Raw genomic sequence first — 57,671 nt, 5'->3', positions numbered from 1 at the left:
CCCACACAATTAAGCTTTGTCCGCGACGACTATCGCCTGCGGCAAATACGCCAGGCTTGCTTGTAGCAAACTTATCGTACTGTGCTGCAATATTAGAGCGAGCATCTTGCTCTAAACCAAATTGTGCAACAAGGCCACCTTCTGGCCCCATAAAGCCCATAGCAATCAGTACTATATCGGCAGGAATTATCTTTTCACTGCCCGCTACTTCTTGTGGCACCATTTGCCCTTTATCGTTAAGTTGCCAAGTAATATCTACAGTGTGCACAGCTTTAACATTACCTTGCCCGTCACTTTCAATTTTTTTAGTCATCACTAAATATTGACGTGGATCTTGGCCTTGTACTGCAATAGCTTCTTTTTGGCCGTAATCAACCAACAAACGTTTCGGCCATTGTGGCCAAGGATTGCTGCTCTCGTCGCGTTGCTCGGGTGGACGAGGCATAATTTCTAGCTGAATAGCACTTTTACACTGATGGCGAAGCGCAGTACCAATACAATCGGTGCCGGTATCACCGCCACCTATAACCACTACATTTTTGCCTTTCGCATTAATGAACGCTCCGTCTTGATGTTCGCTATCGAGCAAGCTTTTGGTATTGGCTGTTAAAAAGTCCATCGCAAAATGCACACCGTTAAGTTCGCGCCCTGCAACGGGTAAGTCGCGCGGTACTGTGGCACCAATACATAACACGACTGAGTCAAAGTCAGTTTCTAACTGTGCCACACTAATGTCTTTGCCTACTTCAGTATTAGTAACAAAAACAATGCCTTCTTGGGCTAAAATATCAACCCGACGTTGCACTAATTCTTTTTGTAGCTTCATGTTTGGAATACCATACATTAGCAAGCCACCAATGCGGTCGGCGCGCTCATATACAGTAACCATATGGCCAGCTTTATTTAACTGTGCTGCAGCGGCAAGGCCCGCTGGGCCCGAACCAATTACGGCTACATTTTTACCAGTGCGAGATGCAGGTGGCTCAGCAACCACCCAACCTTGCTTAAAGGCATGATCAATAATTTCTTTTTCATGTAACTTAATAGCCACCGGATCGGCGTTAATACCCAGTACACATGCACCCTCACAAGGGGCTGGGCATACACGCCCAGTAAACTCAGGAAAGTTATTGGTTTTATGCAATAGCTCTACTGCATCTTGCCAGCGGCCGCGATAAATTAAGTCATTCCACTCCGGTATTACATTATTTACCGGACACCCAGCTACTGCCGGTGCAAATTCTGATTTTGCCGACTGACAAAACGGCACGCCACAATCCATACAACGCGAAGCTTGCTGCTCTACATCTGCTTGTGGTATTTCTTCATATACTTCCAGCCAGTCAATTAAACGTTCACCTGCGTTACGCTCAGTTGGCAAGGCACGACCTACGTTGATAAACCCTGTTGGATTTCCCATAATATATTCTCCTTGGCAGCTTAAGCTTTAGCGCTAGCTATGTTGTTTAAATGAATGTCGAATGCTTCTACGGCAATGTCATACTCTGAGGTGAATTTTCCGCTACTGCGTACATCATTCATATAACCTTGCATGCGTTTGTAATCAACCGGCATTACTTTAACAAAGCGCTTAACATTGCTGTTCCAATCTTTTAATAAATCACTGGCAACATCTGAACCTGTAGCATCAAAATGTTGGCTAATTAAGACTTTTAATTCGTGGCTTTCAGCGTCGGTATCTACACTTTCAAGTGCGACCATTTCCATATTGCATTTAGCCGAAAAGTCATTATTTACATCAAGTACGTAAGCAACACCGCCCGACATACCTGCAGCAAAGTTTCGACCAGTTGCGCCCAAAATAACCACTTTACCGCCGGTCATGTATTCACAACCGTGATCCCCCACACCTTCAACAACGGCTGTTGCGCCCGAGTTACGTACACAAAAACGCTCCCCCGCTATACCGCGTATAAAGGCGCTACCAGAAGTTGCTCCAAAAAAGGCCACATTACCAATGAGGATATTTTCACTAGCAGCAAACTTAGCTTGTTTACTAGGGTACACCACTAAATTTGCGCCAGAGAGTCCTTTACCAAAGTAGTCGTTGGCATCGCCTTCAAGTTCAAAACGTAAACCCCTGGTTGAAAAACAACCAAAGCTTTGCCCCGCTGAGCCGTTAAACTTAACCTTAATAGTATCTTGCGGTAAGCCATCTGCATGGTACTTTTTAGAGATTTCGTTAGAGATCATCGCCCCTATGGTTCTGTCGGTGTTAATCACATCGTATTCAAGCGCCACACTTTGCCCAGACTCTAGTGCCGCTTGAGCATCTTTGATCATTTTGCGATCGATAATGTCGTCGATTAAATGCTTTTGCTTTATTGATTGATACAGAGTTTCGTTTTCAGCGCATTCTGCTTTGTGTAATAGTGGAGTTAAGTCAACGCCTTGGTATTTCCAATGGTCAACATCTTTGCGCTGCGTAAGGCACTGAGTTTGGCCCACCATTTCTTCAATACTTCTAAAGCCAAGCTCAGCCATAATTTCGCGTAAACCTTCTGCCATCATGGTAAAAAAGTTAACTAAAATATCGGCACGACCAGTAAACTTGTCGCGCAGGCCTTTATCTTGTGTGGCAATACCAACTGGGCAGGTATTTAAATGACACTTACGCATCATAATACATCCCTCAACCACCAATGCTGTGGTAGCCATGCCGTACTCTTCTGCACCAAGCAGCGTTGCAATGGCTAAGTCGCGTGGCGTTTTAAGTTGCCCATCGGTTTGTACCGTAATACGGCTACGCAGTTTATTACGCACCAAAGTTTGATGCGTTTCAGCCAAACCCAGTTCCCACGGTAAGCCCGTATGTTTAATTGAGCTCAGTGGTGACGCACCGGTGCCGCCATCGTGGCCCGCAATCAGTACCACATCGGCATAGGCTTTTGCCACACCCGATGCAACCGTACCTACACCCGCTTCTGATACTAATTTAACGTTAATGCGCGCGTCGCGGTTGGCGTTTTTAAGATCGAAAATAAGTTGCGATAAATCTTCAATAGAATAAATATCATGGTGTGGCGGCGGCGAAATTAAGCCCACCCCTGGCGTAGAGCCACGAGTTTTACCTATCCATGCATCTACTTTATCGCCGGGTAATTGCCCACCTTCGCCCGGTTTAGCGCCCTGCGCCATTTTTATTTGTAGCTCATCGGCATTCGCTAAATAATGGCTAGTAACACCAAAACGACCCGAAGCCACTTGTTTAATTCGCGAATTCATCGAATCGCCATTTTCAAGCGGTGTATAACGAATTGGGTCTTCGCCGCCCTCACCGCTGTTACTTTTACCGCCAATGCGGTTCATAGCTATAGCTAAAGTAGTGTGTGCTTCCCACGAAATTGAGCCAAACGACATAGCACCCGAGGCAAAGCGTTTAAAAATGTTGGCAACCGGTTCCACTTCGCTCAAGGCAATAGCAGGACGATCGCTATTCAATTGTAATAAACCCCGTAAGGTAAAGGCTTCTTTACTTTGATCGTCCACCGTTTTTGCATACTGCTTAAACTGCTCAACATTATTACTGGCTGTTGAATGCTGCAGTAAGCGAATTACCGTGGGATTAAATAAGTGCCGTTCACCATCATGACGCCACGAGTATTCTCCGCCCGTAGGCAGTAGTTTATCTATAGCAATGCGGTTGGCCTCAGGGAAACCCTCACGGTGGCGTAATAGCGCCTCTTGGGCAATTTGATCTAGGCTTAAGCCTTCAATACGGCTAACCGTACCGGTAAAGTACTGATCAATAACCTCAGAGTTAATGCCCAAGGCTTCAAAAACTTGCGCACCTAAATACGACTGTAGCGTTGAAATACCCATTTTAGAGAAGGTTTTCAACAAGCCGCTGCCTACCGCTTTGGTGTATTTTTGGGTAATTTGTTCATTTGTTAAGTTAGTATCAAGTACGCCTTCATCACGTAAACCATACATGCTCTCTAGGGCTAAATACGGGTTAACTGCCGCAGCGCCATAACCAATAACAGTAGCAAAATGATGCGTTTCGCGTATATCACCCGACTCCAAAATTATATCGGCAGATGAGCGTAGTTTTTCACGAATTAAATAGTGATGCACCGCTGCTGTTGCCAATACCGAAGGTATAGCAACATGGTCGCTGTCTACGCCACGGTCACTTAAAATGAGTATTTCATAATCATCTTCAACGGCATTTTTGGCATATAAACAAATACGATCCAGTGCTCTTTTTAGTGCACCTGGCCCACCGCTGGCTTTAAAAGTAATGTCGATCGTTTTAGCTTGAAGATGATTGTTATCTATATACTGTAGTTTGCGTAATTGCTCATTGGTCAATACAGGCTGTTCTATTTCAACCTTATGGCAATGCCCAGGTGTTTCATCGAGCAAGTTAAGTGAGCGGCCAATATAACCGCGCAACGACATAACCAACTCTTCACGAATAGGGTCGATGGGTGGGTTGGTTACTTGCGCAAATAACTGCTTAAAATAATGTGATAATTGTTGCGGGCGATGCGACAGCACTGCAAGCGGCGTGTCGGTACCCATAGCGCCTAGTGGCTCTTTAGCCGTACCAACCATACCCGCCAGTACTAGGTTAAGATCTTCGCTGGTGTAACCAAATGCTTTTTGTATTTTTCGCAGCTCTGCCAATGGCGGCTGGGCAAAAGACGCGCTAGGAACGGGTAAATTGTCTAATTCAATTTTGTTTTCAGCTAACCAACGAGCATACGGCTGAGCCGAGCTAACGTGTTGTTTTACTTCGTCATCACTAATAATGCGACCTTGCTCTAAGTCAGCAATAAATATTTTACCCGGTTGCAAACGCCCTTTTTCAACAACCGTTGATTGATCAACGCACAATGCACCGGTTTCAGAGCCCATCACTAGCGTGCCATCTTCGGTTAACAAGTAACGCGAAGGGCGCAAACCATTACGGTCAAGTGTTGCACCAATAACGTTGCCATCGGTAAACGATAACGATGCTGGGCCATCCCAAGGCTCCATAATACACGCATAGTATTCATAAAATGCGCGCTTGGTGGCATCCATATTGGTTTGTGTTTGCCATGCTTCTGGCACCATCATCATCATTACTTGCGCCAAAGACCGCCCGCTGAGCACTAATAGCTCAATAGCCATATCAAGATTAGCCGAATCTGAGTTATCGTTATTACACACCGGATTTAACATATTCAATTCAGCATCGCTAAAATTAACCGAGCTAAACAATGCCTCACGAGCATTCATCCAGTTAATATTACCGCGTACCGTATTAATTTCACCATTGTGGGCTATATAACGAAACGGCTGCGCGCGGCGCCAAGCAGGAAAAGTGTTGGTTGAAAAACGAGAATGAAACATCGCCATTCCCGAAATAGTACGCTCGTCTTGCAGATCAAGGTAATACTGGCGCACTTGCTCGGTAGTAAACTGGCCTTTATAAACAATTTTGGTAGATGACATTGAGGTTACATAAAATTCGTCACGTTCGGTGAAATCTAAACCATTAATTTTATGCGAGGTGTATTTACGCAGCACAAACAGCTTACGTTCAAATTCTTGTGCGCTTAGCGCTTGCGGCTTAGCAATAAACACTTGCTCAATATTTGGCTCGCTTTCAAATGAAGCCGCGCCTAACATAGAGTTATCGCCCGGAACATCCCGATACCCTATTAAGGTTAAACCCAGTTCGGCAATATTTTGATTTAGTATTTTTTTACACGCGTCGCTAAGTGCTTTATCGCGCGGGAAAAAAATCATCCCCACACCATAGTTTAAGGCGCTTGGCAGCGTCCACCCTAGCTTTGCGGTTTCTTGACGGAAAAACTCATGAGGAATTTGAATAAGAATACCAGCACCATCACCACTTTTAACGTCAAACCCTGTTCCACCACGATGTTCCATGCAGCTGAGCATGGTGAGTGCATTTTCGATAATATCGTGTGACTTTTTACCCTTAAGGTTAGCGACAAAGCCAATGCCGCAACTGTCATGTTCAAATTCAGCGCGATAAAGACCTTGGGATTTTTTGCTCATATCATTCATTACTTATTCCTATTTCATCAGCCTATTGCTATCAGCTAAATTGTGCTTACTAATTAAGTCATATATTTTTATATACTCGAGGTATGCGCTTATCTCATTCAAAAAATCGTTAAAATGCCTAAAACAGCCACTGTAAAATCTTTTTGAATTTGTATAGTGCAGTATTTATTAGTGAAAACTTTAATCAAAGGGGGATAAAAACTAGCCGTAAAATAACGCTGAGTCAACTAAGAAATGAATATACATTCAGATTATATGAATATATATAGTCTAAAATAGTTATTAACAGCCCATTTACACTGCATTTAATAACTATGCCTTATGTTTTAAAAAAGCGCATAGTTGATTTGGATGGGTTTGGTCTTTTTAGTTATAAAAGTGCACCACTAAGGCCTGAGGGGCGAAACTAAGGGAGGATTGGTGCATCTTTAAAAAGTAAATAAGCAATAACATTTTTATAATAATTAAAGCGCAGCTGCAATTAATTACTACAAAACAATATTCACGCTAATGGCAGCGCAAAAAAATAAGCTTACCCTAAAACAGTAAGTCGCAGTTATGCAAAGGCCAAACAGTGAGTTTGGCTAGGTCTCACCTAAAAACTTAAGCTTAGAATATGTGGTTTCAATCTGCAAAACTCACTTTACCCATAGTAACGCCTGCAATTCCTTGGGCTTTATTATCAAGGTGTAGCTGCTCACCGGCTAAGCATTCGTTAGCTAAAATAGCAAAAAGTACCGCTTCTTTCGCGTCGGGATCAACCCCTAATGCGTGAGTATTTTTAAAACCTTTTATGGCCGGACAAAGCGTTACTAAATGTTGCATTAAGAGTAAATTGTGAATGCCGCCGCCACTGGCATACACCACACTATTGGGCGCCATTTTTACACACGTATTTAGCGCATTGGCAATAACCTCTGCGGTAAAGCGGTTTAAGGTGGCCATTACGTCTTGATGACTTAACTTTTGGGTATTTGAAGCCTGTTGCGCAGCCTCTAAATAAGCCAGATTAAACACTTCAGGGCCAGTAGTTTTTGGCATTTTTAGGGTTAAAAAATGATTGTCGCAAAGCGCTGTTAGTAACGCAGTATTAATAACGCCCGCTTTCGCTATCGCAGCGTTTTCATCGTAATGCATGTTATTAAAATAACGCTGCACATAGGCATCCATAATGGTATTACATGGGCCAATGTCAGAGCTAAATACTGCGTTGCTATCGCCATTTTGGGGTAAAAAAGTGAGGTTAGCTATACCGCCCATATTGAGCAAAATACGGTTTTCGTCAGAGCTTGAAAAAAACAAATAATCACCATACACGGCAAGTGGTGCGCCCTCGCCGCCTGCTGCTATATGCTTTTGCCTAAAATCGCCAATGGTAGTAATACCTGTAGTAACGGCTATTTGGTCGCTGTCGCCAATTTGTAAAGTGCCATTGTTAAAATCGTTATACTGATGCTGGCTTTTAGGACAGTGGTAAATAGTTTGTCCGTGGCTGGCTATTACATCTATATTGGCTGGGTTTACCTGCCAGCTGTTTAAACACTGATTAACCATGTCGCCATGTAATTTACCAACCCAAGGGTGCAGTAACGTAAGGTATTCTAAGTTGCATTCACGCTTGGCAAATACCTGCTTTATTTTTGTTTTATAATCATCGCTATAATCAACCGTAGTAAACTTTAAAACCTCAATTTGGGTATGCACACCCGCGGCAGTTATTTTACATAAGGCAACATCAAGTCCATCTAACGAGGTACCACTCATTAGGCCTATAATTAATCGGCTTGGCTTTAACGCACTGTTATAAAGCTTACTAATGTGTGGGTGCATAATAATTTCGCATCTATTGTTGTTGAGTTAATAGCATTCATTTTAGAATAGTTTAAATAAAAGTTATAGCGCTATAAAAATCAGTTAATCCACTTATAAACTCACCTTAGAGTAAATACTCACACCTTGGGGTTGATTTTTTAACCGTGTGCCCAAAACTCCTGTATTAAGATATACATACTTAACCTGAGCTCTGGTTAAGAGATTTACTAACGTATTGAATCATCGTTATATTTGATTTTTATTTTCTCTAGCCAGAGGTTTTCAGTGAAAACAAGGCGAATTTACGCGTCAATAGCTGGCCTATTGCAAGTAAATTCAACGCAGTTAGCGCTGAAAATAGCTGCTTGAGATAAGTTTATTATCCGGAGCTCAGGTTTCTTACTACTTATCTGCGCATTATTGTTTAGTTTCAACTTTGCTTTAAACACAAACTAAAACATTCAGATCAAAGTAGTTCACTCATCTATTGGAGATTTTATATGTCAGTAACCAGTCGACAACTCACGTTAGCATCACGCCCACACGGTGCTCCTACCGATGAAAACTTTGCATTAAAAACACTAGAGCTGCCGCCATTAAAAAATGGTGAAGTATTACTGCGTACCATTTACTTATCCCTTGACCCTTACATGCGTGGCCGCATGAGCGACGCTAAATCGTATGCCGACCCAGTAAATGTTGGCGACGTGATGGTTGGGGCAACTGTATGCCAAGTTCAAGAGTCTAAAAACGACTCCTTTAGCGAAGGCGAATGGGTATTGGCTTACACTGGCTGGCAAGACTACGCTATTAGCAACGGCGAAGGGTTAATGCAATTAGGCAAAGAGCCTGCTAATCCTTCGTATGCACTAGGTATTATGGGAATGCCGGGCTTTACCGCTTATATGGGATTACTTGATATTGGTGCACCTAAAGCAGGTGAAACCGTGGTCGTTGCTGCAGCAACAGGCCCTGTGGGCGCTACCGTTGGCCAAATTGCAAAAATTAAAGGCTGTAGAGTCGTCGGCGTTGCCGGTGGCAGTGAAAAATGTAAGCACGCAGTAGAAGTATTAGGTTTTGATGCCTGTATTGATCACAAAGCAGATGATTTTGCACAGCAACTTGAACAAGCCTGTGATAACGGTATTGATGTTTATTATGAAAATGTGGGCGGTAAGGTATTCGACGCCGTATTGCCACTTCTCAATACATCAGCACGCGTACCTGTGTGTGGTTTAGTGTCGCAGTATAACGCAACTAGCTTACCAGAAGGCCCTGATCGTTTGGGTATGCTAATGGGGCAAATTCTCTCTAAGCGTATTAAAATGCAAGGCTTTATTATTTTTGACGATTATGGCCATCGTTATGATGAGTTTGCAACCGCTATGCAGCAATGGCTACAAGATGGAAAAATTCAATACCGCGAACATATGGTAGAAGGCATCGAAAATACCATTACTGCCTTTAACGATATGATCAGCGGAAAAAACTTCGGCAAAACCGTAGTTAAAATTAACAGCCCACTTTAAATTTAATGCGTTGCTGTCTATATAAAGTAGCAACGCAACAAGGATTACTATGATCAAGCTACATCATTTAAATAAATCACGCTCAAAACGTATTATCTGGTTACTAGAAGAATTAGCCGTAGATTATGAAATAGTTGCTTACCAACGTAATAAAGACACTTTTTTAGCCCCAGATGAACTTAAACATATTCATCAGCTTGGTAAGTCGCCGGTGATAGAAGATGATGGGATTATTGTTGCCGAGTCGGGCGCAATTACCGATTACCTCATTACTAAATACGGTAACGGAAAGTTTGCGCCTAAAGCAGGCACTAGCGATTATGTTGATTATCAGCAATGGCTACACTTTGCCGAAAGCTCAGCTATTTTACCGCTGCTGCTTAAAATGTTTGTATTAAAAGATGGCGCTAAAACCCAGTTTTTAGAAGGTTACGCCGACGCCGAAACAGCTAAAGTAATAAGCTACTTTAACGATCGCCTAGCAGGCAAACGTTACTTAGTAGGCGATACCCTAACCGGCGCCGATTTTATGATGTCGTTTATTGTCGAAATTGTTAAAAACTCAGGTCAACTAGCGCACTTTAAAAACCTAGTTAAGTACGATGAGCAATTACAAAGCCATGAAAAATTTCATACCGCACAAGAGCTTGAAGCTAAATACGATTAATAATCGGCTGCTATTAGTTTTATAGTTATACCAATTACATTAAATTAGTACACATTTAAAAAGGGCCTTGGGCCCTTTTTACGTTTGCTGTAATAATTTAAATTCCGCCTAGCTCGCGCTCGGTAATACACTCATCCGACGCCATTTCAAATTCGCGACACACTAACGGGCGGTTTTCGTAAATAGAACACATGAGTGTGTTGCGATCGAGGGCTTGGCACCAGCCATCATCGGCACGTTTCATTACTTCGCTGCCCCATTTATCGTATTCAATATAATGAAATGGCACACCGGTATCTGTCACTATGCGTACTTCTAATTGGCAGCAACAGGCTTGGCAATTAGCACACGTAACAGGCTCTGGGGTGGTGGTGAGGTTTTTAACCGGAATAACAATTTGAGGCATAGTGGCTTAATAAAATAAAGTAAGCCACTAGGATACACCAACTAAGCTCAAATCGGCAGAGTAAATCTATCTCTAGGGGCTATTTTAAAGGCTAACTAGGTTAAATTTAGCTAATATTATGCTAGCTGACGCGCCAGTAATTTCGCTTTAATATCACTGTAGCGCATCGCTTCACACAGCGCAAAACCACTCAATTGGCGCACTTTATTGCGTGCAAATAAAGGCACGCTCATGCCCGCTAAAAAGCGACATTGGGTTTCTATACCTACGTTATTAATGCCTTTACTGGCTAGGTGCTGTAAAAACTCATCTACTTTTTGATAAATTACACTCTCATCAACAACATCTGCTTGCACTGAATATTCAAGCTTAACACTGTGGCCTCTGCATACTGAGCAATGGCCGCATTGCTGGGGCGCATTTTGATCGTCAAAATAACGGGCAAGGTTGTAGCTTAAACAGCTTTGCAACTCAAAAAAGCGTACCAATGCAGCTATACGTTTTATTTCGGCTTGTTCTTTATCGGTAAAATAATCATGCAGTTGCTGCGCAAGTTCAGGGTTGTTTATCACCTCACTATGCACTTTATACACTTGGGTAATACGTTTGGTTTCTAGGGTAATAAGCTGTTTTTCGGCTAAGTAGTCAAGCGCCGCAACCACTCGTTTTCGATCGACTTGCCCGGCTTGTGTCAGGCTATCAAAATTAAGCGTGCCCCATACTTTTTTAAAATCGGTATGGCTAAATATTTGCGTTAAAAATGCTTGGCGCTGCTCATCAAACTGGCCTAGCAACTCGTTTTTATCAACCAAAAACTTATATTTAAAATCGGCGTAGTAAGCGTATTGCGGCGTAATTGCACCTTGTATTTCTAGCTGTACTAACAAAGTTTTAAGCGCAAGTTGCCTAATATTACTGTCGCTTGAAAGGCTATATTCTTGCATTTCCCATTGCTGCTGCGAGCTGTGGTGCTGGCGAATATCGTTAATTACATGCTCAATACCGCTTAGCTCTGGGGTGTCGCCATACACAAAGTTCTCTACTGTATTTAACCCATCAAGGTTGGCTAAGGTAAAACACTGTGACGGGTTACCATCGCGCCCTGCTCGGCCTATTTCTTGGCTGTAGTTTTCAATCGATTTAGGTAAGTCGTAATGAATAACAAAGCGAATATCGGCTTTATCTACGCCCATTCCAAAAGCAATCGTAGCCACTACTACATTAATTTTACCACCCATAAAGTCATCTTGAATTTGCCATCTAAGTGTATCTTCAAGCCCAGCATGATACGCCACCGCTTGCAGCCCTTGATTGCTTAGCATATTAGCCACTTGTTCGGCACTTTGCTGCAAGGTAACATACACAATACCTGGGCCATTTTGTGCGCTAATAATGTTAGCAAGCTCGGTATTTTTATCCGCCGTTTTTACACTCAGCACACTTAAGTCTAAATTAGCGCGGTAAAAACCGGTTTGTACAATGCATTCTGGGGCAATGGCAAAGCGCTCGGCCATATCGCGCTTTACTTTTTTAGTCGCGGTGGCGGTTAATAATAATACCAGCGGAATATTAAGCTCTTCACGGTAGCGTGGTAGTTTTAAGTAGTCGGGTCTAAAGTTGTGTCCCCACTCAGAAATACAGTGCGCTTCGTCAACAACCAACATAGACACTGCTATTTGATTAATAAACTCTCTAAAACGCTCGTTCTTAAAGCGTTCAACCGACACCATTAACACTTTAACTTTACCGCTGCGAACATCGTTCATTACTGTGCTGCTTTGCATTTGGTCTTGGCTCGAATCAAGGCTGGCAGCATAAATACCTTTGCTGTTTAAAAAGCTAATTTGATCTTTCATCAATGCCAATAATGGCGACACCACTAAGGTTAAATGTGGTAAATGCAACGCGGTTAATTGATAACACAAAGACTTACCCGAGCCGGTGGGAAATATAGCCAACGACGATTGCCCATTTAACAACTGCTCTATGGTTTGCTGCTGCCCGCCTCTAAACTGATTAAAGCCAAAGTGTTGCTCAAGTGATTGAATTAATGAAGGGGTCATAAAATATCCTGTTTAAATATTTCCCTCAAAAGGAAAAATATTCCTACACGGTAAAACCTAAGTAAGTATAAAAATACACACTATTTAGCTTTAAAAGTGTGAGTATAACTTATTCATTATTTTTTGCTGACACATCCTTTATTTAGGCGCAGAATATAGCCATATCAATAACGAGTTTAGCCTTTGCCAAAATAACTTGATTCATACCCAAGTAACCTCAAAAAAATAATTCTACATAGATTATTTGGGTATATTATTTTTAAAGGCAGCGTTATGAATATTACCACACCTAAAGTCGTCGTTATTGGCGGTGGGGCTGGCGGATTAGAGCTTGCAACCCAACTAGGACATAAACTAGGAAAGAAAAAACACGCAGACATACTACTCATAGATAAAAACCGCACCCACATATGGAAGCCGTTACTGCACGAAGTAGCGACCGGTTCTATTGACCCAGATTTAGATGGCGTAGTGTACAGCGCTCATGCTGCTAAACATCATTATCGCTTTCAGCTTGGTACATTTTGTAATATTGACCAAAGCAATAAAACTATTACCCTCGCACCACTTTATGACGAATTAGGCCACACTATTTTACCCGAGCGCAACGTGCGCTACGACCATCTTGTTATTGCCATAGGCAGCGTAAGTAACGACTTTAATACCCCTGGTATAAAAGAGCATTGCTATTTTTTAGATTCTAATCAGCAAGCAGAGCGCTTTCAGCATTCGTTACTCGACAGTTTTACCCGCCTGCACCAAGACGACAATCAACAACAATCTTTAAACATTGCCATTGTGGGCGGCGGCGCAACCGGTGTAGAACTCTCGGCTGAGTTGTATCATGTTTCTGAGTTATTAAAGCTATACGGCTTAACTAATATGTCGTCCAAACGTTTACATATTCATTTAATTGAAGCCGGGCCACGTATTTTACCCGCACTGCCCGAGCGCATTGCCGTTAGTGCCAAGCGCGAGCTGCTAAAATTAGGGGTTAATGTACGCGAACAAACGCAAGTAAAAGAGGCCACCGAGCACGGCTTCATTACCAAAGACAATGAGCACATTAATGCCGATATTATGCTTTGGGCTGCAGGAGTAAAAGCTCCTGATTTTATTAAAGACCTAGGTATTTTTGAGCTCACTCGCAGCAATCAAATTCAAGTAAACCAATTTTTACAAAGCACGGTTGATGACAGCATTTTTGTATTGGGCGATTGCTGCGCCTTTACCCAAGCCGACGGCAAACAAGTGCCACCGCGGGCGCAATCGGCGCATCAAATGGCGCAATGTGTTGAAAAAAATCTTATAGCCACATTAAAACAGCAACCATTGAGTGGCTTTAAGTACAGCGATCACGGCTCTTTAGTTAATCTGTCTCGCTACAGTACAGTTGGTAATTTAATGGGTAATCTCACCAGTAATAGCTTTTTTATTGAAGGTAAAATTGCCCGCTTTATGTATATTTCGCTCTATCGCATGCATCAACGCGCCATTCACGGCAGTGCAAAAACCTTTGCCTTGTGGATCAGCGAAAAAATACTGCGCGTGGTACGCCCTAAAATGAAGTTACATTAAAGTTTTGCAGAGTTTAAACACCACAGCGGTGAATTTATTACCGCTGTCATTAATATTTAACACTTTTACGTTATATATCCAAACCATCTCAAAATGCAAAGTTCAGCATTTCAAAGGCTTGCTTTGGGTATAAAGTAAAAAAGCTTAGGAGGTAATATGCAATGACGGCTAAAACACTCATTTTTAACTTTGATGGCACCGGTGCTGAGCCTAGAGACGCCGAGCAGTTTAGTGCTGATCATTTTAAAGAAGACAGCAGTATTTCTAATATTCTTAAACTACACTTACTCGCTGGCGGACAACTTAATAACTCTCCTAATACTAAATTAACCAATCAACTTAGTTTTTATTATCAAGGTATTGGTACTAAAGGCAGCCGCTTAAAACGTTTTTTAAATCAAACACTCGCACCACGTAACGACGATGTAGCTAGCATTTTAAAACAAGCCCTAAGTGATTTTAAAAGCCATTATAAGCTAGGCGACATTGTCTTATTAACTGGTTTTAGCCGAGGCGCTGCACTCGCTAGGCGCTTAGCAAAATTATTAGAACCATTAATAAGTGAGCAAGTATACCTGTGTGTATTTGACACTATTGCCTCTATTGGTTTATCAAAAATAACCAAAGCGACCCGTGGCGCAGAGCATGTAATTTTTGAAAACCACACCATAGCAAGTAATGTTACTCAAGCCTTACATTTTGTAGCCCTGGATGAAAAGCGTCGCGCGTTTGAACCCACACTAATGAACCAACAAAGCAACATTACCGAATTGTGGTTTGCTGGTGCGCATTCTGATATTGGTGGCGGTTACTATCGCGATGGTTTAGCCGATATTTGCTTGCGCTATGCAATAGAGTGGTTAATCTCGCAGCCGTTAAATATCACCTTTTTAACCAGTCACGATATTGACTATGCAGCCTTACTTCCTAACAATAAAGTAATCGCGCAAGACGATATAACAATTACACCCGACCCGTTGGCATTAAGCCATCAGCAAAATTATTTTTGGTTTAACCCATTTTTTAAACTAGTAGATAGAGAATGCTATGTACTGATAGATAACGAACCAAGTCCCCTTGAGCCATTAGTGCACCACAGCGTGGCCGAACGCATTAACAAACTCACCAGTTACCGCCCAGAGTCACTTAAAAACCTGCCTTATAAAATAATCTATAACGATAATACCCAACTTAGTTTTACCGGGTTAAGTGCACATATTATGCTTGCTAACCAAAATATGAGCGTACTGGCAGTAAAGCAAAGCCAAGATGTGGTGGTATTTGCCAGCGAAGCCTACAACGCCACTGGTTTAATGCTAGAGCAAGGCGCAACGTATCGCTTTACCCCTTACCCTGATCAGTATTGGTTCGACGACGGTATAAAATGTACTGCGCTTGGCTGGCACCGCGATGACGTGCAACTTGGCGTAAAAGAAATCTCTATGGCATTGCTCGAGCCATTTAGACGACTACCAAATGCACAGTGGTTTTCGTTAATTGGCGCTATTAATAAAAGTGACAAGAACTTATTTGCAATAGCCGACGGCGCAGATGTTAAAATGGTGCAATCAGGTGAATTTACCCCATTTGCCAACGACTTAAGCCGATTTTATGGCGCTAACGCCGGTAAAATTAAAATCAAAGTAACGAGGCTAGAATAAAATAGCGCTCAGGCATTAAGTTTCAGGTAGAGACTAGCCAAGCGCGGTGGCTAGCTGAAGGTGGAAGTTTACATTGCACTGTTAGCAACAGGTGCGAGGCGAAAGTAATAAGTTAAGCTAGTACCAAATAACTAAAAGCATTAGCAAAAGCCCTATTTGATCACAGCTATTTAAGCGGCGATTAAATAGGACTCTTGTCCTGCATGTTTGTTGCTGCGCTTAAAAGAGCCTTTACCTTTTTTAGCTTTAACCACTTGTGGTTTAAACACTTTAGAGGTAACTAGTGCAGCCAACGCATTGTGCTTTATAACACCGCGGCCAGTATCTACGGCGCTGTTAGTGGCCGTTTTTGTTTTCGATTTTTTAGTCATCATTTTTCCTATAAACCAACTAATTATAAAATAGATTGTATGTTACTTAACCTGAACTCTGGTTAAGAGATTTACTAACGTACTAAATCATAGTTATATTTAAATTTATTTTCTCTAGCCAGAGATTTTCAGTGAAAACAAGGCGAATTTACGCGTCAATAGCTGGCCTATTGCAAGTAAATTCAACGCAGTTAGCGCTGAAAGTAGCTGCTTGAGATATATTTATTATCCAAAGTTCAGGTTACTTATATATGGCGATTGTATGCTTAATTTACAAGCTTGCAAGTGATTTAAAGCGCCATTTAAAAAATATGTCACACCCCCTTTTCCTCCTATTTCACAGCCCTCATTTGTATAAAATTAAGGCAAAAAAAAGCGCAGTAAATAACTGCGCTTGTTACTGTTTAGCTGCTATTAAATATTAAAAGCTAAAGCTTAATTTTGCATAGTAGCTACGGCCATCAAAACCATAAGGTACGGCACGTAATGGGTATTTAAATCCGCCATTAGAGATAAAGTTAAGTACTTCATCATCACCTAATTCATCTGGCGTTTCGTCAAATACGTTATCAGCACCAACCGATACAGCAAACGTATCGTTAATTTGGTAAGTCACGTTTAAATCAACCAATACTGCTGACTCAACCGTGCTGGTAGGCTTAAACGAACCCGTAGGTGATAAAAACCCAGGTAACGAAATATGGTCGTTAGCAAAGTATTTAACATCGGTTTCGCCAAAGTAGTTAAAGCGTATCATTGAACTATAAGCATCGCGCTCATAATCAAAGGTTAACGTACCACGCTCACCTGGTTGGCCGTCCGTTAAAAAGCTGCTTTGTATATCATCAAGCGCGACATTTTTTGGAATACCGGGTGCTGCATTTACATTATCAATTTTAGTTTCGTTTAGGTTACCCGCAAAAGTAATACCTAAGTTACCACCGTCCAATTCAGTACGGTAAGATGCAATAATATCAACACCTTGCGTAGTTGAATCTAAAGAATTTGAGAAATAGTTTGCTTGCACTGCACCGGTTGCTTGTAATGCAGCAACTGCCTCTGCACTAAATGCCACATCATCTGCTGATAATAAACTACCTAGCGTTATACGGTCTTTAATTTCTACGTGGTAAAAATCAACCGTTAACGAAAGCTCGCTGGTTACATCATAAACAAAGCCTGCGCTTAAGTTTTTAGATGTTTCTAGCTCTAAACTATTAACCCCTAAAGCAGAAGGAAATGCCGAACCTGTGGTTGCTGTAAACGATTGGCTTAACGTGCCGTCTGAGCCTAAGTTAGTGGTAAACGCTGTATAGCCACTTTGTTGTAACGACGGTGCTCTAAAGCCTGTAGATGCAGCAGCGCGCACGGCAAAGTCATCATTAAACTCATAACGCGTTGCTAATTTACCAATTAAATCATCGCCTGCATCCGAGAAGTCTTCGTAGCGCAGTGCACCACTTACGTTCCATGCATCGGTGATCATGGTTTCAGCATCTACATAAAATGCATAACTGTCGCGGCTTTGTGAATTTGACGCTTCAGGGCGCAAACCGTTATAAGCTTGAAAACCACACTCTGCAAATTGATTAGCATCGTTAACTGACGGATACGAGGTATCCATATTAGCTAAACCACACGCATAAGAAGCTTCTTCCCCTGGGACTATTTCGTAATTTTCTTTACGGTACTCTGCGCCAAACGACAAATAAAGAGGCTCACTACGACCAATATCTATAATGCCATTAATGTCGGCATTAACTGTAGTTTGATCAAAACGGAAACCACCTGAATACCCACCACTTGGGCCCGCATTAGCCGCTATATCAGCGTCACTCGCATTTGGGTTATTAGCAACATACTCTGCCGCATACGAGGCATTAATGCTGTTACGTGAAGTAAAGTCGTATTGGTTTTCACCATACACCGCCGATACATCGTATCCCCAGTCGGTATTAATTTCGCCTTTAAGTCCAAGCGCAAGTGAAATATCTTGTGCTTCGTTAAAAATCTGCGGTAAAAAACCATCTGCGTATACTTGAGTTACGTTTTTGCCAGCTTCATTAAAGTTTCGGTAAAAACCATTACCTAAAGCGGTACGTTCAGAATAGCCACCAAATGAGTAAAGTTCATTATCGCCACCAACGGGCAGTGCCATATTATAAAATAATGAGGTAAATTCGCTCTCTGCATTACCTTGGCTCCAGCGTACATCTTTAGAAAGCGTACCAGGTGCTATATCGAGTGAACCGCCAATATCGCGCTCTGCACGGTTCGTACCCTCGGCATCACGGTGCTCAAGTGATAGGTTAATGAACCCACCTTCGCTGCCTAAATCAAAACCGCGGTTTAAGCCAACCGATACTGTTTCGCCATCGCCTTCGCCGGTTTCGCTATATTGTACATAACCTGTAGTAACGCCAGTTGAATTGTTAAGCGATAAGTTAATAACCCCTGCAATAGCATCAGAGCCATACTGTGCTGCAGCACCATCACGCAGTACTTCAACACCTTTTAAAGCAACTAACGGAATCGCATTCATATCGGTGCCTGCTGAACCACCACCAACCGTACTTGTTAAACCAAAAATGGCTTGATTATGACGGCGCTTACCATTTATTAATACTAGTGTTTGATCTGGCTGTAAACCACGTAAAGTGGCAGGTCTAAATAAATCAGAGCCGTCAGATACTTGCGTACGCGAAAAGTTAAATGAAGGTGCGGTTGCTTGTAAGCTTTGCCCAAGTTCGGTAAAGCCACCTTTATTTAGATCGTCCGCGTCAATTAAATCAATAGGAGATGAGGATTCAGTAGAAGTACGATTAGATACGCGTGATCCTAATACTGATATTTGCTCAATATTTTTTACAGCTTTAACCGGTGCTTCTTGTGCGTTAACAATGCTTGGTGCACTAAAAGCAAAAGCAACGGCAACAGCGAGTGTGTTTAAACGATATGTTGACATAGTGACGACCCTGTTTTGTGTGTTCTTATAATTTATGAAAGGCTGTTACATACAAACCTTGCTGCCAACATCCTAGCAACATATATAAATAAAAAGATACTAAAACGCATAAATAATTAGTCTATGTATGCAAATAACTTCTAAAATAGAAAATTAACACCTTTAATAGGTTAAAATACCAGCAATTCGGCATTTTATTTTAAATATCAAAAAGTTAACGTATTATTTACACTGGCCTTCAACTCACTGACTGCTCATTTTACAGCCAAACCATGGTTACTTAGCTTTACAGTCTGTAACCTGGTGTTTACAGTGCACTAAAGTGGCAGGTTTTTTAGTTTTTATATAAAAAGTAATAACCTCAAAGTATCTAATCGTGCTGATTTTTTAAAATTATAATTAAAACAACTAAATGATTGATCTAAACAGTGCTTTTTTTCGTTACACTATGCCTTAATAGTTATTTCTGAATATTTTGCTTGAAGGAGCATAACGTGTCGCGATTTTCTGCCGTTACCGATAATCCCCATGATGGGCGTTTCAATCAAAAAACAGGCATATTACTCACCAACTTAGGCAGCCCTGATGCGCCAACAGCAAGTGCTTTGCGTACTTATTTACGTGAGTTTTTATCAGATCCACGTATTGTAGAAATACCACGTTTTGTATGGATGATTATTCTCCATGGTATTATTTTACGTATTCGCCCAAAACGCTCTGCCAAGCTTTATGAAAGTATATGGACCGAAAACGGCTCACCACTTACCCATATTACTCGCCAGCAAAGCCTAAAATTAAATGCGCTATTAAAAGAGCATGGCTATACCAATACCGAAGTGGTTATGGCTATGCGTTACGGCAATCCTTCAATTGAAGCTGGGTTGGAACAACTTCGCGATAAAGGCCTTACGCGCATAATTGTATTACCGTTATACCCACAATACTCAAGCCCAACTACGGGCTCAACCTTTGACGCGGTATCAAACGTGCTGCGTAAATGGCGCTGGGTTCCTGAGCTGCATTTTATAAACGGCTATCACAAAAATACGCGTTACATAGAGTCGTTAGCTAATAGTATTAGCGAAGATTTAGCAGCCAATGGTATGCCACAAAAACTCGTTTTTTCGTACCATGGTATGCCTAAACTATTTTTAGAACGAGGCGATCCGTATCACTGTTTATGCCTACAAACCACACGTTTAGTAATCGAAAAGCTTGGCCTTGATAAAGACCAAGTAATAAGTACCTTTCAAAGCCGCTTTGGTAAAGCAGAATGGTTAAAGCCTTATACCGACGCTACCCTTGAAAGCTTTCCTGCACAAGGCATTAAAGATATTGCCATAATTAGCCCCGCGTTTAGTGCTGACTGCTTAGAAACCCTCGAGGAGTTAGAGGGCGAAAACCGTGAAATTTTTGAACATGCCGGCGGTGAAAAATACCGTTACATTGCTGCACTAAACGAGCGAGACGATCACATAGACGCTATGTTTGATATATTAAAACCAATGCTTTAAAGGCAGTAAAAGAGCAGGTTTAGGTATCAGGCTTTAGGTATTAACTGACTAAGATCGGTTTGCTGTAGCTTAATCGCACCTTTAGTAAAAAACCTTTTGTCTGCTTAGTGCCTTGTGCACGGGTAAAAGTGAAAATTCACCACAAAGGAGTAGCACCCAGTGGTGAGCTTTTTAATTTTTATACGCCTAAAACCTAGCGCCTAATCGCTTCCCTACAACCTACTTTTAACCCTTACGGATAATAAATAACGTTAATACGCCTGCTATAATTCCCCAGCAGGCAGAGCCTACCGACCACAGGGTTAAATCTGACGCAGTGACTAAAAATGTAATTATGGCGGCTTCGCTATATTGTGAGCTATGCAGTGCTTGCTGCAGGCTTGAAGCAATAGTGCCAAATAATGCAATGCCCGCTAAAGCTAAAATTAATGCTTGCGGTAAGCTGGCCACTACGGCTACTAATGTTGCTGCGCACAGCGCCATAATAATATAAAAAACGCCACCGGCTATGCTCGCCCAATAACGTTTATCGGGATTTTTATCTGCATCTTCACTCATACAAATGGCGGCTGTTATGGCAGCTAAATTAATTGAATAGGTGCCAAATGGCGCTGTTACTAAATTAATAAAACCCGTTACATTAAGTGACGCCGAAATTGGCGCTTTATAATTATGGGCTTTTAGTACTGCAATACCGGGTAAATTTTGTGAGGTCATGGTTACTATATATAAAGGAATACTAATACTAATAAATGCCTGAAAGTTAAAACTTGGGGCTATATAAGCAAAACTACTAGCTTGCCATTGCAAGTTGCTGGTATCAATATGGCCCATATTCCACGCCAGTAATACGCCGGTTATTAGTACACTTAACATAGTAAAACGTGCAAAGTAACGTTTACCTATGCAGTAAACTAATACCATTAAGCCAATCATTAACGGTAATTCGTTCATAAAGTTAAATACGTCAATGCCAAAAGTAACTAATACGCCCGCAAGCATGGCACAGGCAAGCTCACTGGGAATACGGTTCATAACTTTTTCAAACCAGCCCGTCATTCCCGATAAAAATACCAATAGTGCACAGAGCATAAATGCCCCTACGGCCTCATTTAGGTTATAGCCATCGGCGGTAGAAATTAGCAGTGCAGCCCCTGTAGTCGACCACGCAATTAATATAGGCACTTTATAATAATACGATAAAATAATAGAGGTGCTGCCCATTACTAAGCCCAGCATTAAAATCCAGCTGGCTACTAACTCAGGCGTGCCACCAAGCACAATAACCACCTGGTAAATCAGTGCTACTGAGCTGGTAAAGCCAATAATAACGGCCACCAACCCTGCCATTACACGGCTAACTAACTGATCAATCCCTGCCATAAGTTTCTCTATTTATTATTGTTATATTTTTAACATACGTGGCAGTTAAATACTTTGCAATTAGCAAGAGGTCTAATTTGAGTGAAAAATAGTCATGTCAGTTTACAGGCATAAAAAAGCGGCTAATTAGCCGCTTAGGTATTATGTAGTTTACAGCCTAAGCTGTTATTTTTTAGACTACAGATTAATGCACTATCATTTTTCGCTGCACAGCGGGCATTAAGCTTTTACCGTCGCCGTCGGTTTTACTAAGTAGCTTTAGCCCCATTATTTTTGCCAATACCGGATAAATATCTAAGTTATTAACTTGCTCAATACTCATACCCTTTTTAAACGCAGGGCCAACAGCTAAAAAGGTTGCTGCCATATCATCGGTATAAGCATAACCGTGGGTGCCTATAGGGCCTGCTTTTTCTGAACTAGCAAATATTGCTGGTGCCGTTGTTTGCACTACAATATCGCCTACACGGGTGCCTTTATTATAATGATAGCCCGCTAACTGCTCAGCCGTTAATACCGTATAACGCCCTTTAGCTGCTTGTTGTAAACGCGCTTTATAGTCCTCAATATCGGCATTAACCGCCTCAGGTTTTGTATAAATAAGTAACCGCGGGCCGGTATTTTTTACTAAAAAGTTGTCATCTTTAGGTAAACTACTAACTAATATACTTTTAGCTGGATCAAGCTGCGCCATACCATGATCCGACACTATCACTAAGTTTACTTCTTGATCTAATTTGCTTAAACGCGCTTGTAATTGCCCCATTAACTCATCGAGTTGTTTAACTGCATCGCGCGTTTGCATCGCATCGGGCCCATATTTATGCCCCATGCTATCTACCAATGAAAAATAACCTGCAACAAAACGTGGGCGCTGCGCTTTAGGTAAACTTAACCACTGCACTATTTGATCAACCCGGTCTTGATAGTCACTATGCTGCGAGTAATGAAAATAGTAGTCAGGGGTCATGCCGTTAAAACGCGCATCCGACTCAGGCCAAAAATAAACTGCCGATTTAAGTCCCTGCATTTTAGCCAAGTTCCACAACGGCGTACCGCTAACCCAAGTACTATCGGTAAAGCCTTTGCCCATGCTATAGCATTCATTATTACGGGCTTTATCACAAAATCTATTGTCAACAATGCCATGATTAACAGGGAGTAAGCCGGTAATAATTGAAAGATGGTTAGGAAACGTTTTGGTAGGATAAACCGGAATCAACTTTTGTGCTCTTACACCGCGATCACCCATTGCTTTTAAATTAGGCGCACCATGTTTTTCTATATAATCCCAGCGCATACCATCAATTGATATAAGTACTACCGTTTGCTCTTTTGCGGCAAACGCATTACTCATCCCTAATAAAAGGCAAACCGATATTGCCTTTACAATCCACTGTTTCATTTTAATACCCTGTTTAACATAACGTTTATTTATAAAATATGTGTGCAAATGAGCACGTTTGGCTCATCTCTACCAAAGCGCTAAAAATTAAAAGCTACGCTTTTCGCGCCAGCAAGCTGTGCGCCTACAAAGTAACAGCGCGAAGTAAACTCCCGCCTACTTACAATCACCGCACTTGGCTAACCTTTACCTGACATCTAAAAACCTGCTTTGTAATTCGATCTTAAAGCAATATATTAATTTAAGATACAAACTGATAGATTAAAGCAAATTAATGAAAAACATATGACGATGCGCTAAAACTATGCCTGTCATCAGCTTAAAAAAGGACAAGATGATGATCGATTTTAGTAAAAAAATAACCCCCGCACGTATGTATCGCACTACCGCTAACTTACAAATGGCACTAGAGAGCGATCGGGGCCGAATTATAAACAGCGCCGCTATTCGTCGCCTACAACAAAAAACCCAAGTGTTTCCACTAGAGCGCAACGCCGCGGTACGTTCTCGCCTTACTCACTCGTTAGAAGTACAACAAGTAGGGCGCTTTATAGTACAACGTATTTTTGCATCACTAAGTTATCAGCAGCTGCAAGACTACGGACTCACCGAGCTAGAGCGGCCGTTAGAAAGCCTAGTTGAAATGGCCTGCCTAATGCACGATATAGGCAATCCGCCGTTTGGTCACTTTGGTGAAGCCGCCATAAACCATTGGTTTAATAATAATTTAGCAAGTGTAACCCCCGAGCGCTGTAAACAGCCTAACTCTGGTATTGGGGTTGTTTTTAAAAGCCTAGCACACGACATTTGCAGCTTTGAAGGCAATGCCCAAGGCATACGTATTATTCACTCATTACAATTACTTAATTTAACCTACAGCCAAAGTGCCGGTATTTTAAAATATACCCGCCCTGCCGGGCTCGACAAAAAAGAGATACCACAAAACAAAAACTATTTAATGAAAAAGGTCGGTTACTACTACAGCGAAAAAAACTTTGTAGAGGCACTGCAAACTGCGCTTGAAATTCAGCCGTATTGCCGTCACCCTGCAAGTTATATTATGGAAGCCGCCGATGATATTTCCTATTGCCTAGCCGATATAGAAGACGCCGTAGAAAAAGACATAATAAGCACCGAGCTATTATGCCAAAAGCTTAAAAGTCATTATACAAAAGTACTTATAAACCTCACTATAGACGACAGCCAGCATCAAGACTTTGTAAATAAAGCCGTAGACTACGCACTTGAGCGTGCCAACGCACAACCTTATAATTTTAATAGTGAATTTTTTATATACTTACGCGTAGCGCTGCTGCATCCGTTAGTTAATCATGCGGCTAAACGCTTTATTAAACACATAGAACCCATTTATCATGGCGATTTTAACCAAGCACTACTTGAGGATCGCAGCTATTTACACGCACTCACCATAACCCTTAAACAAGTGGCGCTTGAATATGTATTTTCAAACAAAGAAGTAGAAAAACTCGAACTACAAGGCTACCGCATTATTAACGGCCTGCTCGATTGTTACAAACCACTGCTATTATTAAGCAGTGACGATTTTAAACGAGCGCTCAATGGCGATTCACGCTTATTAATAGAATCGCGACTGGTTAAAAAGCTTTCTAAAAAGCACTTAAACAGCTATCAGCACGCCATAGATGCAATGCAAGAAGAGCCTGATCACTTTACCGCCTATGAGTTTTATTACCGCTGTCGGTTAATTCAAGATTATATAAGCGGCATGACCGATCAATTTGCCTACGACGAATATCGCAGCCTAATGGTAATTGAGTAGCCCACAGTAGATATATTTTAAATTAGCGCTTAAAATCAAACTATTGATGCTTAAGCGCTACTGAACTTTATGATAAAAATACTCACACGCCTGACCCTTTGTGTTGCCCTATTTTATAGCTTTAATAGCGCAGCCTATAACCAAGCTATGTGCATACTTATAAAACAAGAAATGCAGCAGCACAGTAATAACAAAACGGGCCGCAGCTACCGCAATGCCGCGCGCGACTATAATAAAAATTGCAATAAGCCGGTAGTAACACCAACTCAGCCAAAACCTAAGCCACATGCTATTGTTAATGATCCAGAGCCGCAGAAGGCACTGCCCGAGCCTATTACTGAGCCGGTTAAAGCGCCTATTGTTGAGCCTTTAAAAACACACTCTGAGGCAGACAATACCGCGAGTATTAATACCGAGTTACAAGCAAGCCCTAGTCAAACAAGCCAAGTAACAACTGATGAACCCGTTACTAATGTAAAAAGCTCAGATATAAAAAGTACTGATGTAAAAAGCACTGATATAAAAAATCCGGCAGCTAAAAGTACACAGACAAACACGACAGAAATAAGCGCAGAGCCCATCGCAGCAGCACAAAAGCCGGCAAATATAAAACCTACGCCAGTATCAAAACCAAATACCGAAAGCGCCGCTTCACTACTGCTACCTAGCTTATTATTATTGCTAATAGTACTTATTGGGGTAATGGTTTTAGTACGTATGCGCCGCTCTAAACAAAGTAATTCTGAGGTGGCAACAGTACTGCCAACGAGCCCAGCTGTTACCACACCCGCTCCTAAACCAGTAGTTAAACCAGCAGTTAAATCAGTAGTTAAATCGGCAGCTAAGCCAAGCCCTAGCGCCGTAAATACGCAAAATACGACAACAGCACAAATTGCGGCAGAATCTGTTTCAATGCAGCAAATTGATGCCGCGCTGGCAAAACCACAAGCAAGTACTAGCGAGCCAGAAACCGTAGCTAAAACAACAAATACAACATTTAGTAATGAAAAACCCAAAACAAAAACAAAAGCAGAGCCCAATACCGCAGAGTTTGAAGCCGCGGCTAAAAACACCTTAGAGCGAATAAAAAATGCCAGCGACTTTGCCGAGCCAGAAGTACGCATGTTCGATCCCGATGCACCACTGCCTACTAAAAAGCAGCGCCAACAACAGGTTACTCAACAAGCGCCAGCAGCAATTAATGATCAAACGCCAGCTCAAAATGCAATTGAGCCCGCCAATATCAGCCCAGAGCCAATTATTGCGCAGCAACCAACAACGAATATACACCCCCCTGTAAACAGCACCACAGAGCAAGCAACTTCATTTAATACCGAGCACGAATTTAAAGAGCCCGAAGTACGTACTTTCGATCCCGATGCACCGCTACCAGGTAGTAAAGCAAAGCCTGTAATAAAAGCAGATACAAACCAACAGCCAGAACCAGTAGCTGAGCCTAAAGAGCAAAATGTGCAAATAGACAACAGCAACCCATTTGCTAACCTATCGCTGGATGATAGCTGGGATCCAAATTCATCGGTAAAACCTAAAATAGCAGAGAAAAAACGTGAACCTAAATCTCAAGCCCTGATCGAAGCCGAGCAGCGTGCTAAAAATATGCAAACTAAAGAATAGAGTTAAAGGTTTTATACATTGGTAAGTTAAGTGCCAATATAAATTTCAAAAAGTGTATTGGCTCATTTGGGGTTTACTTTTATTGTTGTGGTTTATTAATTTCGGCCAGAGTTTGAGGCTTAATTGTAAAAAGTGCGATATAAAATCGCACCTACAAGTAAATCCAAGTACCAAGCTTGATAGGGCGTATTGACCTTGATACGACCCTAGTGCGGTTTACTTTATCGGGGTCGTATCATCTATCTAAAAGCTAAAGCCCGACACCTAAAAGCTGCTCTTTTGCTAAACCTTACCCTCTAACTTTTGCTGCTCTGCGTGTGATGAGCTTACAAGCTGTTTAAAGTAATCGCTTTGTGCTGCGCTCAGTGGCATTTTTTTCCATTGTGCAGTGAGCTCAGTGGCGCGCTGCCCTACCCAATCACTGTGATCCTGATTATTAGCGACAAGCTGCGTCAACATAAGCCCCGACGGAGTTAGCTCTGGCTGTTGTAATAATGGCTTGTAGTGTTGTATCGCCTCACTGTAGCCGCTACCAGCTTGATCAAGTAACTCTGCTATAGCATCTAGCTCTGCAAATAGCTGTTCGCTCCAAGCACTGCGACTAAGATCACCATTAGCAGTTTCTAGCAGTAAATCAGGGCATCGCCCCTGCTCGGTCACACGGGTATGATTGCGTGCCAAGCGCTGTTGTTCTTGCTCGCCAATTTCTGGGCTATCTTGTAATAAGCAAAACAGTAAAAATGTATCTAAAAAGCGAATTTGAGTGTCATCAATACCTAGCGCCAACATGGGGTTAATATCGAGATTCCGTACTTCTATGTATTCAACCCCGCGATCGTTCATAGCCTGCAGTGGTGTTTCACCCGCGTGAGTAACACGTTTAGGGCGAATATCGCTGTAGTATTCGTTTTCAATTTGTAAAATATTATCGTTTAGCTGACGCTTTTCACCATTTACCTCAACCCCTATACGCGTATAAGGTGCATGTGGCGTGTGAAGCGCTTGTGTTAAATCGCGGCTATATTCAGCTAAGTTATTGGTACTTACATTTAAACTCGCTTGGGCATCGTTTTGATAGCCAAAACCACTCATTCGCAACGAAGTTGCATAAGGCATATAAAGCGTATCGCTGCCCAAACTGGCTAACTGATGCGCGCGGCCATCAACAAACGAGTGGCTTAACGCAGGAGATGCACCAAATAAATAAAGCAATAACCAACCATAGCGACGAAAGTTACGGATCAGCGCAAAATACTGAGCAGAACGAAAATCAGCAAGCGAGTCTTGGTTACCCTGTAGAGTTTGATACCCCTGCCAAAAGCTATCCGGTAATGAAAAATTAAAATGAATACCCGCAATACTTTGCATAATACGCCCGTAGCGCATATCTAGCCCACGACGATAAGTGTGCTTCATTTGTCCTTGCACCGAGCTACCATATTGAGCAATAGGCACACTATCATTACCTTGAAGCGCACACGGCATACTTGCTGGCCATATATTTTGCGCGGTTAGTTCAGTGGCAGTATAACGGTGCAATTGTTGTAAAAAGTCGAGTGTGTCATCAATACTTTCAACTGCTGGGGTAATAAACTCCAATAACGACTCTGAGTAATCTGTAGTGATATGAGGATGAGTTAGCGCCGAGCCTAAATTATAAGGATGAGGGTTTTGTGCCAACAAACCATCTGTAGTTACTCGTAAAGCTTCCTTTTCGATACCCCTTTTAATATGTGCCAATGGTTGGATCAAATCAGCATTGGCTAACTGTGTTAGGCGTGGAGTTAGGGATAACGTCATAAAAACCTCTGTAATAATTCAGTTAATCAGGAAGTTTCCCTGATCCTTTTTACTTGTGCTGCTTTCGCGCCTTAACCTAGGCATACGATGACTGTGCTAGTAAAAATAAGTAGAGCATTATATTTCTTATGCATTAATAAATAATCCCCTCATTGTGTAAATGACTTTTACTAAGTGGTAATAGTGCCAAAGGCGAAGTGCAAATTTAAAAAGCAATCTAAAAGGTTAAAAACTAAAGCGGCTAAGTTGACCCAAAACTCTCACTGTAAATATTAAACCTAAAGCGCGAGCTAAAATGACATCTAAAAATGGCCCTTTAACACCGAGCTTGGCAAGTTTTTAGCAGATTACTAATACCTGCTATTTATAACGCTGGCCCTCCCTATTTAATGAGAATAATGCTACAATATCAAAAGCTAAAAACATTTTTGTGTAAACAAACCCATGTTTATTATCGCTTATTATTTTACCTATTAAAAAATGAAAACCAGTTCATACTTAGCAGCAGAGTAACTACTATCCCATGCTCTAGTGCATAACTTACAATAACGACCTAACCCAGCCCTTAGCTACAAATGAGAATAATATATGTTTTTGATTGATCAAATAATATTGTTAGCCGCGGTATTAATTTTACTGGGTATTGTATCCAGTAAATTATCAGCTCGTCTCGGTTTGCCTGTACTGGTAATGTTTTTAATGGTCGGTATGCTCGCTGGTGAAGATGGCCCCGGAGGCATATTTTTTGACAATGCAGCAGCGGCGCATTCTTTAGGTACGCTCGCATTAGCAATGATATTATTTGATGGCGGTTTGCAAACGCCCTTAAAAGCGATAAAAAAAGTCTGGAAACCCGCCTCCGTGTTGGCCACCCTTGGGGTACTAATTACCAGCGCAGTAACTGGAGTTGCTGCCGCATACATGCTTGATATTCCTTTGCTACAAGGCTTATTGTTTGGCGCTATTGTAGGCTCAACCGATGCCGCAGCCGTATTTGCGCTACTGCGTAATGCCGGTATTCATTTAAACACCAAACTAAAAGCCACCCTCGAAATAGAAAGTGCCTCAAACGACCCCATGGCAATATTTTTAACCGTAGGCTTACTAGAGGTTCTGGTAAACGACATGAAGCTAGGCACAGGCCTATTACTCATGTTTGTATCACAAATGGGCTTAGGCGCATTAGTCGGCTTAGCCGTGGGTTGGAGCTCTGTTAAATTAATTAATAAAATTCAATTAGTTGCTACCGGTTTGTATCCGGTATTGGTTGCTGCGTGTGGTTTACTCTCATTTGGTATTACCGCAAACATTGGTGGTAGCGGGTTTTTAGCGGTATTTATTACCGGTGTGGTTATTGGCAACAGCCGTTTTGTGTTTCAGCGCAGTACGTTTTTATTCCACGACGGGTTAGCTTGGTTAGGTCAAATTACCATGTTCGTGGTGTTGGGCTTATTAATAAACCCAACCTCGTTATTAGATGTGTGGTTTGAGGGACTGATCATTGCATTAGTGCTTATATTTATTGCTCGCCCTTTGGCGGTTATTCCGGTGTTAGCGCTATTTGGTTTTAAAGCGCGTGAAATCACCTTAGTGTCTTGGGTTGGGCTACGCGGCTCAGTACCTATTATTTTAGCAATATTTCCTCTTATGTTTGGCCTGCCTGGCGCCGAACTCATATTTAACGTAGTATTTTTTGTGGTGTTAATTTCAGCCACACTGCAAGGCTCAACGCTTGCTTTAATGGCCCGCAAACTAAAGCTTACTTTACCACCGCCAGTGACTCCCGCAGCCACGTTAGAGATCACTGCTTTAGGCGATGTTGACGCCGATATTGTTGAATACACCATAGGCAAAATGTCACGCGCTGTTGGCCGTCGTTTATCGCAATTAGCACTACCCGATAGCACAGTAATGGCAATGATCAGTCGTAATAATAATATTATTGCCCCGCGCGGCTCTACGTTATTACAGGCAGACGATCAGCTATTTATGGTACTAAAACCGCATACCCGCGAGTTTGTTGACTGTGTTTTTTCAAGCACGATTGATCAAGATATTACCGAGCTTTCGGCAAAAGAGCTAAGAGTTAAAGGCAATACCAGCGTAGCCAGCATAGCCTATTCTTACGATATTCATATTGCTGCTGAACCAAACGATACGCTAGAGCAAGTACTAAAAACCTCGCTAAACAGCTTACCTAAGGTAGATGACTTTATTGAACTTGATGACGTAAAACTCACTATTTGTGAAATGGTTGGCGACCGTATTATTACCGTTGGTATTATAATTACCCTAGATGAAAGCCTAGAAGAATAAAGAGCTTACCATGGCTTTTAAGTAGTAAATTACATTTAATACAGCTATTAGCTAACAGCCTTACACGGCTGTTAGCTTTAAAAGCGCAACGTTAAGGTTGTAGTAACAGTGAGGTAAGTCGTTGCAACCCTTTACCTTTATTAGTTATTTTCCAGGCAATAAATAGATCTTGGCAAGGTCGTTGCTCGGTTAGCTTTACCTCCACTAACTGCCCCGACCCTATATACTGCTCAATTAAACGCTTGGGTAAATAACCAATACCTATACCGGCAATAATAGCCGCAATTTTTTGCGCAACAGAGCTAACAAAAAAGCGCTGGGTGCCCTCTATTATATTTGCCGACCATGGAATTTCTTGCTCTGCAGAGTCGTGTACTATCACACTGCGGTACTGAGCAAGGCTACTCATATCGAGTGGTTGCTGCTGCGTTGCTAACGGGTGCGTGCTATTTACCACAAGTACACTTTGATACTCATCTATTTTAACCGCGCGAATGCCTTTTTGGTTCGGCACTGGCGACGGCGCGCCAATAACTAAATCAACTTTATCTTCAATCAGCACTTCCCAGCTGCCGTTCATTACCTGTTCTTGTACATCTATTTCAATATTTTTATGCTCTACTAAAAACTGCTCTATACTGGTAAATATCGGTTTTATATCAATAATAGAATCCAAAGCAATACGAATTTTTGGCTCCCAGCCGTTCGCAATTGTTTGTGTTTGCTCCGACAATGAATTAATCGCCGTAAGCAACTTGCGCCCCTCGGTCAGTAAATGTTTGCCCGCAGGAGTCAACACAGCACGACGCCCCTGACGCTGAAACAAAGTCACGTTTAATTGCTCTTCTAGTTTTTGTACTATGTAGGACAGCGCCGAAGGTACTTTATTTAATTGCTCTGCGGCTGCCGCATAACTGCCACGATGCTCAATAGCGTCAAGCACCAGTAACGCTTCAATACTAATAGGAGGTGTACTCATGGTTTTTTTCATCCAAATAACAACTATTCAAATTATTTGAACATATCAAGCAAATAATAGGCGTTATTTAATTACATAACAACAACTACAATGGCTACATACTCAATTAAACATACTTACTTAACATCAATAAGGGCAAAAATTATGACTATTAAAAATATTGCTAATGTTATCACTAAAACTGAACAATCACTGGCTGCAGTACCACTGCGCGTTATTGCGGGTATTATTTTTGCCGCTCACGGTGCACAAAAATTATTTGCATGGTTTGGTGGTTATGGCTTAGAAGGCACAGGACAATGGATGGAATCAATTGGCCTAGCACCAGGGTTTTTAATGGCCTTAATGGCAGGTAGTGCAGAATTTTTTGGTGGCTTATTTTTAATTGTTGGTCTACTAACAAGACCTGCTAGCTTTGTACTGGCTATTACTATGGTTGTGGCTATATTTACCACTCACATTGATAACGGCTTATTTATGAGCAACAACGGTTACGAATTTGGCCTAGCGCTATTAGCAATCACACTGGCTTTAGTTATCCAAGGTGGCGGTAAATTCTCACTTGATAACGTAATTAACCGTAACTTAAACAAAGCGTAATATTAGTTATTTAAAACACACACCACATAGCTATGCGGTGTGTGTTTATGCATTTACAGCACATTAAGGAGTTAATAATGGGATTAATCGTAGACGGAAAATGGGTTGACCAATGGTACGACACCAAAAAATCTGGCGGTAAGTTTGAGCGCCAAGCAAGCCGCTTTACCCAACAAATTTCAAACGCCGCCGATAGCCAATTTAAACCCGAAGCGGGACGTTACCATTTATATGTGTCGCTAGCTTGCCCATGGGCACACCGCACCATGATAATGCGTAAATTAAAGCAACTCGAAAACGTAATTACACTTAGCGTAGTAAAGCCCGAAATGCTCGAAAATGGCTGGGAATTTGGTGAGCACGGCGATCCGCTTTATAACCTAGATTACGCCTACCAATTGTATTTAAAAGCCGATGCCAATTACGAAGGCCGCGCCACTATTCCTATTTTATGGGATAAAAAAACCCATACCATAGTTAATAACGAATCATCAAACATCATGCGTATTTTAAATACCGCGTTTAACGAGCTAACCGGCAATACCGACGACTACTACCCGCAAGCACTACAAGCAGAAATCGACAGCGTAAACGAGCGCATTTACAACACGGTAAATAACGGCGTATATAAAGCAGGCTTTGCCACCACGCAAAGTGCTTATAACAGCGCTTACCATGCATTATTCGAAAGCCTAGACTGGTTAGAGCAACGCCTAGCTACACAGCGCTACTTAGTTGGTGAGCAAATTACCGAAGCCGATTGGCGCTTATTTACTACTTTAGTGCGCTTTGACGCTGTGTATCATGGCCATTTTAAGTGTAATCAGCAAAAAATTAGCGAATACCCTAACCTATATAACTATGTCACTGAGCTGTACCAAGTACCAGGCATTAAAGACACTGTTGACTTGGAATACACCAAAATACACTACTACGCCAGCCACAAAACTATTAACCCCACCGGCGTAGTACCGCTAGGGCCTAAAACACAATTTGAGCAACCGCACGATCGCGACCGCCGGTATTAATCGGGCTTAGAGCTTCGGCAAAATTATGCCGAAGCTCTAAAGTAAGTAAACAACCAGTAAAAAATTCACAAAGAGGGTATGAGGCGCTGCGCTTTAGAGAAAAAACAATCCACGGTCAGTTTCCAGTTAGCCCTCTGCTCGTAGCTTTTATTTACTAACAAATATAATGATGTAACACTAAACCCATATTGCGCAGAACGAGCTAATAAATGAAACTAGGACGAAATGATCCCTGCCCATGTGGCAGTGGCAAAAAGCACAAACATTGTTGTATGAACACTGTATCTACTAAACAGCATGCACAAATATTTGATGACATAACGCAAACTTTAGCCATGAATCCAGAGTTAAGTTTAGATGAGCTAAACCTTGTCGCAGAACAAACAATAGCTGCGCGAAACAACCAAGCCGATAGTGATTTTTGCGGGCTTTGCCCAACGCAAATATCTAATTGGCTCTATGCCCCGTTCAACGAATTAACAAAAGTTACTTTTAATACTCCAGCAGATTTATCAAGTAGCCCAGTGATGAGCTATTTAGCATTAATTTTTACTGAAGCCATGCAACAAGGCGGCTCAATTAAAGCAACGGCTAAAGGCAATTTACCTGCTAAATTAGTCAAACAAGCCTCTGAGCTACTACCTAACTTTGCTGTTTCTAAATACCCCATCCATATCAGTATTAGTGAATTTGCAGGCAGTAACGAAGATAAGTTTAACGCCCTACACTACACGCGTACCTTGGCTGATGTTGCCGGTATTATTTACTATAAAAGTGGCCATTTTCATATTAAAAAATCGGTGCAAAAGCTGTATCAAACCCAGGGGATTAATGCTTTTTACCTCCCTATGCTCGAAGCCGCCATCATGCAATACAATTGGCGTTACTTCGACAGCTTTACCGATAGCGTGGATCTGCGCGCATTTTGGCTATTTATGCTGTGGCGACTACAAAAACATGCCTCGGTCGAGCAACTAATTGACGAAGTCATTACCGCATTCCCAGCGTTACTTAGTCACGCTCCAGCGTCTCAATACTCAAGTCCGAGTGAGCTATTAGGCAGACTGATTGAATCTCGATTCATCAATCGCTTTTTAGAATTTTGGGGATTTGTTAGCATCGATCCAAAGCGTAGGGGAAATGCCAATATACAGCCATTGCTAACGCAAACCTTTCAGTTTGCAATTTAGTACCACACATACAATTATTATTCGCCTCACACAATGAGGCGAATAGTATAACTAATTGCCTCATTGCGCTAAGCCCGAAACCTTTAAATTGTAGGCGGGGGCTTACCTCGCGCCTAGGCTTTTAATTGCAAATTTGAGTTATATGTCGCGTTGGCGACGGCAGCTAAAGCTTTATGTTATTTAACACTTGATTGCAATATAACTTAAATACATCAAATGCTTGCTGCCAATTAAGGCTATTATTGCCATAAACCATAGGTACTACATATTGGTTAAAGCGTTCTTCATATAATGTATTGGTTTGTAGTAAGCTTAAGCCAAACTTCAGTTCAGCAATCGGACTTTTCATAAATTCAGCGTGTTGGTTTGAGTAACGCGTTAAGTCTTCCGCAATAACTTTACTTACCAAAGACATTACGTCAGAAGCACTCGCAAGCCCAGCTTGTTGAATATAATACGTATCATAAATATGGCGTATTAATGCAGGATCATCATCTCTTATATTATCGCGCGCAAAACTTGCTGTTCGCCTCAACATAGAGACTAGCTTTTCCGCTTGTGTACTCTTAATACTCGAAAACCCCATTAGCGCAACTTCAGGAGGCTTTTGAGTGACCTCATTCATTAAAGAACATATATCTCTACTCACTACTTGATCATAAAGCAAGGTCTCTATCAGCTCTAACTTAATAAACGGCCTTAGGCATGGAACTTTTGAATGTGCTTGAGGATAACGTATATCAATTTGTTGATAACGATATTCATCATAAATAGTAGGGCGGTTTTCTACCGAAAAAGAGTTGTGCAGACTAATGGCATTAAGTAATTGAAGATGTAACTCTTTCCTAGCCTTTCTTTTTTGTGTTTTTGAAATATTAGCAAACACATCTGTAGGTATGATTTTAATATCAATGTCTTCAGACATTCGATGAGTTTTAATGCCCGACTTTGTTAATGCGGTACCACCAGAAAAAACCAATAAGTGCGTATCAAAAGACAATTCAGAAAGTAGTTTTAGTAATGCAACAACATAATAATCTTTTTCAACAATAGCAGGGTTACCCATACCAAGAGCATCGGCAACATCTAAAAACAGGTCACTATCAATTAGCATTAATAGCACTATTATTTACGACAATTTTGCGTTTAAAGCGATTATTTGTAATTATTTTCAGAGACGCTGGAATTTGCAAGCTTTCACCATTGATACTACGTTGTGAAAACTCATCAAATTTGTAGTCAACACCTAGCTTTTCAATCGCTTCTAATATAACACCATCAGCTCCCGCAGGAGATGCCGGCATTAACTTACCCGTAATGCGATTTTCTCTCGCTTTAGTGTAAAGCCCATAACCAATACGCAATAAATGACCATTATCAACCAGCTTTTTTAATACCCGGCCAACTTGGTCGTAACCAGCAATATCTGCAAAATCAGCACGATCAAAAACATAACGCTTTGAGCGGTTTATTCTTGTTGTTACTTTACTTGCTATTGTCATAATAAATACCCTCGTTTCTTGTATTAAATATAGCAAATATACGACACCTTAACAACGCAAACATACGACATTTAATAATAGATTGGGTAAGGTAGCTATCAACACTTAATTTGCTGACGCGAAAAGCCTAGCTTTTAAATTGTAGGCAAGAGTTTACCTCGCGTTTAGGCTTTTAATTGCAAGTATTAGTTATATGTCGCGTTGTCGATGACTTTAAAGCTTCCTAATCAACATTAAAGCCTTAATCGTATTGCTATTAGGTACATCAGTGATATCCTATCCACACGCATGATTGAATGGAAGCCTCATGATTTTAAAAGATAAAATACTCACCACCAGTAACTCTGCAAAAATACAAGCAGGCCAAAAACAAGAGCTCGACGTGGCATTTTATTTACGCCGTGCATTTAAAGATCACCCTCAAGTTTTTGTGTTTAACGACCTCAAATTTAAACACAACGACGAAACAGCTCAAATAGACCACCTTATTGTATATACCTACGGCTTTATTCTCATCGAATCTAAAAGCATTACAGGGGAAGTAACGATTAATGAACATCAAGAATGGAGCCGAAGTTACCGTGGTAACTGGCAAGGTATGCCCTCACCAATAAAGCAAGTTGAGCTACAACTAGCAGTACTAAAAAGCCTATTACGAGCCAATGCCCCATTATTACTGCCAAAAATATTTGGTAAACTACAACAAGGCTTTGGTGGCCGAGAATGGCAAAGTGTTTGTGCAATATCGAGCAATGCTATTATCAACAGGGATCACACACCAAAAGCAACACAAGAGCGGTTAGTTAAATCAGAATTCATAGCTGATAAACTACTACAAATGATGAAACTACCCGCATCGACACCTAATGCTTTACATTTTTTATCCACTAACGTTAGACCATGGTTTAACGAAGAAAGTTTGGGCAAAATTTGCCAATTTATTTTAGAGAAAAACATATCACTTAGTTCACAAAATCATTCAAATGCCACGACACAAATAAATGAACTTAAACCGCCCTATCAACAAGTAGTAACGCATACTGAACCTGTTATTGAGGCACAGACCGAGCCTGAAGTAACACTAAGCAAAGAGATAGTTTTAACGTGTAAACAGTGTAATAGCTCAGCCAGTTTACAACCACGTTCTGGTCGCTATGGTTACTTTGTTACCTGTGGCATTTGCGAAGCTAATACACCAATGAAAGCTCCTTGCCCGCAATGTTCTAACGCCCATACTAAAGCAAGTAAGCGTAAGGATAGTTACTCATTAGTGTGCGGGAATTGTGACGAGACTGTGCCAATTCGGTTTTAGTTATAAAATTTATAATATAACTTAGCCATTTGAAAGTATTGATCTTATTTTCATAAAAATTTGTGTATCATGGCGCTTAATCAAAGCTTTTAGGTTTGCACTTGGTAAAAGTGCGATATTTACCCTTATATGGAAATAAATATATGTTAAAGAAACTCACTATAACTGCCGCTTTCTTATCCATTTTATCTGGTTGTACTATACAAAACTCATTCCCTGTGGAATACCATAAAAAAACAATTGAAAATGTTGAGGTTAAAAATATCGACTCTATTGGTGTAACCCAATGGAGAGATAAAAGAAACCTTGCCACTGTTAAAGATGAATTAGCAGAAAAAGCAGTTATGCGGATGGGCCCTGCAACAATCGGCATGACAAGTGATGGACAGGAATTTGTAAGAGTTGCTGACTTTATAAGAAATGCCTTTATTAATGAGCTTCAATCTTTAGGTGTAAATGCAAAAAAGATTGACATAATACCTGCATCTAGTGATGCGAAGCTATTAAGTAATATCGCAATAAATAATCAAGTAGAAATGTTAATTTCTGCAGACCTTATGAGTTTTGATGTTAATTGTCATGGTGCATGGACTTTAGACTGCAATAGAAATGTTTCTTTTTCACTTTCATTAGTAAATAAGCTAGGGGAAGAATTAATTACACGTGAATTATTTGATGCAACTATGGCCAATAATGAAGGTATGGGAGTTCTCCATAAAACATTATTAGATCAATTAACTAACGAAGTTATGCGCAGCGCTTTAAAAAAAGCTGTAATTAGAACTGTTGAAGAAATTAATAAACAATCTAAATAACTAAAGAAAAAGTCGCGTTGGCGACGGCAACCAAGGGGCGCTCTTTACCAAGTTAAAGCGCCGACCGCCCCTTGGAACCCCACGGCGCCCCGAGGATCACACTATCTCCTCAATTGTAATTAATGATATGAACGTAATCAGCGTAGATAGGCCATCCGTGGCCAAGCTACGCTTTATCGCGCATTGCCTAAAGGGATTTAGGTACTTGGAATTTGTCGGGAACAAAATTCCGCCATGCGCAGCTATTACTCATCATTAATTCAATTTCGGGTGTGATCACGGGGAAATATCTCAGCGTCAGCCTTCAAATTGTAGGCGGGAGTTTACCTCGCGCTTTGTTTTTAGATCCGAGTTTAATTCGCGTAGTGCTTTGCATAACTCCTTAAAAACTCTGTTTTCTAAATGGGGTTTTCAACCATTGTCTATAGTCTTTATCCAATTGCGGAAAATGCTGATACAGCATATTTTTTAACTCTGCTGCAGTGAGTTTACTGCATGGCGATTTTTGCTCGGCTAGCATGATGCTTTTTAAAAACTGTTTGCCTTTATTAGAATCCATCAAAAAATATATAGCAGCCCAACTGCTCGCATAAAGTTTAGTGTCATCGCCTGTTTGCCACGTGTCATCTAAACCTATCAACCAATTAATAGTAAAAACACTTTGCGCTACGCGCTTATTATTTACCCAGCCAGGATGTGGCTCAACACTAACTAGTTGCATGCTGTTTTTGGTATATTCAAAATACTCAGCTAACCCCTCATTGAGCCAGCGAGGAGTCGAGCCTAATATTGCTTTGTTAACCGCATGCACCGCTTCGTGTACCGCTGTGCGCATAGCACTTTGCTCATTTCTATAATTTATTAAAGCTGAGTTGGTAGAATGAAAATACATACCATCGGTGTTTGTTGGATCGGCCCCGCGCAGTTTAATTGCTTGCTCATAGCTTCTTCGTGTTGCAAATACAGTTAAATTTAACCTTACTTTTTTTAATGCATCAACACCTATAATTTGGCCATACACCTTAAAAACAGTATTGAGCTTTATACGTAACTCTTCAGTAAACGATGGCGGTAAGTTAGCTGCATGTAGCGTTAATTCAAAGTAATCAAGCGGCTCAACAAAATCTGTGTCGAGTGTTGCTACCTCAAAGTCAGGCTTTTTATCACTAAAATGTGGTACGCCATTGCTATCTGTCCAGGTGTAAATATTGCCATTACGCTTATATTTAACTTTACCTAATGATACATCTACACAACGCGTAGTGTCGGCTTGTGGTAAATGGTTTTGCATTGCAGTTTTAGAAGAAAATGACGGAGCGGCAATCGTTTTAATAGCGGTTAGTTCAGACTCTTCAGCCATTTCGATTTTAATTTTTATATCATCGTAAATAGCCCTAACACTGCCAATAGGATCATGATAATTAAATACCCGTCCTGTTAAATGATTAGCAATAAGTGCCGATGCAATTAACAGCACAATAAATACAAATAGCACTCGCCATTGTGTGTTTAACATATTTATGGCCGCTTATTCCACTGCTCTTCAAATAATCGTTTTTGCTCACCGCGGTACTCACTGCACCATACAAAATCGGATGACTCCATTCCCTTAGCTCGGCAACGTTTAGGTAAAGTATAAAACTCAGACCAAGCTTTAAGCTTACCTGGGTCGTTATAGCTATCACTATAAAATTGCATATTCGGCATTCTTGTGTGTAATAACGCGTTATTACTAGTGCTATAAACGGAAGATCGTTGATGTGTTCGATTGGTTTGTTTGGGGTTATCACAATGCTTTGCAAGTTCTTCAAATAAAGATTTGAATCGTGCTTTTAATCGCTCACCTTCTTTCACTCTATAGCCTTGACGCAACCGTGAACGTATTGTTTCACGTTCTTTTTCAATTCTGTCGCAGCGACTTTGTGAGTAGGATTCGTATGCTTGAGGTAACGTTGTAAATATGGCAAGTAGTATCAATAAAATCCATTTAATCATTATTTATCCTTAAATTGAGTGCTTTCTTCCTTTGAGCTCCTAGAGTGAATATAAGGGATTGGATATAAAATAGAAACAGATAGTTTAGGGGAATTACTAAGTCTTGCTTTAGCGCAATAGTAAAAGTAAAAGTAATTTTGTAGGCGTTAAGTTTGCTGACACCAAAAGCGCAACTTTTGAATTGTAGGCGGGAGTTTACCTCGCACTTGGGCTTTTAAATTGCAAATTTGAGTTATATGTCGCGTTGGCGACGGCAACCAAAGAGAAGTAACCGCCGACTTCTCTTTGGAATCTCACGGCGCCCCGAGGATCACACTATCTCCTCAATTGTAATTAATGATATGAACGTAACCAGCGTAGATAGGCCATCCGTGGCCTAGCTACGCTTTTTAACAGCATCCATGCTGTAAATTACTCATCATTAATTCAATTTCAGGTGTGATCACGGGGAGTTGTCTTAGCAGCTGCCTTTAGTTCAACAATGAGTTAATGCTTGTTTACATTGCATTTTTTAGTAAACTGAATGTTCGCAAACAGGGAGTGGTTTTAATGCAGCAAATTGGTATTTACGAGCAGCTAATTACGCAAGTAATTAAGCAAAACTTAAATCGTGATCAATTTTATGTAGGTGAGCGCCAGCTTGAAACGGCCGAAGCCGCAACATGGCTTTCACGCTTTTTAGGTAAGCTTGTTGAACATGCGATTGATGCAATCCCTAATTCAAAAAAGCGCTTAGAAGAACAAATTGACCTTGCCAACAACCTTGTACTTTGGCTTAAAGATCACATTCGTGATGACGAACTAATCAACGAAAATCTTATCGACAGCCAAGGCCGAATACTTACCGCGCTATTTAATACCCAAAACCCTATTGCTGCAAATCTTAAAGAATACTCTCACGATATATTCCCGCTAACGGGCCTTACGCAAAGCGAATTATTTAGCGGTGCTAATGCAGGTATATCGCTCGAAACCGAGCTAAAGCGCGAGATAAAATCGTCCGACACTATTTATTGGTTGGTCTCATTTATAAAATGGACAGGGCTGCGCATATTTAAAAATGAGCTGGAAGCGTTTACCAAAAGCGGCAACAAACTCAAAGTAATTACCACCTCATACATGGGCGCAACGGATGCTAAAGCGGTTGAATTTTTAGCGAGCTTACCAAATACCGAGGTAAAACTAAGCTACAACAACCAGCAAGAGCGCTTACACGCTAAATCTTACTTATTTATGCGCAATACGGGTTTTCATACAGGCTATATTGGCTCGTCTAACTTATCGCATTCGGCGCTTACCAGCGGCCTTGAATGGAACTTAAAAATTACCGCACAAGAAATCCCGCACATAATAGCCAAAACCAAAAGTACCTTTGAAACCTACTGGGAATCAAAAGACTTCGAGCTATTTACAGGCGCTGTTGAGTGTAAAGAAAAGCTCATTAATTCACTTAACGAGCAACGCGGTGTTGGGCAACCAAGCAGCCTATTTTATTTTGATATAACACCAAAAACTCATCAACTCGCTATTTTAGAAAAGCTAAGTGCTGAGCGCAGCGTACATAAGCGTTTTAAAAACTTAGTAGTTGCCGCAACCGGCACAGGTAAAACTATAATATCGGCGTTCGACTTTAAAACCGTTTACGACAAAAACCCAAACGCACACTTTTTGTTTGTAGCCCACCGCGAAGAAATACTAAAACAAGCGCAAAGCGCTTACCGTGGTGTGCTTAAAAATAACGACTTTGGTGAGCTGTGGGTAGGTAACTACAAACCACAACGCTACAACCAATTATTTGCATCAATCCAAACGCTGAACAGCCAAATTGAATCGCTCAATTTAACTCACGATTATTACGACTACATAGTAATAGACGAAGTACATCACGTAAGCGCTGCCAGTTATCGCACTATTTTAAGTTACTTTACGCCCACAATATTACTTGGCCTCACCGCCACACCAGAGCGACAAGATGGCGCAAATATACTCGATGATTTTTGCGGAGTAATAGCCGCTGAAATTCGCTTACCAGAGGCAATAAATCAACGCCATTTATGCCCATTTCAATACTTTGGATTGGATGACGACACAGACCTAAGCCAAATAACGTGGCGTGGTGGCCGTTACGATATAAGCGAGCTAAGTAACCTTTATACAGGCGAAAACAACCGCGCTAATAAAATTATATCCAGCCTTGCTGATATAGTGACGAATGTTCATGCTATTAAAGCACTCGCGTTTTGCGTAAGCCAAAAACACGCAGAATTTATGGCGTCTAAGTTTAACTTAGCAGGCATAAGCGCCGATGTGCTGACCAGCAAAAACACCAACGAGCGCGCGGCCAAACAACAAGCACTTCGCCAAGGCGAAATACAAATACTCTGTGTAGTTGATATTTTTAACGAAGGTGTCGATATTCCAGAGGTTGATACCCTGTTATTTTTACGTCCGACTGAAAGCTTAACGCTGTTTTTACAGCAACTAGGCCGTGGTTTGCGTTTACCCGACAACAGCCAAAAGCAGTGCTGTACCGTACTCGACTTTGTAGGCAATGCTCGCCCAGAATATGACTTTGCGAGTAAATTCCGCGCACTCATTGGTAAAAGTAACCAGCCAATAAAAACCGAAATCGAAAACAACTTCCCGCATTTACCACTGGGTTGCCGTATAGAGCTACAAAAGCGCACACAACAAACAATATTAAAAAATATTCAGCAAGCCATAAACTCTAAACGCCGTTTACAGCAGCTGATAAATAGCTATTCGCAACATACCAATGACGCGCTAACGCTAAGTAACTTTTTACGCATAAACCCACAAGTCACGCTTGAAGACATATACAAACCAAAAGACGGTAAGCTCGGCGGCTGGCATTGGTTAAAAGGCGATGAAATACCATCAGACCAAGCCGATATTTACGCCGCCTATTACCGCGCAATCAACACCCAATTACTCGGCTGCGACTCGCTCAGCTACTTATGCTTTTTACGTGATTTATGTAATAACGATTTTAGCTTTATGCCAACAGCACAAAACCAACAGTACGCACTTATGGCGCATTACAACTTTTGGGATTCCACTGGCACAAGTTTAGGCTTTAAAACGCTTGAACAAAGCTTACAAACGCTTATTCATCCAGCGTTACAGCACGAACTTGCACAAGTAATCACGCTTTTATTAAACCGCATTCACCAACAAGAAAGCGATTTAGCGTGTTTACCTAATCACGCCATAAAATTGCACAGCCGCTACACGCGCCAGCAAATACTTTCTGCATTTGGAGCGCACTCGTTTGATAAAAAATCGACAGCCCGCGAAGGCGTTTTAGAGTTTAAAAACCAAAATCTAGAGCTATTATTTGTAACGCTTAATAAGTGTGAAAAAACCTACTCACCCACCACGCTGTATCACGATTACGCAATCAGCCCCACCCTATTCCATTGGCAAACGCAAAACAGCGCCCGCCCAGAACACGGCCGCGGCCTTAGTTACATTCAACACCAGCTAACAAGCAAAACCATCCTGTTATTTGTGCGCGAGCAAGGCAAAGACGAAAACGGCCGAACCATGGGATTTGTAAACTACGGTGAGGTTAAATACCAAAGCCACAACGGCAGTCAGCCAATGAATATAACTTGGGAGTTAACAAACCCCATGCCAAGTAAAATGTGGCATAAGGCTGGAAAGTTAGCGATTGGGTGAATTATTATAAGCTTTAGTTACATGCCGCTTTGGCGATGGCAACCAAAGAAAAGCAAGCGCCAATCTCTCTTTGGAATATTAAGGTACTTCGTAACTTATAGCTCATTATAGATAATTTTTGGGCACTTCTATTAATGACGTTTCACCTAAACTCTATCTGTTATAATCTTGAAAATTTGCTGGGGCTAAGAGCTTCTCTAGAAACGATTTACTCTGCGCTCTACTTTTAAATATACCTTCTGATTTATGAATAATATTTAACAACTCAATGAATTGGCTTGAATCGGCAAAGAAATTTGGGTAAGCCTGTTTAATTTCATCTACGTGATCGGTATAAACTAACGCAACCATTGTGTTGCTTTGCTTCTCTGCAGATTCTTTTTCAGCTTCAGTATATTTAAATTCCGCTTCTTTCGAGTCACTTTCTTCGTATATCTCATAATTCAACAAGTGCTCTTTTAGATCAATTTTAATCAAAATATAGCCGCTAACTTTGATATCCTTTAGAGCCTGATCCACGATTTGTAGTGAATTCGCAAAAGCATTTAATTTTTCAATAACTTTTAGTTTTTTGGACATTTGTACTACGTCTAAAAAACTAGATGCTAAGTTTTTATCTTCAACTAGCTTACTAGAATAAAGTTTTAATTTTTTCGTATTATCTTGATTGTAAAATAAATGAATATCATCCATAGCTGCAAACTGAGAACTTATCTGAACGAAAAAGTCTGACCACGCTTTTTTCCCCTGATTTGTCTTCAACGACTGATTTGTAAAAAGATCAATAATTTCTAATGCTGTTGCCCAATAATGTTGAATTTTCGTCCTGATTTGGACTTCAATCCTGTAAGTTTTCTTGACACTATCAGGAAAATTCCCAATTATGTGATAACTTCGATAACCGTCGGCTTTTGGGTTTTTAATATAGTCCTTAAAACGTACGCTGGATCCTCTAGGTCTAAACTCAGGCTTAGTTCTGAGTGAACGAATAACTTGTTCTACTTTTTTTGAATTTGCTACGATTACTCTGCAACCGCCAACATCTTGCATGTTTTTTAGACTCATCTCTGGAAATCTTCTAAGCTTTAACTGGATAGAAGGGTATCTTTTTAAACGTTTAGCGTATAAAGCATTTTTGTCGAGGCTTTTAACCGTTTGTCTTAGTCTTTTTAAGGCATTTTCTAAAGGTTCTGTATGACAAGATCGCCAATAAGACAAAACATCCAATGTTTTTGAGAGTAATTCAGGGTCAGATATGATTTCATCATTTAGAAAACTTCTTCCTGCTTTTGTTATTTCTTTTCCTGAGTACATCTTCCCTTCCTATAGCTATATGAAAATTATATTTTTAAATTTATCGAATATTTATACATACCAATCTAGCAACACACTCCAACTCCCCGTGATCACACCTGAAACTGAGTTAATGATGAGTAATTTACAGCATGGATGCTGTACAAAGCGTAGCTTGGACATGGATGGCCTATCTACGCTGATTACGTTCACATCATTAACGTAAGTTGAAGATACAGTGTGATCCTTGGGGCGCCGTGGGATTCCAAAGGGTGGATGGCGGTATTCACCCTTTGGTTGCCATCGCCAACGCGATAAAACCTCGAATAGAGGTTATTAAATCCGTTAAAATCACACCAAAACATTCCAGCAACCCATTAAATATTTTTCGCTATTAACTCCGCCTTCAGCAAACCACCTTTGGTCAATAACTTAGGCGCAAAACTTGGGTTACGTTTTGACTTATAAGCATCAAGTATTAACTTAAGCCCATGCGCCTCAAGTAGTGAAATATTAACCTCTGTATCCATTTCAGCAGACTCGATAAAATCATCAGAAAAGCTAGGGGCAATTATTAATACCTGCGCTACACGTTTACCCTGATTTTCGGCACGTGTTACATAAGCTTTTACTTGTCGAGAAGTCGTTGAATATTTTGCAAAATCTCCATTTTTACAGGTTTTTGCTTCACCAATAATTATATCGTTATCACTGAGTGAAATTACGATATCTGCTTTATCTTTAGTGGTATTTAAATCTTTTCGTAGATCTTCGTCGATATTAAGTTCTAATAGCTCAAAAATAGCCTTTGTGACTTCTTCAAATTTAACGCCAATATCGGCTTCTGTAACATCAGCACCAGCTTCTTTTAACGCGTTAATGTCACGACGTGCTAGTGCATCGTAGTTCTCGATTAGTTTATCGGTGGCATTTGCAAAACTTTCTAAAATAGCAAAACGCGCATTTCCACGCTTAGAAAGCCTCATGCTGTCGCGAACTTGTTTTACTTCATCATTCGAAAGTAAATATAGAATGTCGTGTGGCGTAATACTTAAAGCACGCAGCTTTTCAGTGTCAATTAGTTCATTAGCTTCAAGTTCAAATGCTTCCTTTAGCACAGCTTGCATCGTGGGGAAGTGTTCTTCTAGTGTTTTTAGAAGTTGTTTAAAACCACTGGCGCTAAGTGAATCAAACTCTTTTTCTGTAGCACCTGATAATGATGACAGTATTAAACCAATACGTTCATCTAAAGTAGTGCCTAATTTTTCAGTATCAATTTCTAGGTCTTGTATCAACTGCTTTAGGCGTTCTTTACGTTGATTTTGGTTATCTTCGACACTATGAATATCGTCCGATAATAATTTAGCGGCGCTAATCCCTGAGTGAATAATTGTTTGAATTTTATCAGTGCGGCTTACACCTCTAATTTTACGCCCATGGGCTTTAAGCGCATTCGAAAGCTCAGCATCTGTGAGTGTTCTAAGTATTCTAAGTACATACTTATCGGCTAAATCCTTGCCTTGAATTTCATTAAGTAGAGTTACAATTTCATCTGGAATAAACACCTCTTGGCGCTTTTTGCTTATAAATAACAGCCCTATATCTCTTAGGCTATTTAAGGCATCCAACACACCATTTTGAGGAATAATATCAACTAGGTGCTCTACTGCGGCACATTCATCTGTTGTAAGGTTTAACTCATTAGAAAGCACATTTAGAATACTGCGCTCATCGTCCGTAACTTTAGCATCACGGTTGTTTTTTTCGTCATTGAAATATGCTTCTTTCATACAAGCATGATAAATTTTTAATGCGCGATTTCTTTCTAAAACATACTCTGCTGAGCCTTCTTGAATACACTCTTTAAGCTCTTTTGAAAGCTTTGATAATTCAGCCCATTCTTTTTCGTAAAGCGACTCAATCCAGCTTATCCTTGCAACTCCATTGCCATCACGGCTTAAAATATTCACCAGTAAATTTAGCTGTGCAGTGCTCATTAAGATCTGCTCTTTTACTGAGTTTTTAAAAAACTCCCGAACGGTGTTAAATAATTGAGTTATTTCACTGCCTGATGCATTTTTAATTTGGCCATCAATATTGTCTATTGTTTTAGCTAGCTTTTTATTATCTTTAGCCGCATCGGTACATAAACGATCTAGACAAGAAATGAATTTTGATTTTTCGACTTGATTAACAATTGATAAAACTTGATTAAGTTTCATTATTTAGAATCCTTTCTTTTAATGTGGTTACTAACGTACCAGTTAATTATTGTTACGGCAATATCGTTCACTTCATATTCAAATTGTTTAATCCGTTAAACAAAAAACAATTGAAATTAATAAGCACCAATTTACCAACACACTCCAATTCCCCGTGATCACACCTGAAAATAAGTTAATGATGAGTAATGTACAGCATGGATGCTGTACAAAGCGTAGCTTGGCCATGGATGGCCTATCTACGCTGGTTACGTTCACATCATTAACGTAAGTTGAGGTAAAGTGTGATCCTCGGGCGCGCCGTGGGATTCCAAAGGGCGGTCGGCGGCAGCCGCCCTTTGGTTGCCATCGCCAACGCGATATAACCTCGAATAGAGGTTATTAAATCTCTAAATCCCACGCAAAAAAACAACTGATGAGCGCGATATAAAATAGCACCAACATATTAATTACACCGAAATTCAAAAGCTTCGCTTTTCGCGTCAGCAAATTCAACGCCTACGAGCGAACATTTAACCTTCAATTTAAAAGCGCGAGGTAAACTCCCGCCTACAACTATTCCACAACTACCTGTTTAAACCTTGCGAATGTTCGCATGCTGTCATCAGCAATCATTACTTCATATTCTGGGTTTTGAGCGATTAGCTCATATTGCCCATTGGGTAATTTATTAACTTTGCGCAGTAAATACTGCCCATCACCGCTTATATCGTCTCGCTCTATCGCGACTATTTGGCCGCGCAGCGATCCCGCTTTATCAGATGTTATAAGCTCAAGTAGCAGTAAATCACCATCAAGTATTGGGTGTTTACCGCCATTCATTGAGTTACCCGATGCATGCGCAAAAAAGTGTACTTGTGGGTCGAGCTTGCCTGCACCAAGTGGTGCAGCCATAAATTCCATATCGCTTTCATCCCCTGTTTTAAAATGCCCACAAGCAATTTTTATATTGGGGAAATACGGCAGTTTTAATGCATCGTCAATTGATTTTAAGCTAATAACAGGCTCTGCAGCTTGATTTAACTCTGTTTGTTTTGCTTGTGGGAAAGCCACTATATCGGCGGTTGGTTTTGCTTGCTCAAAATGGTCTTTATTTCCAAGCCATAATTTAGCGTTGTTGGCTTGTGCCACCTGATACGCCCAATTGCTTACTGCGAGTGACTTATCTGCATCGCAGTGAAAATACGCACTTAGCTCATTACTAATAATTTGGCTGTTAACAACCAAGTTTTGATTTTGCCAGCGCTCGCGATGCTGTTGCGCAGCTAAAAAGTCTCGCTTATTGTTATTACATGTGCGATGCGCTGCTACAAAGTTATGGCCTAGGTCGTTTGCGTAACGGGCAAACGGTATAAAGTGGTCGACCTCAATATCGTTTTTCATTGGCTTTTGGCAATAAAAGCATGAGTTTGATTGCAGCTCTACTAACACAGGTTTTGCTTTTGTGAGTGCGTTACGGTCAAAGCCAAATAAAAAATCATGCAGTTGGCTTTGCGGGCCAATAAGTGTTTGGTTGTACTTTATACTTTGAATTTTTTGCAGCCACGCATTTTTAGCTAAGTACACGACTAAATCATAAAAACGTCTAAAGCAACTGGCGATACCTGCGTTTAAGGTAATGAATTTAGTGTTTTTAGTGTGCGGGTATAAAAAGCATTCTTCTTGTTTGGCAAGTATTTGTAATCGCCAAAGCGGACCACTTTTCAATGTTGCCATAGCAGCGTTAAATGTTGGTTTGTAAAATGAACTTTGCTTTAGCTGGCGTAAATTACGAATATTGTTTTGTTGGCATTCAAACAATACGCTAATTACTTTTGATTGCGCGCCTGTGTTTTGCAAAAGCAGAGCGCTTTCACCGGTATGTTCTGACGGAAACGGCATTGCATGATGCCAATATAAGGTAATTAATTTATCGGCAAGTGTAGGTAACTCTATTACTAACTCACTTTGATCTGACAATAACGGCTGTTCTACACATACATCGGCAATAGCATGCAGCAGGGCAAACTTATAAGTTGCGCTAAAGTCCCCTTCAACTAACATTCGTTGAATATACGCAATAAAGTCGAGCTGTTGCTGCATTGCTCCAATCATAAAACATGCACTACTTTTATAAGCGCATTTAACCACACTTCGCTTTCGCGCTCTGGGCGCTGATCAACACTTTGCCATTGTTTAATAGCTTTTAACTGCGTATGGCTAAGTAAATGCGTTAAAGAATTTTCGTTTAAATCGGTAAATTCACGACCATTATACACACGCTCTGTATCGCCATATTTAAACGATACATACAAAACACCGTTTGGTTTTAATGCATTTTGTAGGTTTAAAAATACCTGTGGTAATTCAGCTTTTGGCACGTGTAATAAACTGGCGCAGCACCAAATGGCATCGTATTTATTAACACAATCTAGCTGCTGGAAGGTTTTAACGTCGACGGGTTGCTGTAAGTAACTGCTTGCTATTGCGGCAAGTTCTGGGCTTGCATCAAACGCGCTAACAGTAAAACCCTGTTGTTTAAAGTAAGCAGCATCGCGGGCACTGCCGCACCCGGCATCTAAAATATGGCCGTGTTCGGTAACGTGTGGCAAAAACTCAGCATACAGCACTGACATATCAACATTTAAGGTTGAATCACTAAAGCTTTGTGCGTTTTGATTGTAGTAACTAAGTGTGGAGTTTGACACGAGACACACCGCTCCTTGGCTTATCTGTTAATAACTAACGTATTATTAAGTTAGTATTCATTTAAAACAATTTACCTGATTGGTAAAAATAAATATAGGCTTATTAGTTATATAACCAATAAAAACTACGCCGTTATCATTAATACGCGCCTGCTTTTACAATTATGTAAATTTAGCCTTAACTTTTAAACAATTAAGTACAAGCTTTTGTTATTACTAAATTTAAAAAACCACACAACACGTTTAAATTAATCCGAAGGTATAATCGTGCCTACACATTAAAAGCTGCGCTTTTCGCGTCAGCAAGCTCAACGCCTACAGCCCATAAGCGCGAAGTAAACTCCCGCTACTCTTGTACATTAACCTTGGTTAATTTTTACCTAAAGCCTCAAGCCTGACATCTAAAAACTGCTCTTGCCCTACTGGCTATTTTTTAAGTTTCTTTTACCTTTCATCTTTGGCTTTGGATCTGTATAATTCGCCAGCTAATTTACCCTATTGTCTGGTTCTTGTTTGTGGCGTTTTGCTGCAGCCTATCCCTGTCAGTACTTTTTCTAGGATTACATTTTTTTGATCTCCACCGCAAATATCACGATGCAGTTTGGCGCAGAGCCGTTGTTTGAAAACATTTCAGCTAAATTTGGTAACGGTAACCGTTACGGTTTAATTGGCGCTAACGGCTGCGGCAAGTCGACTTTCATGAAAATTTTAAGCGGGGCACTTGTGCCAAGTGCCGGTAATGTATCTATTACTCCTGGGTTAAAAGTAGGTAACCTAAGCCAAGACCAGTTTGCGTTTGAAGAATTTAGCGTAGTTGACGCTGTAATTATGGGCGACGTGGAGCTTTGGAAAGTAAAGCAAGAGCGCGAACGTATTTACTCTTTGCCAGAAATGAGCGAAGACGATGGCATGAAAGTAGCTGAGCTAGAAAGCGTATTTGCAGAAATGGACGGTTACACGGCAGAAAGCCGCGCTGAAGAAATTTTGCTAGAAGCGGGTATCGATAAAGAATTTCATTATGGCTTAATGGCAAACGTAGCGCCGGGCTGGAAATTACGTGTGCTTTTAGCACAGGCGTTATTTGCAAACCCTGATATTTTGCTACTCGATGAACCTACAAATAACTTGGATATTCATACAATTACCTGGCTTGCTAACGAGCTTAACAAGCGTAAATGTACCATGATTATTATTTCGCATGACCGTCACTTTTTAAACTCGGTATGTACACACATGGCCGACATTGATTACGGCGAGCTGCGTATTTACCCTGGTAACTACGAGAAGTTTTTAGAAGCTGCTGGCCTACAACGCGAGCAATTACTTGCTGAAAACGCGAAGAAGAGCGCTGAAATTGACGAACTACAAGACTTTGTTAACCGTTTTGGTGCTAACGCATCTAAAGCGAAACAAGCAAGTTCGCGTGCTAAAAAAATGGATAAAATTAAACTTGATGAAGTTAAATCGTCAAGCCGTATGAGCCCTTCGCTGAGCTTTGACGAAGGTAAAAAAATGTATCGCCAAGCGCTTGAAGTTAACAAAATTGGCCATGGCTTTGATGGCGAAATGTTGTTCTCTGGCGGCGACTTATTACTTGAAGCCGGCGCTAAGCTTGCAGTAATTGGCGAAAATGGTGTGGGTAAAACTACCTTTTTACGCTGTTTAGTAGACGAGCTTAAAAGCTTAGAGGGCGAAGTTAAGTGGTCTGAAAATGCTACTTTTGGTTATTGCCCGCAAGACAGCACTAAAGATTTTGATAACGACTTAACCTTGTTTGATTGGATGTCGCAGTGGCGCACCGCTAAGCACAACGATTTAATGGTACGTGGCATGTTAGGCCGTTTGTTGTTTACAGCAGACGATTCAAACAAAAAAGCGCGTAACTGTTCAGGTGGTGAAAAAAACCGTTTGTTATTTGGTAAGTTAATGATGCAAGACGTTAACGTACTCGTAATGGACGAGCCTACAAACCACATGGATATGGAAGCCATTGAAGCACTTAACAATGCGTTAAAAGACTTCCAAGGTACGCTTATTTTTGTAAGCCATGACCGTGAGTTTGTATCGTCACTTGCTACGCGTATTATTGATATTAAAGATAAACAAGTAATCGACTTTCAAGGCTCGTTTGACGAATACCTAGCCAGTTGCGAAGAGAAAAAAATAGCGTAATAACAGGCTTTAAATACTTTATTTAAGTATTAAGTAAAAACGGTGCTAACTTTAGCGCCGTTTTTTTGTGCTTGTTATTTGCGTTTCGAGTTGCGATCTTGGGCTTTGGCCTGTGAGCAATCGCTTTTAAGTAATTAACTCACAAAGAGGCTATGAGGCGCTGCGCTTTAGAGGGTGAAAAGAGCTGTAAGTTTCGAACTGCGGATAAAGTGGAGCTGCTCTACTCATTTACTCTCATTACCTTCTCTTTGTGCAATTTTTGTTGGCCGAGCTTTATGCCGCGCATTTTAAATTTAAAAGCCTATTCACAAAAAGGTATGAGGCGCTGCGCTTTTAGAGGATGAAAAGAGCTGTGGGTGGTGTGAAAAATAAATATAGCTCTACTAATTTACTCTCATTGTCTTCTCTTTGTGCAATTTTTGTAGGCGGGGCTTTATGCCGCGCATTTTAAATAATAAAAATGATCGCTTTTAAAATAAGCGACGTAATGTAATGTGAAGGGCTTAAAAAGTTGGCTGTCGGGTAACCAAGGTCACTGTGTATATCCCCCTTCGCCATGTGACATAAAGGTGTATTTTGTGATGATTTATACACCTTATTTATTTAAAGTATTGAATTGAGTTAAGTAATTGTTCAGCTTAGTCGCGTTATTATGCAATCTAACTTATTGTTTTTCCCTTTGACATTATGTTGTTTTAAGTAGTTTTTGCCAGCTCACCTTGAGCTGGTTTTTTTTGCCTAATTTTTATCAATAGCGTCTAAAAATGTCTAATTGCTGCAAACTAACGTTAATTACCTAACCGGCGCTATAAAGTGTTTAACGAAACAGCAACCTCCTCTAGTACCCTGAATCTGTGCATGTTAAAGTTGCCTTAGCGATTTATTGATTTTATTTATTAGGCGTACTATGCGTTACTTTTTATTACTATTGTTTATTTGCGTAACTTTTAATTCTACAGCGATCATTGCTGCTGAAGATGACCCTTTTTCGGCTCCCACCGAGCAGCAACAAAACCAAGCTGTTGATGGGCTAGCTGCTCCTATGTATAAGCCGCTAATGGAGCGTTATATTCTTGATGAGCTTAGAGCTGTGCGTCAAGATCAGCAAAAACTACGTGAGGATGTAACAAAACAAGTTACTCATGCCCAGCTAGATACCGCCGACCGTGCAATTACCTACACTACTGATACCATTAATAATGTATTTTTTATTATTACGGCTACCGCATCAATTTTAGTATTAGTGGGTTGGAACTCACTGCGCGATGTTAAAAATAAAGTAGAAGACATAGTAAATACCCGAGTAAGCGTTATTACCGATGAGTATGAAGATCGCTTAAAAATTCTTGAAGAAAAACTGCGCGTTCGCTCTGAAGAAATACTCAGTAACCAAGAACGGATTTCGGTCACTAATGAAGTTCACTCACTGTGGATGCGGGCTAATTTAGAAAGTGATTTTGCTAACAAAATTGAAATTTTTGACGAAATTTTAAAACGTAAACCCGAAGACGTAGAAGCTATTGCTTATAAAGCCGATGCACTGCTAGAAATTAACGACACAGCACAAGCTATTGAGCTATGTAACCAAGCAATAGAGATAGACAGCGATTATGGCTATGCTTATTGGCAACGTGCGTGTGCTTATGCGTTAATTCATGAACATGCCGATGCGTTAGCCGATATAAAAATGGCGCTAGATTACTCGCCTAACTTACGCAATGAACTACTGCACGAGAGTGCGTTTGCTAGCCTTCACGACAACGAAAGCTTTAACGATATTTTGAGTGCGACTAGCGTTTAAAGTACAGATCTATTGCTTTACTGAGCAGCTCGTCGAGCTGCTCTTCAAACTCTACTATATTTATTTGAAAGTGATCAAAGTACAGCTTGGCCTGAACTTGCGATAAGTTGCGGCTATTTACGCTGTATTGACGTTCACTTTTTTGCTTGTCGTAACGAGGGGTAAATAAAAATTGCGCATAATATGGTGATTTAATATGCTTATTAGCATAGCGACAAAAATCTTCTATGTGGCTTAGCCCTTGTGGGCCTAAACAGCCTGGCTCTACCCGATACTCTAGGCGAATTTTTTTCTCGTCGTTTAACTGCATTTTGATACTTACTTACCTAGTTATGAGTTATCGAAAAAATAACACACGAATTATTTTACCATCTTTAACTTGATAGCTTGAAATAAGCTCTGAGCGTTTATCTATTACGTTTTTATCTACTGAGCAGGTTTCTGATAATTCATGATCAATTACTATGTCGCCATGTACTATGCGTTTAATTGGTGATGAATGAATGCATTTTAGTTTTTTAAACATTAAGCCATAACGGGCTATTAGTTTTTCTTTGCCTTTAAATAGCAGCTCGTTAGGAAAAATATAAAATTCAACGTCTTCGGCATAAACCCGAATAAACTCTTCAATATTACGGGCGTTATAGGCTTTAACTAATTGTTCAATTACAGCTAATGATTCGCGCGATTGTTTGGCTTTTGTTTGCTGTTTTTGCGTTAAGGCTTCTTTAGCTTGCGTTACTACTTGCTCAGCTTTGGCTATAGCGGCGGCTTTTTCTTCTTTATTTTTAATTTTTTCAACTGGCTTAGGAGTTTCGGTGCCAAGTACTTTTGAGTCGTCTACTTTGTTAGGATCAACAACTGGTTTTGTTAATACTGCTTCTTTATGTTCTAGGGTATTGAGCCTATCTGTAGCTTGTTGCTTTGACTCGTCGGCAGCTTGCTGCTGTTTTTCAATTACAGGCTTAGCTTGCTCTGCACTGCTTTGCGCCGTTGTGTTGGTTTCTTGCTCTGTTGCGTAAACAAGTGCCGCGGCACCAATAAATATAAAAGCAAAAACGATAGGTAAAGATTTCATAGTTTTCCTAAAATGAGCACGAAATACTGTTAGGGCGCAACATAGCAAATTTTACGGTTTTGGGGTAGTGATTATCTGTTTAGTACTAGAGCATGTTTGGTATTTAGCATGGTTATTGCCCATTTAAAGGAATAACCACACTAAATAGGTACTTATTTACCTAAAAACCAAACATATTGCTACACGTTCAAGCGGGCAAAATACACACGCCTAACTACCAATATTGCTCAACTGTTATGTGGCCGGGGGTTCTACGGCGATTGCGTTGGTAATTTTGGCTTATTAGTAATTCGGTGGTGTCTTTTACCATTTGCGGATTACCACAGATCATAAACTGTGCATTTTCGGGCGTGGCATCTAGCCCAACGTGCGAAAACAATTGCTTATTAGCTATCGCATCCGTTATTCGTCCGTGCAACCCTACATCAGCTTGCTCACGACTCACTACAGGAATGTAATTTAACTGCTTAGGATGAGCTTCAAGTAGTGTGTTTATAAGCTCCTGATAGCTTAAATCGTCATTTAAACGTACACCATGTACTAGGTTTATATGCTGATACTTTTGCCATACTTCGCTCTGTTGCAGCATGGATAAAAACGGCCCTAAAGCGGTACCTGTGCTTAGCATCCATAACTGCTCGCTGGCGGGTATTTCGTCAAGGGTAAAAAAGCCTGTAGCGCGGCGCTCTATTAGTACATTATCACCTGGTTGTAGCTTGGCTAAATGCGATGAGAGTAAACCGTCAACTACGTTTATTAGGTAAAACTCTAAATTGGGGTCATCGGAGGCATTAACATAGGAGTAAGCCCGTGCAATACGTTTATCGCCATCCATTATAGATAGCTTAGTAAACTGCCCCGCTTTAAATGGCTCAACGTCGGCATTTACCGTTATGCTAAATAACGAGTCTGTCCACCAAGTAATTTTTTTTACTGTTGCATCAACCCAATTAGACATAGTTAGCTCCTATATTATCGGCTATAAAGTATTAAGGTTACTGATTTACTTTAAATGTGCGTTTTAGAGCTTAAACCTTAACATTAAGTAATAAATACTTATAGCTAAAACACTGTGTAATTGCAGGTAAAACAATCAGGATCAACCAGTCAAAATAAAGAGAGTATATGTAGTTAATGTCTGTGTTTATTTTGCGTTAGATTGGCTTTTTTACTTTTAGATCTGATATTTTTTAAAATATAATATATTTAATGATTCGCACTGCGTGCGCGCGGCACCCGACTTTATCGGGGTTATCGGTGATGTAAATTAATCAGATCGTTTTTTTTACTTGAACGATCTTTCCCATGTGTCATGCTATTAAAATGCCAGACACTATTCTCATCACCGAACTACAAAATCAGCTTGCACTTATGCAGGCTAAGCTTGATGCTTTACAAGAAGATAAGGTTGAAATGCAATCGCGGATTGACCACTTGCTTGCTGAGCTTAAGTTAAGTAAATCCCAAAAATACGGTAAAAAAAGTGAAAAAGCCCCACGGGGCACCTTCAATGAAGCGGAGCAGCATAAAACGACTGAGCCGCCTAAACACCATAAGAAAGGCAAATAAACGCTGGCTGAGCACTTTGAACGAGAAGAGGTTGAGCACACCTTAACCGAGTTAACGTGTCAGTGTTGCGGTGAGCAACTACATCAATGTGGTAGTGAAGACAGCGAACAAGTTAAAATTATTCCGGCGAAAGTCAGCGTCATTAAGCACAAACAATTTAAATATGCTTGCAGACATTGCGAGCATGAACAATTGACCAGTAAAATCATCACCGCGCCTAAACCTAAACAACCGATACCGGGGAGTATTGCCAGTCCCGAGGCATTAGCGGCGGTTGTGACAGGCAAATACTGCGATGCCTTACCGCCTTACCGCTTTATCGTTTCGTTGACATACTGGGCCGTGGCGGCCTTGAACTATCGCGCGGAACATTAGCTAATTGGTGTATTAAAGCGGGCCTGCTAATCAGCCCCTTAGTGGCAGCCATGCAACGTCACTTGCTTAGTGAGCACAGTTTATGTGCCGATGAAACCCGTACACAAGTCTTAGATGAAGGTGACAATCCTAGCAGCAATTCCTACATGTGGGTTTATCGCAGCAATGAGGTTAGCCATGAGCCTGTCGTGATTTACGATTACCAAGCAGGTCGAAGTCGCGCTTGCGCAAAAGAATTTCTTGCCGGTTATCAAGGCTATTTACAGTGCGACGGTTACCGTGTTTATGACGGTATTGAAGGCATTACCCCTGTTGGTTGTTGGGCACACGCTAGACGCAAATATAACGATGCCTTAAAAGCAGAGTCGAAAAACAAAGGTCGAGCGCATAAAGCCAT

41 protein-coding genes (1 of these 41 running past the window's edge) are annotated in these 57,671 nt (G+C 40.8%); 19 read left to right on the top strand and 22 right to left on the bottom strand.

Annotated features, from left to right (window positions below):
* From AAEZ22_RS13110 to AAEZ22_RS13100, 3 genes are all read right to left on the bottom strand, one after another.
* Window positions 1–1,420 carry the 5' portion of a glutamate synthase subunit beta gene (locus tag AAEZ22_RS13110; protein ID WP_089369085.1) on the bottom strand. It extends 71 nt beyond the left edge of the window, so the window shows 1,420 of its 1,491 coding nt (coding positions 1–1,420); the start codon lies at window positions 1,418–1,420; the stop codon falls past the left edge of the window.
* Between the two features lie 20 nt (window positions 1,421–1,440).
* Complete coding sequence (gene gltB, locus AAEZ22_RS13105; protein WP_193038855.1) at window positions 1,441–6,048, bottom strand: glutamate synthase large subunit; 4,608 nt, start codon at window positions 6,046–6,048, stop codon at window positions 1,441–1,443.
* Between the two features lie 624 nt (window positions 6,049–6,672).
* Window positions 6,673–7,878, bottom strand: coding sequence for an anhydro-N-acetylmuramic acid kinase (locus AAEZ22_RS13100; protein WP_182683765.1), 1,206 nt, complete (start codon window positions 7,876–7,878; stop codon window positions 6,673–6,675).
* A 482-nt stretch (window positions 7,879–8,360) separates the two neighbouring features.
* On the opposite strand from AAEZ22_RS13100, the gene curA reads away from it, so the two are divergent.
* Both curA and AAEZ22_RS13090 read left to right on the top strand, forming a co-directional pair.
* Window positions 8,361–9,389, top strand: a complete 1,029-nt coding sequence (curA, locus tag AAEZ22_RS13095) for an NADPH-dependent curcumin/dihydrocurcumin reductase (protein WP_197182345.1) — start codon at window positions 8,361–8,363, stop codon at window positions 9,387–9,389.
* Between the two features lie 49 nt (window positions 9,390–9,438).
* Window positions 9,439–10,056: a glutathione S-transferase family protein gene (locus AAEZ22_RS13090; protein WP_011329762.1), complete on the top strand. Its 618-nt coding sequence runs from the start codon at window positions 9,439–9,441 to the stop codon at window positions 10,054–10,056.
* A gap of 97 nt (window positions 10,057–10,153) precedes the next feature.
* On the opposite strand, the gene AAEZ22_RS13085 is transcribed toward AAEZ22_RS13090, so the two are convergent.
* On the bottom strand, window positions 10,154–10,462 hold the full coding sequence (locus tag AAEZ22_RS13085; protein WP_176359701.1) for a YkgJ family cysteine cluster protein: 309 nt from the start codon (window positions 10,460–10,462) through the stop codon (window positions 10,154–10,156).
* Between the two features lie 116 nt (window positions 10,463–10,578).
* The gene (locus AAEZ22_RS13080; RefSeq protein ID WP_352297524.1) at window positions 10,579–12,525 is read right to left on the bottom strand and encodes a RecQ family ATP-dependent DNA helicase; all 1,947 of its coding nucleotides are present in this window, start codon (window positions 12,523–12,525) and stop codon (window positions 10,579–10,581) included.
* Between the two features lie 273 nt (window positions 12,526–12,798).
* Here AAEZ22_RS13080 and AAEZ22_RS13075 point away from each other — a divergent pair, with 273 nt between their 5' ends.
* Together AAEZ22_RS13075 and AAEZ22_RS13070 are read left to right on the top strand one after the other, a co-directional pair.
* Complete coding sequence (locus AAEZ22_RS13075; protein WP_350551366.1) at window positions 12,799–14,103, top strand: NAD(P)/FAD-dependent oxidoreductase; 1,305 nt, start codon at window positions 12,799–12,801, stop codon at window positions 14,101–14,103.
* A 161-nt stretch (window positions 14,104–14,264) separates the two neighbouring features.
* Entirely contained in the window at window positions 14,265–15,764 is a 1,500-nt protein-coding gene (locus AAEZ22_RS13070) for a phospholipase effector Tle1 domain-containing protein (protein ID WP_192531768.1), read from the top strand.
* Between the two features lie 170 nt (window positions 15,765–15,934).
* On the opposite strand, the gene arfA is transcribed toward AAEZ22_RS13070, so the two are convergent.
* Together arfA and AAEZ22_RS13060 are read right to left on the bottom strand one after the other, a co-directional pair.
* Entirely contained in the window at window positions 15,935–16,135 is a 201-nt protein-coding gene (gene arfA, locus AAEZ22_RS13065) for a ribosome alternative rescue factor ArfA (protein WP_192531769.1), read from the bottom strand.
* Window positions 16,136–16,556: 421 nt separating this feature from the next.
* Complete coding sequence (locus AAEZ22_RS13060) at window positions 16,557–19,100, bottom strand: TonB-dependent receptor plug domain-containing protein (RefSeq protein WP_352297519.1); 2,544 nt, start codon at window positions 19,098–19,100, stop codon at window positions 16,557–16,559.
* 494 nt (window positions 19,101–19,594) lie between these two features.
* On the opposite strand from AAEZ22_RS13060, the gene hemH reads away from it, so the two are divergent.
* Window positions 19,595–20,614: a ferrochelatase gene (gene hemH / locus AAEZ22_RS13055; protein ID WP_011329752.1), complete on the top strand. Its 1,020-nt coding sequence runs from the start codon at window positions 19,595–19,597 to the stop codon at window positions 20,612–20,614.
* A 225-nt stretch (window positions 20,615–20,839) separates the two neighbouring features.
* Here the strand turns inward: hemH and AAEZ22_RS13050 are convergent, their stop codons facing one another.
* The gene (locus AAEZ22_RS13050; RefSeq protein ID WP_086998222.1) at window positions 20,840–21,997 is read right to left on the bottom strand and encodes a benzoate/H(+) symporter BenE family transporter; all 1,158 of its coding nucleotides are present in this window, start codon (window positions 21,995–21,997) and stop codon (window positions 20,840–20,842) included.
* Between the two features lie 184 nt (window positions 21,998–22,181).
* Complete coding sequence (locus tag AAEZ22_RS13045) at window positions 22,182–23,402, bottom strand: alkaline phosphatase family protein (protein WP_350551358.1); 1,221 nt, start codon at window positions 23,400–23,402, stop codon at window positions 22,182–22,184.
* 334 nt (window positions 23,403–23,736) lie between these two features.
* Here AAEZ22_RS13045 and dgt point away from each other — a divergent pair, with 334 nt between their 5' ends.
* The gene (gene dgt, locus AAEZ22_RS13040) at window positions 23,737–25,203 is read left to right on the top strand and encodes a dGTPase (protein WP_041454886.1); all 1,467 of its coding nucleotides are present in this window, start codon (window positions 23,737–23,739) and stop codon (window positions 25,201–25,203) included.
* A gap of 69 nt (window positions 25,204–25,272) precedes the next feature.
* Window positions 25,273–26,838 carry a cell surface protein gene (locus AAEZ22_RS13035; RefSeq protein ID WP_350551355.1) on the top strand — a complete coding sequence of 522 codons (1,566 nt, stop codon included), beginning with the start codon at window positions 25,273–25,275 and terminating at the stop codon, window positions 26,836–26,838.
* A gap of 282 nt (window positions 26,839–27,120) precedes the next feature.
* Here AAEZ22_RS13035 and gshA read toward each other — a convergent pair whose 3' ends face one another.
* The gene (gene gshA, locus AAEZ22_RS13030) at window positions 27,121–28,638 is read right to left on the bottom strand and encodes a glutamate--cysteine ligase (RefSeq protein WP_350546815.1); all 1,518 of its coding nucleotides are present in this window, start codon (window positions 28,636–28,638) and stop codon (window positions 27,121–27,123) included.
* A gap of 588 nt (window positions 28,639–29,226) precedes the next feature.
* Between gshA and AAEZ22_RS13025 the strand changes: the two genes are divergently transcribed.
* Window positions 29,227–30,954, top strand: coding sequence for a potassium/proton antiporter (locus AAEZ22_RS13025; RefSeq protein WP_089369055.1), 1,728 nt, complete (start codon window positions 29,227–29,229; stop codon window positions 30,952–30,954).
* Between the two features lie 91 nt (window positions 30,955–31,045).
* Here AAEZ22_RS13025 and AAEZ22_RS13020 read toward each other — a convergent pair whose 3' ends face one another.
* On the bottom strand, window positions 31,046–31,933 hold the full coding sequence (locus AAEZ22_RS13020) for a LysR substrate-binding domain-containing protein (protein WP_089369321.1): 888 nt from the start codon (window positions 31,931–31,933) through the stop codon (window positions 31,046–31,048).
* 144 nt (window positions 31,934–32,077) lie between these two features.
* On the opposite strand from AAEZ22_RS13020, the gene AAEZ22_RS13015 reads away from it, so the two are divergent.
* The 3 genes from AAEZ22_RS13015 to AAEZ22_RS13005 all read left to right on the top strand — a co-directional run bounded on the left by AAEZ22_RS13015 (window position 32,078) and on the right by AAEZ22_RS13005 (window position 34,751).
* Window positions 32,078–32,533 (top strand): DoxX family protein, encoded by a 456-nt coding sequence (locus AAEZ22_RS13015; RefSeq protein ID WP_058374694.1) that lies wholly within the window; start codon window positions 32,078–32,080, stop codon window positions 32,531–32,533.
* A gap of 77 nt (window positions 32,534–32,610) precedes the next feature.
* The gene (locus tag AAEZ22_RS13010; RefSeq protein WP_192532590.1) at window positions 32,611–33,561 is read left to right on the top strand and encodes a glutathione S-transferase family protein; all 951 of its coding nucleotides are present in this window, start codon (window positions 32,611–32,613) and stop codon (window positions 33,559–33,561) included.
* Between the two features lie 209 nt (window positions 33,562–33,770).
* The gene (locus tag AAEZ22_RS13005; protein WP_086996885.1) at window positions 33,771–34,751 is read left to right on the top strand and encodes a YecA family protein; all 981 of its coding nucleotides are present in this window, start codon (window positions 33,771–33,773) and stop codon (window positions 34,749–34,751) included.
* Between the two features lie 163 nt (window positions 34,752–34,914).
* Here the strand turns inward: AAEZ22_RS13005 and AAEZ22_RS13000 are convergent, their stop codons facing one another.
* Together AAEZ22_RS13000 and AAEZ22_RS12995 are read right to left on the bottom strand one after the other, a co-directional pair.
* Window positions 34,915–35,865 carry a nucleotidyl transferase AbiEii/AbiGii toxin family protein gene (locus AAEZ22_RS13000; RefSeq protein WP_041454885.1) on the bottom strand — a complete coding sequence of 317 codons (951 nt, stop codon included), beginning with the start codon at window positions 35,863–35,865 and terminating at the stop codon, window positions 34,915–34,917.
* Window positions 35,855–36,253: a DUF6088 family protein gene (locus tag AAEZ22_RS12995; RefSeq protein ID WP_011329741.1), complete on the bottom strand. Its 399-nt coding sequence runs from the start codon at window positions 36,251–36,253 to the stop codon at window positions 35,855–35,857. The genes AAEZ22_RS13000 and AAEZ22_RS12995 overlap by 11 nt, the downstream gene beginning before the upstream one ends.
* Window positions 36,254–36,560: 307 nt before the next feature.
* On the opposite strand from AAEZ22_RS12995, the gene AAEZ22_RS12990 reads away from it, so the two are divergent.
* A complete protein-coding gene (locus AAEZ22_RS12990; RefSeq protein WP_089369053.1) occupies window positions 36,561–37,565 on the top strand; it encodes a nuclease-related domain-containing protein in 1,005 nt (334 codons plus the stop codon).
* 143 nt (window positions 37,566–37,708) lie between these two features.
* Window positions 37,709–38,380 carry a hypothetical protein gene (locus AAEZ22_RS12985; RefSeq protein WP_089369052.1) on the top strand — a complete coding sequence of 224 codons (672 nt, stop codon included), beginning with the start codon at window positions 37,709–37,711 and terminating at the stop codon, window positions 38,378–38,380.
* 382 nt (window positions 38,381–38,762) lie between these two features.
* Here the strand turns inward: AAEZ22_RS12985 and AAEZ22_RS12980 are convergent, their stop codons facing one another.
* Window positions 38,763–39,896 (bottom strand): DUF1570 domain-containing protein, encoded by a 1,134-nt coding sequence (locus AAEZ22_RS12980; RefSeq protein WP_350551340.1) that lies wholly within the window; start codon window positions 39,894–39,896, stop codon window positions 38,763–38,765.
* Between the two features lie 2 nt (window positions 39,897–39,898).
* Window positions 39,899–40,375 carry a hypothetical protein gene (locus AAEZ22_RS12975; RefSeq protein ID WP_197182358.1) on the bottom strand — a complete coding sequence of 159 codons (477 nt, stop codon included), beginning with the start codon at window positions 40,373–40,375 and terminating at the stop codon, window positions 39,899–39,901.
* A gap of 549 nt (window positions 40,376–40,924) precedes the next feature.
* Between AAEZ22_RS12975 and AAEZ22_RS12970 the strand changes: the two genes are divergently transcribed.
* The gene (locus AAEZ22_RS12970) at window positions 40,925–44,077 is read left to right on the top strand and encodes a DEAD/DEAH box helicase (protein WP_352297511.1); all 3,153 of its coding nucleotides are present in this window, start codon (window positions 40,925–40,927) and stop codon (window positions 44,075–44,077) included.
* Window positions 44,078–44,230: 153 nt separating this feature from the next.
* On the opposite strand, the gene AAEZ22_RS12965 is transcribed toward AAEZ22_RS12970, so the two are convergent.
* From AAEZ22_RS12965 to AAEZ22_RS12950, 4 genes are all read right to left on the bottom strand, one after another.
* Window positions 44,231–45,391: a RelA/SpoT domain-containing protein gene (locus AAEZ22_RS12965; protein WP_352297508.1), complete on the bottom strand. Its 1,161-nt coding sequence runs from the start codon at window positions 45,389–45,391 to the stop codon at window positions 44,231–44,233.
* A 356-nt stretch (window positions 45,392–45,747) separates the two neighbouring features.
* Entirely contained in the window at window positions 45,748–47,592 is a 1,845-nt protein-coding gene (locus AAEZ22_RS12960) for a hypothetical protein (protein WP_352297506.1), read from the bottom strand.
* Window positions 47,593–48,147: 555 nt separating this feature from the next.
* The gene (locus AAEZ22_RS12955; protein WP_352297503.1) at window positions 48,148–49,686 is read right to left on the bottom strand and encodes a DUF8808 domain-containing protein; all 1,539 of its coding nucleotides are present in this window, start codon (window positions 49,684–49,686) and stop codon (window positions 48,148–48,150) included.
* Window positions 49,683–50,279: a class I SAM-dependent methyltransferase gene (locus AAEZ22_RS12950; RefSeq protein WP_352297500.1), complete on the bottom strand. Its 597-nt coding sequence runs from the start codon at window positions 50,277–50,279 to the stop codon at window positions 49,683–49,685. The genes AAEZ22_RS12955 and AAEZ22_RS12950 overlap by 4 nt, the downstream gene beginning before the upstream one ends.
* A 570-nt stretch (window positions 50,280–50,849) precedes the next feature.
* Between AAEZ22_RS12950 and AAEZ22_RS12945 the strand changes: the two genes are divergently transcribed.
* Together AAEZ22_RS12945 and AAEZ22_RS12940 are read left to right on the top strand one after the other, a co-directional pair.
* The gene (locus AAEZ22_RS12945) at window positions 50,850–52,451 is read left to right on the top strand and encodes an ABC-F family ATPase (protein WP_086995465.1); all 1,602 of its coding nucleotides are present in this window, start codon (window positions 50,850–50,852) and stop codon (window positions 52,449–52,451) included.
* Window positions 52,452–53,358: 907 nt separating this feature from the next.
* Window positions 53,359–54,252 carry a tetratricopeptide repeat protein gene (locus tag AAEZ22_RS12940; RefSeq protein WP_309217322.1) on the top strand — a complete coding sequence of 298 codons (894 nt, stop codon included), beginning with the start codon at window positions 53,359–53,361 and terminating at the stop codon, window positions 54,250–54,252.
* Here the strand turns inward: AAEZ22_RS12940 and AAEZ22_RS12935 are convergent.
* From AAEZ22_RS12935 to AAEZ22_RS12925, 3 genes are all read right to left on the bottom strand, one after another.
* Window positions 54,242–54,562, bottom strand: a complete 321-nt coding sequence (locus tag AAEZ22_RS12935) for a hypothetical protein (protein WP_011329726.1) — start codon at window positions 54,560–54,562, stop codon at window positions 54,242–54,244. The two genes, AAEZ22_RS12940 and AAEZ22_RS12935, sit on opposite strands and share 11 nt — an antisense overlap.
* A gap of 27 nt (window positions 54,563–54,589) precedes the next feature.
* Window positions 54,590–55,330, bottom strand: a complete 741-nt coding sequence (locus AAEZ22_RS12930; protein ID WP_011329725.1) for a nuclear transport factor 2 family protein — start codon at window positions 55,328–55,330, stop codon at window positions 54,590–54,592.
* 214 nt (window positions 55,331–55,544) lie between these two features.
* Complete coding sequence (locus AAEZ22_RS12925; RefSeq protein WP_309217323.1) at window positions 55,545–56,288, bottom strand: ferredoxin--NADP reductase; 744 nt, start codon at window positions 56,286–56,288, stop codon at window positions 55,545–55,547.
* A gap of 347 nt (window positions 56,289–56,635) precedes the next feature.
* On the opposite strand from AAEZ22_RS12925, the gene AAEZ22_RS12920 reads away from it, so the two are divergent.
* The 3 genes from AAEZ22_RS12920 to AAEZ22_RS12910 all read left to right on the top strand — a co-directional run.
* On the top strand, window positions 56,636–56,899 hold the full coding sequence (locus AAEZ22_RS12920) for a hypothetical protein (protein ID WP_226898068.1): 264 nt from the start codon (window positions 56,636–56,638) through the stop codon (window positions 56,897–56,899).
* A gap of 3 nt (window positions 56,900–56,902) precedes the next feature.
* Window positions 56,903–57,274, top strand: coding sequence for an IS66 family transposase zinc-finger binding domain-containing protein (locus tag AAEZ22_RS12915; protein WP_350546327.1), 372 nt, complete (start codon window positions 56,903–56,905; stop codon window positions 57,272–57,274).
* A partial coding sequence (locus AAEZ22_RS12910) for an IS66 family transposase (RefSeq protein WP_352297527.1) occupies window positions 57,163–57,671 on the top strand: 509 nt, incomplete at its 3' end. The genes AAEZ22_RS12915 and AAEZ22_RS12910, both read left to right, overlap by 112 nt.

The organism is Pseudoalteromonas sp. 20-MNA-CIBAN-0454 (genome assembly GCF_040308685.1).
GTDB classification, from domain to species: domain Bacteria; phylum Pseudomonadota; class Gammaproteobacteria; order Enterobacterales; family Alteromonadaceae; genus Pseudoalteromonas; species Pseudoalteromonas nigrifaciens.
Note: the sequence above shows the minus strand (reverse complement) of the source record. Positions and strands in the feature narration are given on the sequence as shown.

What these genes read in the sequence shown, in the direction of transcription:
- AAEZ22_RS12965 (WP_352297508.1), bottom strand. Translation starts at nt 45,391, where the DNA reads ATGTACTCAGGAAAAGAAATAACAAAAGCAGGAAGAAGTTTTCTAAAT.
- AAEZ22_RS12925 (WP_309217323.1), bottom strand. Translation starts at nt 56,288, where the DNA reads ATGTCTAATTGGGTTGATGCAACAGTAAAAAAAATTACTTGGTGGACA.
- dgt (WP_041454886.1), top strand. Translation starts at nt 23,737, where the DNA reads ATGATGATCGATTTTAGTAAAAAAATAACCCCCGCACGTATGTATCGC.
- AAEZ22_RS12975 (WP_197182358.1), bottom strand. Translation starts at nt 40,375, where the DNA reads ATGATTAAATGGATTTTATTGATACTACTTGCCATATTTACAACGTTA.
- AAEZ22_RS12930 (WP_011329725.1), bottom strand. Translation starts at nt 55,330, where the DNA reads ATGAAATCTTTACCTATCGTTTTTGCTTTTATATTTATTGGTGCCGCG.
- AAEZ22_RS13020 (WP_089369321.1), bottom strand. Translation starts at nt 31,933, where the DNA reads ATGAGTACACCTCCTATTAGTATTGAAGCGTTACTGGTGCTTGACGCT.
- AAEZ22_RS12920 (WP_226898068.1), top strand. Translation starts at nt 56,636, where the DNA reads ATGTGTCATGCTATTAAAATGCCAGACACTATTCTCATCACCGAACTA.
- AAEZ22_RS13025 (WP_089369055.1), top strand. Translation starts at nt 29,227, where the DNA reads ATGTTTTTGATTGATCAAATAATATTGTTAGCCGCGGTATTAATTTTA.
- AAEZ22_RS13045 (WP_350551358.1), bottom strand. Translation starts at nt 23,402, where the DNA reads ATGAAACAGTGGATTGTAAAGGCAATATCGGTTTGCCTTTTATTAGGG.
- AAEZ22_RS12970 (WP_352297511.1), top strand. Translation starts at nt 40,925, where the DNA reads ATGCAGCAAATTGGTATTTACGAGCAGCTAATTACGCAAGTAATTAAG.
- AAEZ22_RS13090 (WP_011329762.1), top strand. Translation starts at nt 9,439, where the DNA reads ATGATCAAGCTACATCATTTAAATAAATCACGCTCAAAACGTATTATC.
- AAEZ22_RS13005 (WP_086996885.1), top strand. Translation starts at nt 33,771, where the DNA reads ATGAAACTAGGACGAAATGATCCCTGCCCATGTGGCAGTGGCAAAAAG.
- AAEZ22_RS13080 (WP_352297524.1), bottom strand. Translation starts at nt 12,525, where the DNA reads ATGACCCCTTCATTAATTCAATCACTTGAGCAACACTTTGGCTTTAAT.
- gshA (WP_350546815.1), bottom strand. Translation starts at nt 28,638, where the DNA reads ATGACGTTATCCCTAACTCCACGCCTAACACAGTTAGCCAATGCTGAT.
- curA (WP_197182345.1), top strand. Translation starts at nt 8,361, where the DNA reads ATGTCAGTAACCAGTCGACAACTCACGTTAGCATCACGCCCACACGGT.
- AAEZ22_RS13070 (WP_192531768.1), top strand. Translation starts at nt 14,265, where the DNA reads ATGACGGCTAAAACACTCATTTTTAACTTTGATGGCACCGGTGCTGAG.
- AAEZ22_RS13035 (WP_350551355.1), top strand. Translation starts at nt 25,273, where the DNA reads ATGATAAAAATACTCACACGCCTGACCCTTTGTGTTGCCCTATTTTAT.
- AAEZ22_RS12935 (WP_011329726.1), bottom strand. Translation starts at nt 54,562, where the DNA reads ATGCAGTTAAACGACGAGAAAAAAATTCGCCTAGAGTATCGGGTAGAG.
- AAEZ22_RS13100 (WP_182683765.1), bottom strand. Translation starts at nt 7,878, where the DNA reads ATGCACCCACACATTAGTAAGCTTTATAACAGTGCGTTAAAGCCAAGC.
- gltB (WP_193038855.1), bottom strand. Translation starts at nt 6,048, where the DNA reads ATGAATGATATGAGCAAAAAATCCCAAGGTCTTTATCGCGCTGAATTT.
- arfA (WP_192531769.1), bottom strand. Translation starts at nt 16,135, where the DNA reads ATGACTAAAAAATCGAAAACAAAAACGGCCACTAACAGCGCCGTAGAT.
- AAEZ22_RS12960 (WP_352297506.1), bottom strand. Translation starts at nt 47,592, where the DNA reads ATGAAACTTAATCAAGTTTTATCAATTGTTAATCAAGTCGAAAAATCA.
- AAEZ22_RS12995 (WP_011329741.1), bottom strand. Translation starts at nt 36,253, where the DNA reads ATGACAATAGCAAGTAAAGTAACAACAAGAATAAACCGCTCAAAGCGT.
- AAEZ22_RS12940 (WP_309217322.1), top strand. Translation starts at nt 53,359, where the DNA reads ATGCGTTACTTTTTATTACTATTGTTTATTTGCGTAACTTTTAATTCT.
- AAEZ22_RS13060 (WP_352297519.1), bottom strand. Translation starts at nt 19,100, where the DNA reads ATGTCAACATATCGTTTAAACACACTCGCTGTTGCCGTTGCTTTTGCT.
- AAEZ22_RS13010 (WP_192532590.1), top strand. Translation starts at nt 32,611, where the DNA reads ATGGGATTAATCGTAGACGGAAAATGGGTTGACCAATGGTACGACACC.
- AAEZ22_RS13000 (WP_041454885.1), bottom strand. Translation starts at nt 35,865, where the DNA reads ATGCTAATTGATAGTGACCTGTTTTTAGATGTTGCCGATGCTCTTGGT.
- AAEZ22_RS12980 (WP_350551340.1), bottom strand. Translation starts at nt 39,896, where the DNA reads ATGTTAAACACACAATGGCGAGTGCTATTTGTATTTATTGTGCTGTTA.
- AAEZ22_RS13015 (WP_058374694.1), top strand. Translation starts at nt 32,078, where the DNA reads ATGACTATTAAAAATATTGCTAATGTTATCACTAAAACTGAACAATCA.
- AAEZ22_RS12955 (WP_352297503.1), bottom strand. Translation starts at nt 49,686, where the DNA reads ATGATTGGAGCAATGCAGCAACAGCTCGACTTTATTGCGTATATTCAA.
- AAEZ22_RS13085 (WP_176359701.1), bottom strand. Translation starts at nt 10,462, where the DNA reads ATGCCTCAAATTGTTATTCCGGTTAAAAACCTCACCACCACCCCAGAG.
- AAEZ22_RS12990 (WP_089369053.1), top strand. Translation starts at nt 36,561, where the DNA reads ATGATTTTAAAAGATAAAATACTCACCACCAGTAACTCTGCAAAAATA.
- AAEZ22_RS13075 (WP_350551366.1), top strand. Translation starts at nt 12,799, where the DNA reads ATGAATATTACCACACCTAAAGTCGTCGTTATTGGCGGTGGGGCTGGC.
- AAEZ22_RS13050 (WP_086998222.1), bottom strand. Translation starts at nt 21,997, where the DNA reads ATGGCAGGGATTGATCAGTTAGTTAGCCGTGTAATGGCAGGGTTGGTG.
- AAEZ22_RS12985 (WP_089369052.1), top strand. Translation starts at nt 37,709, where the DNA reads ATGTTAAAGAAACTCACTATAACTGCCGCTTTCTTATCCATTTTATCT.